The sequence below is a fragment of the Pseudoalteromonas luteoviolacea genome, from assembly GCF_001750165.1.
Classification (GTDB): Bacteria; Pseudomonadota; Gammaproteobacteria; order Enterobacterales; family Alteromonadaceae; genus Pseudoalteromonas; species Pseudoalteromonas luteoviolacea_G.
Genome location: NZ_CP015411.1, coordinates 3,630,172 through 3,687,842, shown reverse-complemented (window position 1 = coordinate 3,687,842; position 57,671 = coordinate 3,630,172). Strand labels below are relative to the sequence as shown.

51 protein-coding genes and 1 tRNA gene (2 of these 52 only partly in view) are annotated in these 57,671 nt (G+C 41.1%); 28 read left to right on the top strand and 24 right to left on the bottom strand.

Going from position 1 to position 57,671, the window contains the following annotated elements; genetic code table 11:
* A protein-coding gene (gene pdxJ, locus S4054249_RS15615; RefSeq protein ID WP_046354769.1) for a pyridoxine 5'-phosphate synthase crosses the window boundary here: on the top strand, positions 1 to 225 show its end. Its footprint begins 510 nt before the window's first position; 225 of the gene's 735 nt are visible here — the last part of the coding sequence; its start codon lies beyond the left edge, outside the window; its stop codon occupies positions 223 to 225.
* A 50-nt stretch (positions 226 to 275) separates the two neighbouring features.
* On the opposite strand, the gene bcp is transcribed toward pdxJ, so the two are convergent.
* Positions 276 to 746, bottom strand: a complete 471-nt coding sequence (gene bcp / locus S4054249_RS15610; RefSeq protein WP_046354770.1) for a thioredoxin-dependent thiol peroxidase — start codon at positions 744 to 746, stop codon at positions 276 to 278.
* A gap of 9 nt (positions 747 to 755) precedes the next feature.
* Positions 756 to 1,289 carry a glycine cleavage system protein R gene (locus tag S4054249_RS15605; RefSeq protein WP_046354771.1) on the bottom strand — a complete coding sequence of 178 codons (534 nt, stop codon included), beginning with the start codon at positions 1,287 to 1,289 and terminating at the stop codon, positions 756 to 758.
* 311 nt (positions 1,290 to 1,600) lie between these two features.
* On the opposite strand from S4054249_RS15605, the gene bamC reads away from it, so the two are divergent.
* The gene (gene bamC / locus S4054249_RS15600; protein WP_046354772.1) at positions 1,601 to 2,662 is read left to right on the top strand and encodes an outer membrane protein assembly factor BamC; all 1,062 of its coding nucleotides are present in this window, start codon (positions 1,601 to 1,603) and stop codon (positions 2,660 to 2,662) included.
* A 65-nt stretch (positions 2,663 to 2,727) separates the two neighbouring features.
* Positions 2,728 to 4,098 carry a YjiH family protein gene (locus S4054249_RS15595; protein ID WP_046354832.1) on the top strand — a complete coding sequence of 457 codons (1,371 nt, stop codon included), beginning with the start codon at positions 2,728 to 2,730 and terminating at the stop codon, positions 4,096 to 4,098.
* 39 nt (positions 4,099 to 4,137) lie between these two features.
* Here the strand turns inward: S4054249_RS15595 and S4054249_RS15590 are convergent, their stop codons facing one another.
* The gene (locus S4054249_RS15590) at positions 4,138 to 4,335 is read right to left on the bottom strand and encodes a DUF2897 family protein (RefSeq protein ID WP_235611257.1); all 198 of its coding nucleotides are present in this window, start codon (positions 4,333 to 4,335) and stop codon (positions 4,138 to 4,140) included.
* Between the two features lie 265 nt (positions 4,336 to 4,600).
* Between S4054249_RS15590 and S4054249_RS15585 the strand changes: the two genes are divergently transcribed.
* Positions 4,601 to 5,935, top strand: a complete 1,335-nt coding sequence (locus tag S4054249_RS15585; protein WP_046354773.1) for an ankyrin repeat domain-containing protein — start codon at positions 4,601 to 4,603, stop codon at positions 5,933 to 5,935.
* A gap of 72 nt (positions 5,936 to 6,007) precedes the next feature.
* Here S4054249_RS15585 and S4054249_RS15580 read toward each other — a convergent pair whose 3' ends face one another.
* Complete coding sequence (locus S4054249_RS15580) at positions 6,008 to 6,367, bottom strand: outer membrane protein assembly factor BamE (RefSeq protein ID WP_046354774.1); 360 nt, start codon at positions 6,365 to 6,367, stop codon at positions 6,008 to 6,010.
* A 66-nt stretch (positions 6,368 to 6,433) separates the two neighbouring features.
* Here S4054249_RS15580 and S4054249_RS26055 point away from each other — a divergent pair, with 66 nt between their 5' ends.
* On the top strand, positions 6,434 to 6,853 hold the full coding sequence (locus S4054249_RS26055) for a GIY-YIG nuclease family protein (protein ID WP_343223825.1): 420 nt from the start codon (positions 6,434 to 6,436) through the stop codon (positions 6,851 to 6,853).
* On the opposite strand, the gene S4054249_RS15575 is transcribed toward S4054249_RS26055, so the two are convergent.
* From S4054249_RS15575 to ilvC, 4 genes are all read right to left on the bottom strand, one after another.
* Positions 6,736 to 7,557, bottom strand: a complete 822-nt coding sequence (locus tag S4054249_RS15575) for a M20/M25/M40 family metallo-hydrolase (protein ID WP_167354848.1) — start codon at positions 7,555 to 7,557, stop codon at positions 6,736 to 6,738. The genes S4054249_RS26055 and S4054249_RS15575 overlap by 118 nt on opposite strands.
* A 52-nt stretch (positions 7,558 to 7,609) precedes the next feature.
* On the bottom strand, positions 7,610 to 8,800 hold the full coding sequence (locus S4054249_RS15570; RefSeq protein WP_046354775.1) for a tetratricopeptide repeat protein: 1,191 nt from the start codon (positions 8,798 to 8,800) through the stop codon (positions 7,610 to 7,612).
* Between the two features lie 98 nt (positions 8,801 to 8,898).
* Positions 8,899 to 10,803 (bottom strand): methyl-accepting chemotaxis protein, encoded by a 1,905-nt coding sequence (locus S4054249_RS15565; RefSeq protein WP_046354776.1) that lies wholly within the window; start codon positions 10,801 to 10,803, stop codon positions 8,899 to 8,901.
* 181 nt (positions 10,804 to 10,984) lie between these two features.
* Positions 10,985 to 12,457: a ketol-acid reductoisomerase gene (gene ilvC / locus S4054249_RS15560; protein ID WP_046354777.1), complete on the bottom strand. Its 1,473-nt coding sequence runs from the start codon at positions 12,455 to 12,457 to the stop codon at positions 10,985 to 10,987.
* 129 nt (positions 12,458 to 12,586) lie between these two features.
* Here ilvC and ilvY point away from each other — a divergent pair, with 129 nt between their 5' ends.
* The 6 genes from ilvY (at position 12,587) to S4054249_RS15530 (ending at position 21,032) form a co-directional block, all read left to right on the top strand.
* Complete coding sequence (gene ilvY / locus S4054249_RS15555; RefSeq protein ID WP_046354778.1) at positions 12,587 to 13,480, top strand: HTH-type transcriptional activator IlvY; 894 nt, start codon at positions 12,587 to 12,589, stop codon at positions 13,478 to 13,480.
* A gap of 65 nt (positions 13,481 to 13,545) precedes the next feature.
* Positions 13,546 to 14,253, top strand: coding sequence for a winged helix-turn-helix domain-containing protein (locus tag S4054249_RS15550; RefSeq protein ID WP_046354779.1), 708 nt, complete (start codon positions 13,546 to 13,548; stop codon positions 14,251 to 14,253).
* A 298-nt stretch (positions 14,254 to 14,551) separates the two neighbouring features.
* Positions 14,552 to 16,375 (top strand): DUF4856 domain-containing protein, encoded by a 1,824-nt coding sequence (locus S4054249_RS15545; RefSeq protein WP_046354780.1) that lies wholly within the window; start codon positions 14,552 to 14,554, stop codon positions 16,373 to 16,375.
* Positions 16,376 to 16,462: 87 nt separating this feature from the next.
* A complete protein-coding gene (locus tag S4054249_RS15540; RefSeq protein ID WP_046354781.1) occupies positions 16,463 to 17,761 on the top strand; it encodes an imelysin family protein in 1,299 nt (432 codons plus the stop codon).
* Positions 17,754 to 19,973 (top strand): TonB-dependent receptor family protein, encoded by a 2,220-nt coding sequence (locus tag S4054249_RS15535; protein WP_046354782.1) that lies wholly within the window; start codon positions 17,754 to 17,756, stop codon positions 19,971 to 19,973. The genes S4054249_RS15540 and S4054249_RS15535 overlap by 8 nt, the downstream gene beginning before the upstream one ends.
* A gap of 84 nt (positions 19,974 to 20,057) precedes the next feature.
* Positions 20,058 to 21,032 (top strand): sterol desaturase family protein, encoded by a 975-nt coding sequence (locus tag S4054249_RS15530; RefSeq protein ID WP_046354783.1) that lies wholly within the window; start codon positions 20,058 to 20,060, stop codon positions 21,030 to 21,032.
* 70 nt (positions 21,033 to 21,102) lie between these two features.
* On the opposite strand, the gene S4054249_RS15525 is transcribed toward S4054249_RS15530, so the two are convergent.
* Both S4054249_RS15525 and S4054249_RS15520 read right to left on the bottom strand, forming a co-directional pair.
* Positions 21,103 to 21,387, bottom strand: a complete 285-nt coding sequence (locus S4054249_RS15525) for a hypothetical protein (protein WP_046354784.1) — start codon at positions 21,385 to 21,387, stop codon at positions 21,103 to 21,105.
* Positions 21,388 to 21,677: 290 nt separating this feature from the next.
* The gene (locus tag S4054249_RS15520; RefSeq protein ID WP_046354785.1) at positions 21,678 to 23,246 is read right to left on the bottom strand and encodes a cation:proton antiporter family protein; all 1,569 of its coding nucleotides are present in this window, start codon (positions 23,244 to 23,246) and stop codon (positions 21,678 to 21,680) included.
* A 202-nt stretch (positions 23,247 to 23,448) separates the two neighbouring features.
* Here S4054249_RS15520 and S4054249_RS15515 point away from each other — a divergent pair, with 202 nt between their 5' ends.
* Positions 23,449 to 24,192, top strand: a complete 744-nt coding sequence (locus tag S4054249_RS15515; RefSeq protein WP_046354786.1) for a sporulation protein — start codon at positions 23,449 to 23,451, stop codon at positions 24,190 to 24,192.
* A gap of 26 nt (positions 24,193 to 24,218) precedes the next feature.
* Entirely contained in the window at positions 24,219 to 24,665 is a 447-nt protein-coding gene (locus S4054249_RS15510; protein ID WP_046354787.1) for a GNAT family N-acetyltransferase, read from the top strand.
* Positions 24,666 to 24,724: 59 nt separating this feature from the next.
* On the opposite strand, the gene S4054249_RS15505 is transcribed toward S4054249_RS15510, so the two are convergent.
* From S4054249_RS15505 to S4054249_RS15480, 5 genes are all read right to left on the bottom strand, one after another.
* A protein-coding gene (locus tag S4054249_RS15505) for an IS3 family transposase (RefSeq protein ID WP_419555210.1) occupies positions 24,725 to 25,926 on the bottom strand; the annotation gives its coding sequence in 2 pieces (ribosomal slippage) (positions 24,725 to 25,563 and positions 25,563 to 25,926; 1,203 coding nt in all).
* A gap of 87 nt (positions 25,927 to 26,013) precedes the next feature.
* Positions 26,014 to 27,360: a sodium-dependent transporter gene (locus S4054249_RS15495; RefSeq protein WP_046354790.1), complete on the bottom strand. Its 1,347-nt coding sequence runs from the start codon at positions 27,358 to 27,360 to the stop codon at positions 26,014 to 26,016.
* Positions 27,361 to 27,560: 200 nt separating this feature from the next.
* Positions 27,561 to 28,874 carry a sensor histidine kinase gene (locus tag S4054249_RS15490; RefSeq protein ID WP_046354791.1) on the bottom strand — a complete coding sequence of 438 codons (1,314 nt, stop codon included), beginning with the start codon at positions 28,872 to 28,874 and terminating at the stop codon, positions 27,561 to 27,563.
* Positions 28,875 to 28,965: 91 nt separating this feature from the next.
* Positions 28,966 to 29,673: a response regulator transcription factor gene (locus S4054249_RS15485; protein WP_046354792.1), complete on the bottom strand. Its 708-nt coding sequence runs from the start codon at positions 29,671 to 29,673 to the stop codon at positions 28,966 to 28,968.
* Between the two features lie 143 nt (positions 29,674 to 29,816).
* On the bottom strand, positions 29,817 to 30,620 hold the full coding sequence (locus tag S4054249_RS15480) for a hypothetical protein (protein WP_046354793.1): 804 nt from the start codon (positions 30,618 to 30,620) through the stop codon (positions 29,817 to 29,819).
* Positions 30,621 to 30,844: 224 nt separating this feature from the next.
* Here S4054249_RS15480 and S4054249_RS15475 point away from each other — a divergent pair, with 224 nt between their 5' ends.
* A complete protein-coding gene (locus tag S4054249_RS15475; RefSeq protein ID WP_046354794.1) occupies positions 30,845 to 31,999 on the top strand; it encodes a serine hydrolase domain-containing protein in 1,155 nt (384 codons plus the stop codon).
* Between the two features lie 13 nt (positions 32,000 to 32,012).
* Here S4054249_RS15475 and yhbY read toward each other — a convergent pair whose 3' ends face one another.
* Positions 32,013 to 32,309, bottom strand: a complete 297-nt coding sequence (gene yhbY, locus S4054249_RS15470) for a ribosome assembly RNA-binding protein YhbY (RefSeq protein ID WP_039608741.1) — start codon at positions 32,307 to 32,309, stop codon at positions 32,013 to 32,015.
* Between the two features lie 84 nt (positions 32,310 to 32,393).
* Here yhbY and rlmE point away from each other — a divergent pair, with 84 nt between their 5' ends.
* From rlmE to S4054249_RS15415, 11 genes are all read left to right on the top strand, one after another.
* Positions 32,394 to 33,023 (top strand): 23S rRNA (uridine(2552)-2'-O)-methyltransferase RlmE, encoded by a 630-nt coding sequence (gene rlmE / locus S4054249_RS15465; protein ID WP_046354795.1) that lies wholly within the window; start codon positions 32,394 to 32,396, stop codon positions 33,021 to 33,023.
* A gap of 67 nt (positions 33,024 to 33,090) precedes the next feature.
* On the top strand, positions 33,091 to 35,028 hold the full coding sequence (gene ftsH, locus S4054249_RS15460) for an ATP-dependent zinc metalloprotease FtsH (protein WP_046354796.1): 1,938 nt from the start codon (positions 33,091 to 33,093) through the stop codon (positions 35,026 to 35,028).
* 180 nt (positions 35,029 to 35,208) lie between these two features.
* Complete coding sequence (gene folP / locus S4054249_RS15455; RefSeq protein WP_046354797.1) at positions 35,209 to 36,054, top strand: dihydropteroate synthase; 846 nt, start codon at positions 35,209 to 35,211, stop codon at positions 36,052 to 36,054.
* Complete coding sequence (gene glmM / locus S4054249_RS15450; protein ID WP_046354798.1) at positions 36,051 to 37,391, top strand: phosphoglucosamine mutase; 1,341 nt, start codon at positions 36,051 to 36,053, stop codon at positions 37,389 to 37,391. Before folP ends, glmM begins: the two co-directional genes overlap by 4 nt.
* A 79-nt stretch (positions 37,392 to 37,470) precedes the next feature.
* Entirely contained in the window at positions 37,471 to 38,214 is a 744-nt protein-coding gene (tpiA, locus tag S4054249_RS15445; RefSeq protein WP_046354799.1) for a triose-phosphate isomerase, read from the top strand.
* A 4-nt stretch (positions 38,215 to 38,218) separates the two neighbouring features.
* Entirely contained in the window at positions 38,219 to 38,557 is a 339-nt protein-coding gene (gene secG / locus S4054249_RS15440) for a preprotein translocase subunit SecG (protein ID WP_046354800.1), read from the top strand.
* Positions 38,558 to 38,564: 7 nt separating this feature from the next.
* Positions 38,565 to 38,650, top strand: a tRNA-Leu gene (locus tag S4054249_RS15435).
* A 347-nt stretch (positions 38,651 to 38,997) separates the two neighbouring features.
* A complete protein-coding gene (locus S4054249_RS15430) occupies positions 38,998 to 41,184 on the top strand; it encodes a TonB-dependent receptor (RefSeq protein ID WP_046354801.1) in 2,187 nt (728 codons plus the stop codon).
* A gap of 151 nt (positions 41,185 to 41,335) precedes the next feature.
* Positions 41,336 to 43,321 (top strand): UvrD-helicase domain-containing protein, encoded by a 1,986-nt coding sequence (locus S4054249_RS15425; RefSeq protein WP_046354802.1) that lies wholly within the window; start codon positions 41,336 to 41,338, stop codon positions 43,319 to 43,321.
* Between the two features lie 314 nt (positions 43,322 to 43,635).
* Positions 43,636 to 44,379 carry a hypothetical protein gene (locus S4054249_RS15420; protein WP_046354803.1) on the top strand — a complete coding sequence of 248 codons (744 nt, stop codon included), beginning with the start codon at positions 43,636 to 43,638 and terminating at the stop codon, positions 44,377 to 44,379.
* A 101-nt stretch (positions 44,380 to 44,480) separates the two neighbouring features.
* Entirely contained in the window at positions 44,481 to 44,708 is a 228-nt protein-coding gene (locus S4054249_RS15415; RefSeq protein ID WP_046354804.1) for a hypothetical protein, read from the top strand.
* Between the two features lie 98 nt (positions 44,709 to 44,806).
* Here the strand turns inward: S4054249_RS15415 and S4054249_RS15410 are convergent, their stop codons facing one another.
* The 3 genes from S4054249_RS15410 to S4054249_RS15400 all read right to left on the bottom strand — a co-directional run bounded on the left by S4054249_RS15410 (position 44,807) and on the right by S4054249_RS15400 (position 48,884).
* A complete protein-coding gene (locus S4054249_RS15410; protein ID WP_046354805.1) occupies positions 44,807 to 44,995 on the bottom strand; it encodes a hypothetical protein in 189 nt (62 codons plus the stop codon).
* Positions 44,996 to 45,253: 258 nt separating this feature from the next.
* Positions 45,254 to 47,773 (bottom strand): TonB-dependent receptor plug domain-containing protein, encoded by a 2,520-nt coding sequence (locus S4054249_RS15405; RefSeq protein ID WP_046354806.1) that lies wholly within the window; start codon positions 47,771 to 47,773, stop codon positions 45,254 to 45,256.
* Positions 47,774 to 48,044: 271 nt separating this feature from the next.
* Complete coding sequence (locus S4054249_RS15400) at positions 48,045 to 48,884, bottom strand: LytR/AlgR family response regulator transcription factor (RefSeq protein ID WP_046354807.1); 840 nt, start codon at positions 48,882 to 48,884, stop codon at positions 48,045 to 48,047.
* 117 nt (positions 48,885 to 49,001) lie between these two features.
* Here S4054249_RS15400 and S4054249_RS15395 point away from each other — a divergent pair, with 117 nt between their 5' ends.
* The gene (locus S4054249_RS15395) at positions 49,002 to 50,174 is read left to right on the top strand and encodes an acyltransferase family protein (protein WP_052960867.1); all 1,173 of its coding nucleotides are present in this window, start codon (positions 49,002 to 49,004) and stop codon (positions 50,172 to 50,174) included.
* 45 nt (positions 50,175 to 50,219) lie between these two features.
* On the opposite strand, the gene S4054249_RS15390 is transcribed toward S4054249_RS15395, so the two are convergent.
* Positions 50,220 to 50,450 carry a hypothetical protein gene (locus S4054249_RS15390; protein ID WP_046354809.1) on the bottom strand — a complete coding sequence of 77 codons (231 nt, stop codon included), beginning with the start codon at positions 50,448 to 50,450 and terminating at the stop codon, positions 50,220 to 50,222.
* A gap of 160 nt (positions 50,451 to 50,610) precedes the next feature.
* Entirely contained in the window at positions 50,611 to 51,267 is a 657-nt protein-coding gene (queC, locus tag S4054249_RS15385; RefSeq protein ID WP_046354810.1) for a 7-cyano-7-deazaguanine synthase QueC, read from the bottom strand.
* 146 nt (positions 51,268 to 51,413) lie between these two features.
* Between queC and queE the strand changes: the two genes are divergently transcribed.
* On the top strand, positions 51,414 to 52,079 hold the full coding sequence (gene queE, locus S4054249_RS15380) for a 7-carboxy-7-deazaguanine synthase QueE (protein WP_046354811.1): 666 nt from the start codon (positions 51,414 to 51,416) through the stop codon (positions 52,077 to 52,079).
* A gap of 88 nt (positions 52,080 to 52,167) precedes the next feature.
* Here queE and S4054249_RS15375 read toward each other — a convergent pair whose 3' ends face one another.
* The 3 genes from S4054249_RS15375 to S4054249_RS15365 all read right to left on the bottom strand — a co-directional run bounded on the left by S4054249_RS15375 (position 52,168) and on the right by S4054249_RS15365 (position 56,800).
* On the bottom strand, positions 52,168 to 53,070 hold the full coding sequence (locus tag S4054249_RS15375; protein WP_145925035.1) for a substrate-binding periplasmic protein: 903 nt from the start codon (positions 53,068 to 53,070) through the stop codon (positions 52,168 to 52,170).
* 283 nt (positions 53,071 to 53,353) lie between these two features.
* Positions 53,354 to 54,322, bottom strand: coding sequence for a cysteine synthase A (gene cysK / locus S4054249_RS15370; protein ID WP_046354812.1), 969 nt, complete (start codon positions 54,320 to 54,322; stop codon positions 53,354 to 53,356).
* A gap of 177 nt (positions 54,323 to 54,499) precedes the next feature.
* The gene (locus tag S4054249_RS15365) at positions 54,500 to 56,800 is read right to left on the bottom strand and encodes a carbohydrate binding family 9 domain-containing protein (protein WP_046354813.1); all 2,301 of its coding nucleotides are present in this window, start codon (positions 56,798 to 56,800) and stop codon (positions 54,500 to 54,502) included.
* Positions 56,801 to 56,998: 198 nt separating this feature from the next.
* Here S4054249_RS15365 and S4054249_RS15360 point away from each other — a divergent pair, with 198 nt between their 5' ends.
* Positions 56,999 to 57,671, top strand: partial view of a dicarboxylate/amino acid:cation symporter gene (locus S4054249_RS15360; RefSeq protein WP_046354814.1) — the 5' portion only. 476 nt of this gene lie beyond the right edge of the window; 673 of the gene's 1,149 nt are visible here — the first part of the coding sequence; the start codon lies at positions 56,999 to 57,001; its stop codon lies off the right edge, out of view.

Genomic DNA, 57,671 nt, shown 5'->3' with positions numbered 1-57,671 from the left:
GAGCTTGAGCGCATTCGAGAAGGCGTGCAATATGCAGATTCCATTGGCATTATTGTAAATGCAGGGCATGGGTTGCACTATCATAATGTTAAGCCAATCGCGCAAATGCCTGAGATTTATGAATTGAATATCGGCCATGCCATTATCGCGCGCGCAGCCATAGATGGGTTAGAGAAAGCTGTCAGAGATATGAAGCGCATTATGCTTGAAGCACGACAAGCGTAATTGAGTAGTACCCTGATATGAAAAACCCAGCCTGAGCTGGGTTTTTTTAATTACTGAGCTGAAAGGTGGTCAATGACGACCTGATGATGTTCTTTGGTCTTAAATTTGTTAAAGACGTGTTTAACGACACCATCTTGTCCGATCAGAAAGCTGATGCGGTGAATACCATCGTATTCTTTACCCATAAACTTTTTCAGACCCCAAACACCAAATGCATCTGCAATCGCATGGTCTTCATCTGACAGCAGGTCAAAGTTAAGCTCTTTTTTGGTTTCAAAGTTTTTAAGCTTTTTAACCGGGTCTGGGCTAATGCCTACAGCAACCGTATTCAATTGAGCAAGTTGCTCTTTGTGGTCGCGAAGTTGCTCAGCTTGCACAGTACAGCCTGGTGTGAGTGCTTTAGGGTAGAAATAAACCAAAACCTGGTTTGCTTCGAGCAATGTGCTCAACGCAACTGTTTCACCATTTTGGTTTTCTAATGTAAAACTAGGTGCGTTATCACCTGCTTGTAATGTATTCATTAATGATCCTTAGCGAATGCGTCTGAAAACATAATGTACGTTTGAAATACTAGATAGTTCTTCAAACTTTATTTTAAATTGTTCGAAATCTAATTCTGCGGGCGTATTGAATTCTAGTTCGCACCGCATATGTAGCGCGTCGTCTTCCTCAAAAGTGTCAGATTTAAGTGAACAGATACTGATATTTTGTTCAGCAAAAAAACGTGTTACGCGACTTAGTGTGCCTTGTGTATCAAGACCAGTATATTCTAGTGTGTATCCTGCACTAAACTCATTTTCTGTATGACTTGACGTTCGTTTCATCATTGTCAGCAAGCCAAGTTCCATACTTTTTACGGGTAAGGTGTGTTCAACTCGACTGATACCAGCTATATCTCCAGAAAGTAACATGGTAAAGGTGAATTCGTTACCGAGAATCGCAATGCGGCTATCAATGATATTACAGTTACACTCGCTGACGAGTTGAGTGAGCTCGCTAACAATGCCAGATCTATCTTCCCCTATAGCGGTTAAAACAAGTTGATGTGAAGTAAAAGTAGTCATACCGACGTCCTAGTTAGCTTTCGCCAATGTGAGTCATAGAGGTTGCATTTAAATGTTATAGCGGCGAATACTATCATAGATTAAATGTCAGGCCTACTTGTTAACTGGGATTGTAATGCGTCATCGATTAGACAATTCGCTCGTGAGCTCCTTGTGTTTGCTTAGTTTGCCAAGTAACATAGTGCAGATTTTTTGAAATTTACCTTTCGGACTAAGTCGAAATTAGTGTGATTGGCAGTGAACCATTTCAGCATTCCTTAATCTTAAGTGAAAGAATAATTAAATAGTGGGTTTGCTAAGGAGTTTTATTAGTGCAGTATTGGGTCCCTAAAGCGCTAACGTTAAGCGTTATACTCGGTTTATCAGGTTGTAGTGTTTTTACAAATGACACGCATCACAAGAAAAACTATCGTATTCACGAGCCTGTGCAAGCACCCGCAGGTCTCGAGCAACCATACCAAGATAAAGAATTCCAAATGAATGTTGCTGTTTACGAAAATGATGCGGAACCTCAGAGCTTTCGCCCGCCGCAGCAAGTTTTAACGCTGGCAAAGGGTAGTTGGGCAGAAGACAAAGAAGATGTTGCGCGTATTTACTTTGATAAAAACGATGGCATAGAAGCTCTAGATGACTTTATTTGGGCAGCGGTTGAAGGCGTTATTAATAACCATGAGTCTTCAATTGAGAATGACGATCGACGCAATGGCAAGCTCACCACTGGTTGGTATTCCATTATCGAAGCAGAAGAAGGGTGGTTTTGGGAAACTGTAACTGAAGTATCTAAGCAGAAGTTTGAATTTACTCTTTCTCAAGAAGATCACCAACGTACCGCTTCGTTAGAGGCAAAACTAGTCGACTATCAAAGTGATGAAGTCGAATTAGACGGCATGTTACGACAGCAACTTGAGGTGCGTGCACTGAATGAAGTTGTAGCTGAGTTCGATTATAGATACCGTTTGCTAGAAGTTGAACTACGTAAGCAACAAGGTGTACTTTCACTGGAACTTGGATACGATAAAGCAGGCAACGCAGCGCTAATCACACTGGCAGACAGGGGCACCGTAATGGAGCGTTTGTCTAACTTCTTAGAGCGCGTTAATTTCACCATTATTCGCATTGATGATGACACCAGTGAAGTGCTGGTTAGATACCAGCAACCTGAAAATAGTGTGTGGGATTCAATTTGGGGTGAAGAAGCGCCAACACTGGCTTTGGAAGATGGTGATTATACTATTTTAGTAGGCACCACTGATGATGAGCAGACCTCACTGACTTGGTCTGATGCAGAAGGCAATGTGCTTGACGCAACAACCATGGAAACGCTTCAACAGGGCCTCGTAGCTGCCCTGCGTAATCGCGGGCTAAGTATATAATTACAAACCGCTAAGTAGTTCAGAAAAGAGCGAAAGCTCTTTTCTTTTTTTGGGATTTAGAAATGATGTCAGACACAACGCAAACATCGCCTGTGAATTGGAGAACTTGGTTCGCATTCCTTGTACCATCATTGATTGGCGTGTTCCTTTTTATGACACCTGTTGCAATTGGTGATGCAATGACGATTCCAATTGCTGTGCTAGCAAAAGAGCTACAGAATTTGACTAGTTCTTTCATACATGCGCTTATCGTATCGATTGTCTGTATTACAGGTGTGTTGAGTATCGTCATTAAGCTGTTTAAACCCGCCGCGGTATTGAAAAATGATTTAGTTAGACACCTTTTTGATGTGAGCTGGATATGGGTTGTGACACGTCTTTTTGGTATGTTGTTTATTTTAATGACATTCTTTAAAGTTGGGCCCGAGTTGATCCATTCAAGTGGTACAGGGGCTTTAGTGTTAAATGATCTTCTACCTGTACTCTTTTCTGTGTTTGTTTTTGCCGGTTTACTGCTGCCACTGTTATTAAACTTTGGTTTGTTAGAGCTGGTTGGCACATTACTTACCAAGGTCATGAGACCTTTATTTGGTGTACCAGGGCGAAGTGCTGTTAACTGTGTTGCATCATGGCTAGGAGACGGTAGCGTTGGTATTTTGATGACTTCTCGTCAATATGAAGACAAGCATTATACACAACGTGAAGCGGCTATAATTGGTACGACGTTTTCTGCCGTTTCAATTACATTCTGCTTGGTCGTCATTGGTCAGGTTAAATTAGAACATTTATTTGCCCCTTTTTACCTGACGGTGTGTGCCGCAGGGGTGGTCGCAGCGATCATTGTACCTAGGCTTCCTCCACTGAGTTTCAAAAAAGATGTGTATGTTGATGGTACAACGCATAATCAAGACTCTGAGGCGGTGCCAGAAGGCAAGACATTATTTGGTCATGCATTAGATGTCGCTTTGCAAAAGGCGCACAATGCACCGGGTGTCAAAGGGACTGTAAAAGAAGGTGTATCCAATGCGCTAGATATGCTGTTTGCTGTATTACCTGTTGTGATGGCCGTGGGGACATTCGCATTAATTATTGCTGAAGAAACGCCAATTTTTCAATTCCTAGGCCAGCCTTTCATTCCATATTTAGAATTATTACAAGTACCAGAGGCGGCCAAAGCTGCTGAAACGATTGTGGTCGGTTTTGCTGACATGTTTATTCCATCCATTTTGGCAGCGAGTAATATTGAAAGTGATGTCACGCGTTTTATTATTGCGGCGCTAAGTGTGACACAACTAATTTATATGTCAGAAGTTGGGGCGCTATTACTAGGTAGCAAAATTCCAGTCAATATCTTCGAGTTATTTGCAGTATTTATCTTAAGAACACTGGTAACTCTGCCTGTCATTGCTTTGATGGCACATTGGTTGGTCGGTTAGTTTATCTCCTCATAGTGAGTACTTAAGGGTACTCACTACTTATTTTCGTTCTTCTTTTTCTTCTTGTTTATCGTTGTCTTCTGGTTGCTCTGGTTTGATCTGCTTATCTAATTTTGCTTTTACATTAAACTTATTTGCGTATTTGAGTAGCATAATATTGCCAATCACATAGCCAAACACCGCGATGATGATTAATATTACTTTCCAAGTTTCTAATTTTTCCAAAATGGTACTCACATTTTTGTTCAGCTCAGATAAATGTGTATCCTATAGGCTGAAACGAGTTGGTATTACTCAGTGTAATACAGTCTACTAAAATCATCGTCTTTGTACGAGTTTATAACTTAGCCTCTTTAAAGTTTATTATATATGTAAATAGTGTGAGATATTCGCAGCTTTTTAGGTTTACACTTGGTATTATCTTGCAGGCTGGCAAGGGTGAGTGTCCTTAGTACTCAGCAAAAGTAACTTTAATAATATTATTTAAATGGTTTGTGCATCCATGGAGCAAGTTTTAATTTGGCCCTCTCAGTTTCCTTTACTCCTAAAAGGCCTTGTGGAAGATAATGGCGCATTCATCCTTGATGCACTTGAGGCATGGCCTGAATGCGATGTGCTTAAAGATGAGCAGGGCGTTACTTCCCAAGTTTTGCCACCGATATTTTACGTTGCATGGCTAAAGCCACTAGACCCGTTTGAATCGTGTTTTTTTCAACATATTGATGAATACGATGACGAGCAGCATAGCTATGTTGCAGAGCTATTGAAGCATATTGAGCAAGCGGGGATCAGTCGAGATGATTTAACCCTAAAGTTACTTGGTTGCTTATCGCAGTACTCAAGCATTGCGTCTCAGGCTAAAATCCAAAATAAAATATCCTTTGTCGACTTACTTTTGAAAAATCAGCAATTTAAAACGTTGTGTTGGCTACTGCCTCAGTGCTTCAGGTTAACACCATCACAAACCTGCGAACTGTGGCTGTCGGGTGGTGAATTAAGTCAGACCTGCCTTGCTAAGCACTACAAAGATGTACTAGAAAATACGGCTTTGACGCAAGCTGAAGCGGTAAAGTATCTGAATGAAGGACATGATTGTGAGGGGTTGCTGACACTGCTATGCAACGAGGAAGAGCGTTTACAGATCCTTGATAATGCCCTGTTGGAGCAAGTTATGTCGGGGGCAGCTAAGCAGTCCAATATGCTCTCTTTGATTGAAAAAGGTGCGAGAGGCCATGGTGCTGACAGCGCAGGTAAGTCTGCAATGATGTGGATTGTTGAGAAAGGGTTTGTTAGTGCTGCAAAAGCGCTCAGAGAGTTCCACTGCGGTGTATCATTAGACGATTTGGGCAGAAATTTGATGCATTACGCGGTACTGTCTAATTCTCGACCTATGCTAGAGCTTGTAGAAGGTATGGGTGTGGACCCGAGACTTGCAGATGCGTCTGGTTGTACACCTTATCGTTTAGCCACAGAGAATCAGTCAGTAAACTCAAAAAAATACTTGGAAAAGCGTGGCATTATTGAGCTAAGTGACCATGCTAAGTATCAGCGTATATTAAGGGTTTATACACTGAAAGCGTTGACAATATTGCTTTTGCCATTACAGCTTGTGTTGTTTTTAGATGCATCGCGTGACAATAAGTTATCTATGATCTTGCTTATTTCAAGTGCAACCTTGCTCATTTTTGCTTTGGCAAGATTATTAAAGAATAGACGGCTTTTTCCTGCCACAAAGTTGCCTTTAAGCCTGCGTTTTTTAGGGGCGCTGAGCTGGGTAAGCTTATCAATTCAAGCTGTTTTTACACTCATTATGTGTTTGGCGGTGGTGAGCATTTAATCGTTTAGAAGAGGCGAGTTATTATCTTGGTAGGCAGGAGAAAATCCTGCCCATCGTAAGCTACGCTATAAATTAGTTGTTTAACGGTGTATTAAACTCTGCAGGTATTTCAAAATCTCCTGTGAGCTTTACCAATTTATCGTTTTCAAAATGCACGATTAAGCTTTTACGTATTTCTGACTCTCTATCAATGTTAAATACGTACTTATAGTGCCACTTTGAAGAATTAAACGCATCTTTTGCAACGGGCGTGCCTAGAACGAACATAACTTGTTCTTTAGTCATTTCGATTCTGAGTTTGTCGACATCTGATTGTTCTAAAAAATTGCCTTGAGGCACATTTATCCTATAAACCCAGCTTGAACAACCGGACAAAAATATAGTCATGATGGCGGCTACCAGCCAAGTCAAAAGGGGTTTATTGTACTGCATGTATGTGTATCCTTATTTTAGGTTATTACGAATGATACAGATTGCATTAAGAAGGTAAAGTAGATTGTGCAATTCGACTGTGCAATTTGGAAAAAGTTTCTAAGATCGAGAAATTTAAATGTGAGTAAAAGTAATCAAGCCAATACACAATGGTATTTATATATTGTCGAAAATAGATTAGGTCACTGGTATACAGGGATAACCACAGACTTACATCGTCGACTAGCGCAACATAACAATGGTACAGGTGCTAAGAGTTTGCGTGGTAAGGGACCTATATCACTCATCGTGGCTGTGTCTCATTTATCCAAAGTAGATGCGGCCAAACTTGAATGGCAAGTAAAGCAGCTTAACAAAGCTCAAAAGCGTCAATTAGTGGCTGAGGCATTGTCTGAAGTTTGTGAGCGCACAAATTTAGTGATTGCATTCGATACTTGCGTGAGCTTTTCAAAGTTGATCTCATCAAATGTATCTTTAACAGAGTGATGATTTTTGTCCAAGCCCGCACCAAAATAGATAAAAGGGATATTTGCTCTATGAAATGGATAGTGGTCACTGGCTCTAAGCCAATCAATCTGAGGAGCGTTTAAGCGCCGAGCCATGATTTTAGCTGAAAAATACAGTCGAAATTTTATTGGTGTGGCGTTAAATGTGGTAGTAATATCACTTTTTAAGGGCTGTAAAGATCTTGATGCTAGTGCATATAACTTATTCTTTTTCTGTAAGTCGAGCATATCCAGATTGATGTTCATATAAACTTCTCGACCGGCCAGCTTTTTTACAAAAGCTTTGGCCCCATGAAGTCCCTTTTCTTCTGCGTCTGTGGCGACATATATGATGTCTCGATTGATATCTTCGTTATGTAGCTGCTTTGCAATGTCTATCATGACCACCACCCCAGATGCATTATCATTTGCACCCGGAAAGTATCGACTTCCCCGCTTCCCTAGGTGGTCATAATGAGCAGTAATTACAATTGGCGGCTTACATTGTATGCGCTTGCAGTATTGTGTTGCGACTACGTTGTGCCCAGTTGCAGAGTCAAAAAAGCCGAACTCGAATTCAAACTGTTGAAATTGAACGTCTAAATTATATTTTTGTAATTGTCGGGTAATATAGTATGCACTGCGATGTGGGGTCGCCCCGCCTGAAGGTCTGCCTTCAAATTCGGGGCTTGTTAATATCAGCATATCTCGCTCTAATAGATATGCTTTGGAACTAAAGAGCACTAATATGAGAAGGCTAATTTTTCGCCACTGCATCTAACCATTCCAGTTTGCCTTTGTATTGTATTTGATTGTGCTCAAATTCAGCTAAATCAAGTGCACGTTTCATATGAATTTTGGTGAGTTGGATATCTCCCTTTGCGTAATACGCTTTTGCCAGCGCAAAGTGTCCTTCATGTAATTTATTGTTTAGCTTTAACGCATTTCTATAATGTCTAATCGCTTTGCCAATATTACCATCTTCCATGGCCTGATTACCTAATGTTAGAACATAATATGGGTTAGATTTGCGAAATTGATGTAAGCTTTCTCTAATGACTTCTGCTTGTTCGGCCCTGTCTGTCAAATCGTATAACACTGCTAGATTGCCTCTTGCGGTATTATTGTCCGGATCAAGTGCAATGGCTTGTTCGTAAAGGCGTTCGGCTGTATTTAAATCTCCAGCCATTCTATACAGTATGGCCAAATTCGCCCAGGCGCTAGAATAGTTTTGATCCATATTAATGGCTGCATAGAAATAGCTGAATGCCAAATCATACTGGTTTTCAACCATATTGATCGCACCTTTGTTGTTGTAGAACATCGCAGTGACCCGCTCTTTACTTATTGGGGTGGTTTTGAATGCTTGCTGTCTACTGTTGGGGTCAAAGTCAATGGTCAATGTTCTTGGTGAGGTATGAAGTACTTGCTTTGTGAAATATTTGGTTCTGTCTTCGTGTATTTTCAGGTTGATATGACCACTTAAAAAATTATACCCACGGCTGGTAGCCCAATACTCAGGTACATGTACCCTCTGAAACTCGGCTTCTAGATTTAAAAACTCGGACAAGCTATAAGACAAAATCGACAATGATAGGCAATTTGCATTTAAATTTTGATATGTTTGCGATGCAGTGAGATTGGCATCGCTCATATATGATAATGATGCATCTCCGTTTTCCAGCAAAAACTGCATGATCAGTTCAGCATGTTTAAGCTCGGGTTGGCTATCTTGCCGGAAGTGTTTTTCTAACGACGTAATGATTTGTTCATCTAAAACAAATATTTCTTTTTGAGACTCTACTTTTAATGTCTTAAATGGCGCCTGTTTAAGAAGGGCGAGATTGTGAGGGTTAACTGGAGGGATCGTTTTACATCCGCTAATTATTATACTGATTGCTACGAAAAATGTAGTCAACAGAACGCTTTGAAACTTTGATTTCATCATAGTTACTCCCAACAGCCTTTCTTATTAGACTAGCGAAACTTGGCAGTAAATAAAGAAAAAATTGTTACAAAGCGTTGCGTAATATCTGTACTTAAGTCCTAAAAGCTTGCAACCAATTTATCCAATGCCTTAGCTGAGTCAGCTAATTGTTGAATAGCTTGCTCTGTACTTAATTGGTCATTCATAACCTCATCACTGATGACACTGATTTGCTCAATACTTCTACCTACATCAACGACTACGTTACTTTGCTGTTCCGTAGCTGTTGCAATTAGAGTGGTCATATCATTGATCTGGTTTGCTGTTTCAGTAATTTTATCCATCAGTTCAACAGACGTTTGCATCTGTGAAACACTTTGTTCTGCCTGATTAGATGACAGTGCGATTTGTTCCACTATTGAATCGGACGCCGCTGTGAGCTCAGTAATGGTTGCTTGGATCTCGTCAGTAGATTGAGATGTACGGCTGGCAAGTGCTCTGACTTCATCTGCAACGACAGCAAATCCTCTGCCGTGCTCACCAGCCCGAGCCGATTCAATTGCCGCATTCAAAGCAAGTAAATTCGTTTGTTCAGAGATAGCCCGTATTACATCTAAAATATTTGCAATTGACTGGGTCTTACTGGCAAGCGTTTCCACCTGTGTAGCCATATTTTGTATATCGGTGGCTAATTCCATTAAGGTTTCTTGGCTAGTTTGGACACAGTGATGACTTTCTTGAGAACTTTCTTTACTCGCCAATGTAAGCTTCGCTGTATTATTTGCACTACCTGCGATTTCCTGCACAGTTGCAGCCATTTCATTGATGGCTGCGGCAACTGATATCGTTTGGTTTTTTTGCTCATCTAAAGATTGTGAATTGCGCTGTGATTGCTCAAATACCAATTCACTGGCTGCGCGAATATCTCTACTTTCAGTCGCAACCTTGGTAATCGCGCTTTCAATTTTATCGATAAATTGATTGAACCCATCGCCTAGCGCCGCTAACTCCGGTTGCTCTGAGCGCGGTACACGATAGTTGAGGTTGGCATCGCCACTACCCAATTGCTTAAATACGTCTGCCATCTTTAATAGTGGTGCACTTAGAGTACGTGCAAGTAGTACGCTGAAAATACTCGCAATAAATGCGATAATAAGTGCAAAAGTCACAATTTGCCACTGTAGTTCAGTCACTTGTGAAAATACTTCTTGCTGGGGCACTTGTGCGATAACGTACAGATCTGTGTCAGGGATGCGATTGGCAGCAACCAGAACAGCTTGATCTTTCGTTGTTAATTTAAGAATGTTTAGTCGAGAATTGTTGAGCAGCTCCGTCGCTGAACGAACGCCATAAAAGTCAGACAGATTTGACTTTGCGACCAAACTTGCATCTGGGTGCAGCTGCGTTTGCCCTTCCTGATTAACAACAAACACAAAACCACTTTCCTCTATACGCATATTGGCAAGTTTTTGTTGCATATCGTCGATGCTTTTGGCTAATCCTGCTAGACCAATTCCATTTGTCTGCTGGTGATTTACAAACATTTTTACATCACCAGGAGATTCTTGAAATATACTAATAGAATACGCTTTTCTACTCTGTGTAAACGCAAAGAACCAGCCGTCTTGTTGCGTATTTAGCACTCTTAAAAAGCCATCTTGATTCCAGTATTTGTTATTATTTCTGTTCGCCCAAGATGCTGTTGCTAAGCCGTATTGCTGCTGCAGTCTTTTAAGTTCATCCAGTAATAGGGCCTCATTAAGCTGGTCATTTTGTGCTGCATCAAGAATAAACCGATTACTGGAAAGTTGCTCGGCCGCATTTTTCAATACCACAATTTCTTGCTCAAGTGACTTGGTGATACTTTCAACTTTGCTTGGCAGCTCAGAGCCAAGCATTCTAGATTCAACCATAGACTTGGATTGATAAATTGAAATAAAGCCAATTAAGCTAGCAACTAATATTGCTGTGACACTACCTAGGATGGTGATTTTTTGAGTGATTGTAAAGCTTGTGTTACTCATTTAACCTACAGAAACTGATTACCGCGTGGCGATAATTCTACCATGGTCAATAATTAACACATATAGATTTATTTGTTATGTCGTATTTATTTCTTACTTTTCTATTAAATAATCACTTAAATGTATGAAAAAAAGCCCAAAGTTTTCACTGTTGGGCCTTGGTTCTAACAAGCGAACTGTTTTATACGATTCGTTTCATGGCAGACATATGGCCGCGCAACTCTGTACCAATAACCTCAACTGGGTGCCTTCTAATTACACTATTAACAGAGATAAGCTTCTGATTATCAACATAGTTATCTTCTTGGTTTAAGCCTGCACCAATAACATCACTGTTGATTTTCTCCATAAAAGGCTTTAATAGAGGTAGACACGCATGGTTATATAAGTAACACCCATATTCAGCTGTATCAGAGATGGTTCTGTTCATCTCAAAGAGCTTTTTACGGGCAATAGTGTTAGCAATAAGTGGCGTTTCGTGTAAAGACTCATAATATGCAGACTCTTCGATAATGCCCGCTGCAGTCATTGTTTCAAATGCCAGTTCAACGCCTGCTTTCACCATAGCAACCATCAGGATACCTTTGTCGAAAAAGGTTTGTTCTGAGATGTGCAGCTCAGTATTGGCCTGTTTTTCAAATGCGGTTTCAGCGGTTTCTGAGCGCCATGCTAATAATTTTGCGTCACCTTCCGCCCAATCAGCCATCATACCACTAGAAAATTCACCGCTGATGATGTCGTCCATATGTTTGTTATACAATGGTGCCATGATGTTTTTGAGTTCTTCGGCCAATTCAAATGCTTTGATTTTTGCTGGATTGGATAACCTATCCATCATGTTGGTAATACCACCATGTTTTAGTGCTTCTGTGATCACTTCCCAGCCATACTGGATTAATTTAGAGGCGTAATCAGGGGCAATACCTTGTTCGACCATTTTATCAAAGCAGAGCAGGGAGCCTGTTTGTAGCATACCGCATAAAATAGTTTGCTCACCCATCAAGTCAGATTTAACTTCAGCAATAAAAGATGAGTTCAGAACCCCCGCTTTATGACCACCAGTTCCCGCGGCATACGCTTTAGCTTGTGCGAGCCCTTTTCCTTCAGGGTCATTTTCAGGGTGAACGGCAATTAGCGTCGGCACGCCAAAGCCACGTTTATATTCTTCTCTTACCTCACTGCCGGGGCACTTTGGTGCAACCATGATAACCGTAATGTCATCTCTGACTTGCATACCTTCTTCTACAATATTAAATCCATGGGAATATGAAAGTGTTGCGCCTTGTTTCATCATCGGCATGATGGCTTCGACAACAGCAGAGTGCTGTTTGTCAGGTGTTAAATTCAGTACTAAATCCGCAGTAGGGATTAAGTCTTCATAGTTGCCTACGACAAAGCCGTTATCGCTGGCGTTTAAGAATGATTGTCTTTTTTCATCGATGGCAGATTGTCTTAGTGCATAAGCAACATCTAAACCAGAGTCTCTTAGGTTTAGGCCTTGGTTTAAGCCCTGTGCGCCGCAACCTACAATCACCAACTTTTTACCTTTAAGAACTTCTACGCCATCATTAAACTCAGATGGATCCATAAACTTACATTGAGCCAATTGCGCAAGTTGTTCGCGCAGCGGTAAGGAGTTGAAATAATTCGCCATGTTAGGTCCTGCTTTGTCGTCTTTAAATTATATGTTTGTGTTACAACCAAGATAGATTGAAGTAATGCTTGCGTAAAATGATATATTTAAATTATTGTATTTCATATTTTGAAACATGGAGGGGTTTTGATGGACCACAAACAGCTCAACTATTTTCTGGCTTTGGCTGATACTTTGCATTTTTCAAGAGCAAGCGAGAAGTGCTACATTAGCCCACCAACATTAAGTCGCCAAATCAAGCAGCTAGAAACTGAAGTTGGTACACCATTATTTATTAGAGATAACCGCAGTGTGTCTTTAACACCACAAGGTAAGGCATTTGTGCACTATGCTCAGGCTACACTGGCTAGTTGGCGACAGTTTAAAAGTGAGTGCCAGGACGACTCAAAACCGTTGACTGGTGAATTAAGTTTGTATTGTTCAGTGACGGCTTCTTATAGCTTTATTTATGATTTGTTTGCACGTTATCGTAAAGAGTATCCCCATGTCGAGCTAAACTTGATGACTGGCGATCCCGCATATTCAATTTCTCAAGTACAAGGGGATTTGGCTGACGTCGCGGTCGCGGTGAAACCGGCTTCGTTACCTCAGGGGGTTGAGTATCAATCAATTGGTCGTTCGAGGTTGGTGTTTATCGCTCCGACGATGACATGCCCCCTAACTGAACTGTTGAATGAGCACAGCAGTGGTAGCCTTCCGTGGGGGAGCCTACCTTTTATTGTGCCAGAGCAAGGGGTGCTTAAAGACAGAATTGATGACTTTTTTAAACGTATGTCCATACAGCCTCAAGTATACGCGCATGTTTCCGGTCATGAAGCCATGGTGGCATTAGCAAGCTTAGGATTTGGCGTAGCATATATCCCAGAAATCGTGCTGTCTCAAAGCCCATTTAAGAATCAAGTTCAACAGTTGAACTTACAGTCTGAAGAGATTGATATTGGGCTGGTCGTGAAGAAAAAACGACTTCAAGATCCGGTAATTAATAAATTGTTTTCAGTATCTAAAGGAATATTTAATTCGTAAAGCTGATGTTCAGGTAAGAGGAGTAGACTCGCAAAAAATTAAGGTATTTTGAACAGAGGTAAGTAGTGCATACCGTACTGATCGCAGAGAGTAAAAGTAACAGCTTGGCAGTACCACAAGCCGCACTTCAAAATCAGGGATTTGATGTGCAAACTATGGTCTTAGAAAATTTGGATCATGTAAACCAAACCAGTAACAAAGGATTTGTTAGTAGCATTGTCATAGATCAGACTATTGCAACCAGTGCAAAATTCGACACGATCAACACGTTAAAAAGCTATTATCAGGCTCCTGTTTTTGTATCAGTAGATGACAACAATGATGATATTCAAAGCCTGTTACTCGAACTTGGCGCAGATGATGTGATTGCAACTCATGCCAAGCCACGGTTATGGCGGGCTCGATTGGACGCAATGTCGCGAAAATGCCAAGTAGCCAAAGTAAAAAATATCAATAATGAGGGCAATGTACTCACTTTCGGTGCTTTGACCATCAAAGGCGATGAGCGCACTGTCATGTTAGAAAATTCACTCGTGAGTTTGACAACGCATGAATTTGATCTAATTTGGTTATTGGCCTTTAAGGCTCCTCAGGTGGTCAGCCGAGAAGAAATTTACCAAAAGATTATCGGTCAGGGGTATCAAATAAACAGCCGAACAATTGATGTGCGTGTATCGTGCCTTCGTAAGAAGCTCGGGGACAATGCAACTAGTCCGCAAAAGATAAAAACCGTTTGGCGTCAAGGGTATCTCTTTGTGAAAGAGGCGTGGTAAATATTTATAGTTCGAATTTTTCGAACTATAAATCAACCAAACCCTGTGAAAAATATATAACAAAATATTCTATAATTTGTATTTAAAAAATCAAAATCCTTTCAAAACAGGTTGTTACAAATTATTTCAGATTTAATGCTATTGACTCTCATTTTCTCTTCTATATTTAGTCTTAACTCTACCTGTCAATTTGTATACGTTTAACAACGCAAATAATATTGATTGCTATTTAGGTCGGTGTATACTTTGTCCCGTTAAGAAAATGCAAATACAAATAATTTTCATAGGAAGACGTCCAATGGCATTAAGAAAGTCTCTGCTTGCAACTGCAATTCTAGCAGCAACGGTTGGTTTAACAGGTTGTGGTGGCTCTAGTAGCGATAACAACACAGTAACTACTCCAGAAACACCTGCACCAACAACTCCTTCAAATAAAGCACCAACTATTACTGTTGAAACAGCAAGTGTTATGGAAGATACGCTGGGCGCAGAAGTTACAGGTATCACCATTGCGGATGATAATGATGATGCAGCTGCGCTTACATTTACAGTAAGTGACGGTCGTTTTGAAATTGTTGAAGGTAAGTTAAAGCTTAAAGCGTTCAACGCATTAAACTTCGAGCAAGAAGCTGAACAGAAAGTTGGCTTAACAGTTACTGCAACTGACTCAGCTGGCGAAAAAGTAGAGCAGGCGATTGAAGTTGCTATTACAGATATGGAGCCAACGGCTGGTAAAAACCTGTATGCGTTTGTTAATGGAGGCAACTCAAGCGTAGCTTATTCAGGTCAAACCTCTCGTCATGCAGCTATGGCTGAAGCAAAGTCTTTGCTTGGTAAGCTAACGACAGACGTAAGCGTTGATGACCGTAATACGACACTTACTGTGGCTGAAGGTTTTATCTTAGCACAAGACGAAAGCTTCCACGGTTCTGCATTCACTTTCACTGAAGGTAAAGGCGTAGCACAAACCAACTTAGGTGAAATCAGCAGTAAGAAAACTGTTGCAGGCGCAGGTGGTAAGATTGCTGGTAGTGATGCTTCTCCAATGAATAAAGAGTGGAATAATGGCACATCATTCGTAGGTTGGACTGAGTTTGGCACGTTTGACAAAACGCCAAATGGCTTGGTTGAGTACTACTTTGACTTAATTAAAAAGCAAGTAGAAACAGCAAATGGCGGTACTAAAATCTTTGCAGAGCATAATGAAGGCAGTGTTGAATTAACAAAGCTATATGTAACTCCTGAAGGTTTAGACGTTGCACAGCTGATCCAAAAGCACTTAAATGGTGCTGTTTCATTGTCACAAGGTGCTGATGATTATATGGATGAGTTGCTCTTCAGTAATCCAGAAGGTAACACAGAGATCTCGCCTGCGCAGAATGCTGAAGTTGACGCTGACAAAAATTACACTGATATGGAGCATAAGTGGGATGAAGCTTATGGCTACTTTGGTGCAGCAATCAACTATCTAGAGTACTCTGATGACGAGATTGCTGGTAAAGATGGTCGCCCAGAATTTGAAAATGGTTACAATGACTTTGATGGTCAAAACGGTATTGACCTGAAATCTGAGTACAACTTCGGTAACTCAGGTAATGCTGCAAAACGTGACCGTGGTACGAAGAGCAATGCAAACCCAACTGATTTCAGTGCAGCAGCACAAATTGCATTCATCAATGGCCGTGCAATCATTAATAAAAACGTAGGTACTAACATTGATCAGTGGTCTGCTGAAGACCAAGCTGAGCTTAAAAAGTACCGTGACCAAGCGCTTCTTTACTGGGAAAAATCAATCGCAGCGACAGTAGTTCATTACATCAATGACACTATTAGCCATGAAGATGGTGACCTGAAAGATATTGCAGGCGGTGCTTACACAGCTGAGCAGTTCTACGCTGTTGCTAAACATTGGTCAGAGATGAAAGGCTTTGCATTGAACTCACAGTTCAACCCTCATTCACCAATTACTGATGAGCAGTTTAAAGAAATTCACCAGTTAATGGGTGATGCACCTAAGCTTGCAGCAGCAGACGTGGACGCATACATTGCAGACTTAGAAAAAGCACGTGACATCATTGCACAAGCATATAACTTTGATGCAGATAATGTTGCTAACTGGTAATCTGTTTTATTATTTATAACGTAAAGGTTAGCTGCTTATGTAGCTAACCTTTTGTTTTATTTATAGGTATCAAAAAAGAGAGACGCAATGAGAGTGTTAACCCCATTGAGTGCAGTCGCTGTGGCAGTCACCTTGCTATTAAGTGGCTGTGGAGAGAGTAGTTCGAGTACAGCAGGCTCTGAGTTTGCAGGTGGTAATGGTACGACTAATCCAACTACACCAACAACACCGACTACTCCAACTACGCCGACGACGCCAACGTCGTTCGATGAGGCTGCGTTGGTTGCAAACTTGGTTAATAATGTATTGACCCCAACATTAACTCAATTCGATCAATTTGCCAGAGCACAGCAAACACAAATAGCAGAATATTGTGTGGCAGAAAAGGCGCAAAGCGATACTGCATCTGAGCTCCATGACAAAGCGAAAGACAGCTGGCGTGCAGCGATGGCTGGTTGGCAATATGTTGAATTAATGCAAGTGGGTCCATTATTGGAAAATGGTAAAGCATTAAAGAGTAATATTTACTCTTGGCCAGCTGGTGGCGCGCTTTGTAGTATTGATCAGGATATCGTTTATCATGAGGATGGGGTTATCAACGGTGATCCAAGCAAACCTTATGATATCAAAGCACGTACATCAGACAGAAAAGGTTTAATTGCGATTGAACATGCGTTATTCAATACAAACTATGACCACAGCTGTAGTTTTGCAAATGAAGCACTTGCTCCATGGAACAGCCGCACAGTCGAGGAGCGAAAAGTGGCGCGCTGTGAATTTGCCCATACAGCAGCTGGTGATATTGTCGTAAACAGTACTGCCATTCTTGCGCGCTGGCAAGGCGACGATGGCTTTGCAAATCAATTGATTAACGCAGGCAGCTCAGGTTCACAGTTTGATTCAGCACACACCGCATTGAATGAAATTTCAAAAGCACTGTTCTATATGACTAAAGAGCTTAAAGATCAAAAGTTGGGTGAGCCTTTAGGTTTATTTACCAACAGTTGTGGCTCTAATATCTGCCCGCAGGATGTGGAGTCTGACATCTCCGAGCATTCAAAAGAAAACTTACTTGCTAATATCCGCGCATTCAGACAAATCTTTACGGGTGAAGGCAGTAATGCAGACAATACGCTAGGCTTTGATGACTTCCTTGATGCGGAGCAAGGCTCAGATGTAAAACAGCGCATGTTAACAGGGCTTAATGAAGCAGAAGCTGCTTTGTTGGCTATTGATGGTTCTTTAAAAGACACAGTTGAAAACAATACTGCCGCTGTAACTGAAGTGCATGACAAGGTGAAAAATGTCACTGACGAGCTTAAGAATGACTTTATCAATAAGTTGGCTCTAGAACTTCCTCAAACATCGGCAGGTGATAATGACTAAGTACACACGTATTAACAAATCATTACTGGCAATGGCGGTTGCTGTTGCGTTACCAAGTGCTTACGCTGATGAAACAGCGAAAGATGACATCGAACATATCCAAATTATCAGTCATTACGACAAGTTAAGGACTGAGGCTGGTTCTGCCACTTTACTGACAGAAGAGCAATTAGGTGAGTACGAGTATGATGACATACATCGCGTACTTTCTTCTGTGCCAGGGGTGAATATCCGTGAGGAAGATGGCTATGGTTTGCGTCCCAATATTGGCTTTCGTGGTGTAACGCCTGAACGTAGTAAAAAAATTACCATAATGGAAGATGGTGTTTTAATTGGTCCAGCACCCTATTCAGCACCGGCTGCATACTATTTCCCACAAACAACACGTATGACCGCGGTTGAAGTGTTTAAGGGACCTGCTGCAATTAAACATGGTCCTCAGACCATCGCAGGTGCATTAAACCTTGTGACACGTTCAGTGCCTGAGTTTACTGAAGGTGCGATAGACATTGCCGCAGGCGGTGATGGTTATACCAAAGCGCATGGTTATTTTGGCTCAGTGGTTAATAATATTGGCTTCTTAGTCGAAGCCGTAAATGTTCAAGCAGATGGTTTTAAGGAGCTTGACGGTGGTGGTGACACGGGCTTTGATAAAAATGATTTCTTAGCTAAATTTAACTATCGTTTGCAGCAGGGTAACATCGAACATAACTTCGGCTTAAAGTTAAGCTATGCAGATGAGATTTCAGATGAAACTTATCTCGGTTTGACCGAAGCTGATTTTGCTGAAAATCCATATCGCCGTTACGCAGCAACCGCGCCTGCAAAAATGGATACTGAACATCAGCAAGTGATGTTCACCCACAGTATGAGCACAGAGAATTTGAGTTTAACAACACGTCTATATCGTAATGATTATGAGCGTGCTTGGCTCAAATTAAACAGTGTTGAAGGCAAATCACCTCAGGAGATCTTGCTAAATCCGGAAGCTGAAGACAATCAACGTCTATACGAAATCCTAAAAGGTGAGCAAGACTCTGTAGTGCCTGGTGCAGCCAATTTCTTGACTATGGGTACAAATGACAGGGAGTACTATTCGCAAGGGATACAAATTGACGGTGACTTTACGTTTGACTTATTTGACCTAAACCATGATTTATCATTTGGCGTGAGATTCCATGAGGATGAAATCGAACGTAAGCACTTTGAAGAAAGCTATGAAATGAAGTCAGGTGTATCGTCTTTGGTAGCGAACAGTAAGCGCTTCACTACATTGAATACTGAACATACAGAAGCTTGGTCGATTTACGTTGAAGACAAAATTAAGTTTGATGCGTTAACTTTGGGTGTGGGTTTGCGTGGTGAGATTATGGACATGCACTACCAAAACAACAATAACCCAGATGATTGGCTTGATAAAACAACGCGTATTTGGTTGCCAGGTCTAAGTGGTTTTTATCAGTTAAGTGAAGATTCGGGTTTATTGTTTGGTGTACATAGAGGCTTCTCGCCGGCATCTCCAGCGCAATCTTCAGAGATTGAGATTGAAAAAAGTACGAATTATGAATTTGGTGGCCGTTTCAACGATGGTGTTACTGAATTTGAAATTGTTAGCTTTTTCAATGACTATAGCAACTTAAAAGAAAGTTGTGGTCAGTCTAATTGCGGTGACAGTACACAACAGGATGCTGAGTTTAATGGCGGCGCAGCGCATGTATACGGCCTTGAGGCACAATTCTCACAACGTTATCCTTTAAATTTACAATTAGATATACCGTATAGTCTTGTTTATACGTATACCAAAGGTGAGTTTAAAAATGACCGCCGTACGACCTTTGCGCAATGGGGTGAGGTGAGAAGTGGTGATCCATTGCCATATCTGCCAGAGCATCAAGTGAGTTTTAACATTGGCTTGAGTGCTGAAAAGTGGCGTACTTCATTGGCTATTAAGTATATTGGCTCTATGCCAGAAGCCGCTGGACGCAGTTGGGTCGATGGGACCCAGGAGTTCACGCTTTATTTAGAGGGTCAAGAAGTGCCATCTTCGACAACTGTTGATTTCTCAGCCAGTTATGACTTTGATGACTACGGTCAAGTCTACTTGAAAGTGGACAACTTATTGGATGAGGATAAAATTGTGAGCCGAAGACCTTATGGCGCACGTCCTGGCAAACCGAGACAGCTGACTGTTGGATATAAATATGCATTTTAAGAGTTGAATGACTCGCAAATGTTATGTTGATATTAGGCCGCTTTATGTGGCCTTTTTTAAATTTATTGGGAGATTTAGATTTTAATGATGGAGACTATTTGGCAAAGTATCTCAACCTTGCCAGGGTATTTAGTCGATGCAAATAAACGTATTTTTTGGTTGTATTTGGCTTCGGCAGTTGCAATGGCATTTTTTGTCTATTATGCCACCAGTCAATCACGATCTGTAAAAGGCTTCTGGCAGTTCTTGTTTCCCAGATCGGTTTGGCTTCATGAGAGTGCCAAACAAGATTATGGTTTATTTATTATTAACCGTATCATTAAGGCGCTGACCTTTGCACCCATTGTACTGACCATGGTACCGGTTGCCATTGGTATTTCCGATGCATTGGAAATACTATTCGGACCACCTCTTCAATTGCAATGGCCACCGTTCGTTGTCGTCGCACTATTCACCTTGATGTTATTTTTAGTGGATGACTTAACACGATATCTTCTCCACTTGGCATTACACAAAGTGCCTTGCCTGTGGGAAATTCACAAAGTACATCATTCCGCTAAGGTGCTTACTCCATTCACGATATATCGTTCCCATCCAATTGAAAGTTATTTTTATGCGTGTCGTATGGCATTGACACAAGGGATAGTTGTTGGGCTGGGTTACTTCTTTTTTGGCTCTGCGCTGAGCATGTTTGATATTCTGGGTGCAAACGCGTTTGTATTTGTTTTTAATATCTGTGGTTCAAACCTTCGCCACTCTCATATTTGGTTCAGCTGGGGTGATAAGCTAGAAGGCTGGTTCATAAGCCCTGCTCAGCATCAAATTCACCACAGTGACAACCCTAAGCATTTTGACACTAATATCGGCTCAGCATTAGCAATTTGGGACCGTTTAGCAGGAAGCCTTATACGTGCATCAGAAGCCAAAAGTATTTCTATCGGGGTTGGTAAGTATGATGCAGGTCACGATTCATTGTGGGCTATTTACTATAAGCCTGTTATCGAGTCATGCAAAGCAATGATGCCAAAGAAAATGTTGAAGAAAAAAAAGAGTAGTTAGAAAGAAGGTAGGCTGGCGACGGGCATTGCCAGCCTATATTAGAGGGAGTAGGCCCTCAAAAATTGGTTGCTTAGTGCATAACTCTTGAAGACGCGCGATAAAAGCCTAAGTCATTTAATTTAGCAATCAGACTTGGATCATCTAGGCGCTCTGGCGTAGATTCGTTACGCAAAAAATGATCTTCAGGCACAGAGTGCAAATCCAGCATTTTATGAAATAAAATATTACGAATTGCCAACGCTGTCATACCTGAGTCTTGAATATCATCCAAGCGTTTTTGAATGTCGGCAAATGGGCCTGCATTGACATCGTCAACTGCTGCTGGAAAGTACGAATTTAACTTATTTTTGCTCATGCAAACCCTCATAAAATATCATGCTAGGATCCTAGGTTGTTCCCAAAAAAGGATACTAAGTATAAGATTTAAGTACAAAAAATTAGAGAACAGCTCTCTAACTGACACAGCCAGTGTACTCTGTTTCGGTGTCAAATTACTAACTTCGTTGTAAAGTTTTGTAAATCGCACTAATACAAAAATGTGCTAAAAAGAGAAGGGGTTTTTAGACGTCTAGATGTAACTATATGACAGGAAAATAAAAATAGTTCTCAGTACCTTTTAGAGGGTCTGAGAACTATTTACTTAATTTAGAATAATTTTTCTTTTACGTGCTCTGCAAAACCACTACCAGCTTCTAAATAGAAGTTGTAAGTGGAGTGAACTCCCATGTCTTCCAGTTCCTTTTGCTGGTCCGGATAGTTCGCTATTGCTGTAACTTGACCGGTATAACCAGACGCTTGTAATTGCTCAAGTGCATATATGTTTTGCATATGCTTGGGCATCGCTAGCATTACCATTTCAACGTTAGAATGGTTTACACGTTGCCAAAAGTCAGGATCTGTTGCATCGGCCAATAGTACGCGACGTCCTCTTTTCACGTGCTTATCCACAACTTCAGGCTTAATGTCAATGCCAGCAACAGAGTCGGGGTGAGAGCAGTGAATAGTCTCATAAGCACCTGTGCCGATCCTACCCATACCAAAAATAACGATGCGAGTGTCTGTTAGATTAACTGGCAGTTCCTCCTCAAGGCGCTTAGGGCTCTCAAATTTCTGCAAGATATGTTCAAATTTGACATAGATTTCGTTAGCACGCTTATTTAGTGGGGATGCGATAATAAAAGTAATCGAAACGGCGATGGCGACTACCGCCAGCCAGTCTGGCGCAATTAGGCCAGAACTTGCGGCAACGGCACAGACTATCAGACCAAATTCACTGTAATTAGAGAGTGTAAAGGCACTGAGTAACGAAGTACGAGCACGCAGCCTGAACATGTTGGTCAAGACATAGTAAAGCGTGACTTTTACAGGTAATACAAGTACTAGTAGTAAGCCAATAAGGAAAGCATTTAAAGAAATACTGGCATTTAGTCCGATGTTTAGGAAAAAACCGACAAGCAATACGTTTTTGAGATTAAGTAGTGACTTGGCCAGTTCACTTGCTTTTTTGTGCGGGGCGAAAATCATACCGATAATGAGTGCACCTAAATCACCTTTTAAGCCTGCGAATTCAAAGGCGTGGTAGCCAACGACCAACGCAAAGAAGAAACCAAACAGTGGCAGTAACTCGCCGTGTTTGGAGCGGCTAAGCACCCAGAACATGACTTTTCTAAACACAAATAGACCAACTATTAAACCCAATGCCCATATATTTGGCATTTTACCTGTACTAATGGCTAGGAAAACGACAGCAAATATATCTTGCATAACCAAGATACCGATGGCGATTTTACCATGCAAACTGGCCATTTCACCGCGCTCTTCGAGGACTTTAACGGCAAATACTGTACTAGAAAAGCTAAATGCAAAGCCGACAAGTAAAGCGCTTTGTAGGTCGAGTTCATTGAAAAGTGGTAAGTTGAAGATACACAACAATAGCAGTAAAGAGGCAAAAAAGGCACTACTCAAAACAATATGCAAAGTTGCAGGAGCCCAAACTTGGGGTTTAACTAAGTTTTTGACTCGTAATTTTAATCCAATACTAAATAACAGTATGGTGACACCCAGGTCAGCCAATTGCGAAAGCAAAGGCGTTGTTTGTTGACCCATCAGGTTGAGAATAAACCCTGCCATCAAGAATCCAATCAGAGGCGGTAGCTTTAATTGATAAATTGAAAAACCACACGCAAAAGCAATTGCAAAATAAAGTAGTTCCATAAGTTACGCTGGTAGTGTTTGGTAAATTGATTCTATCAAATCAAGCTGGTTTATAAATCTATTCCGGACAAAAGAATGGTACTGTTCGCATTAGTTCTCTTCAACTAAGCCTATATTTATCAAAAATAGGCAGATTTTCACTGACAAGCTGTGATAAATGTGTTTAAGATGCCTTAACGGAACATCCTCGAGAGGAGTAATGATGTTTAAAAAACTCTTAGCATCTGTCGGAGTAGGTGCAGCAAAAGTAGACACAATACTAGAAACGGAACATTTACATCCAGGACAAAAATTCCAAGCACAAATCATTGTGATGGGTGGTGATGTAGAACAAGAAATTTCAGGATTAGAACTTGCCTTAATGACGAAGGTTAAAGTTGAAACTGATGATAGTGAGTATTTTACAAACCACGTTATTGAAAAGTGGCGTATTCCAGAAGAATTTACAATTTCACCTGGTGAGCAAAGAGTGATCCCATTTGAAGCTCGTTTGCATTCTGAAACGCCTATCACTCAAATTAACGCGCCCTATAATCATTGTCATGTATGGCTTGAAACAGGCTTAGATATTGACCTTGCGCTTGATCCATCAGATAAGGATGCATTGCACATCTATCCTAATGAAGCCGTAAAGGCCGTGCTCAGTGCGATGGACAAACTTGGCTTTCAAATAGTGAAAGCAGATGTAGAAAAAGGATATTTACGTGCTTCTAGTTTTCAGTCCATTTCAGGTTGTTACCAAGAAATTGAATACCGTCCAAGCAGCCGTTCAGTTTTTGGTTTACAAGAAGTTGAGTTGTCTTTTGTACCGGAAGCACACAAAACGCATGTTTTAATTGAATTAGATCGCGCATTTCGTAGCGATGGTTATGTAGATCTCACCATTGAGCACGATCAGGTAAATCTATCACGTATTTGTGATCAGCTTGAACGTCTGTTCGCGTAGCAGAAAGATAAGGCCTAGTGATCACAATGACTGAGATTAAGGTTAAGTCATTTTATGAGCTCACCAATGATGAGCTCTTTGAAGTTTTTAAGTTACGTGTTGATATCTTTGTTGTCGAACAACAATGTCCTTACCCAGAAATAGATGAGATAGATCGGATTTCATCTACACGTCATATTTTATTTTGTGACAACTCGCAGCTTAAAGCGTATGCACGATGTTATCAAAAAGGGCAGGGGGTTGCCGCGATTGGTCGTGTGTTGATTGCGTCAGAATTTAGAGGCTCAGGAGTTGCTTATGAGCTGATGGAGCAAGCGATTCAATGCTGCATAAATCAATACTCTGATATGTCTATTGAAATCGCTGCACAGACATACTTACAGCCTTTTTATCAAAAGGTAGGCTTTAATAGTATAGGTGAAGCTTATTTAGAAGATGGTATTGAACATATAGATATGAAATATTGCCGTTAAACGATTGCTTAAATTGGCTTTATTTTGACCCATCCTAGTATGGGTTGACACTTTTTATATTAAAACGCTCGATGAACTTCATCGGGCGTTTTGTAGTTTAAGGCTGTGTGTGGCCTTTTCTGATTATAGATTTCAACAGACTGCTTCACCATTTTCTTAGCCTCTGCCAGGTTATTTGGTTTTATCAGTAAATATTCATTTTTAAGAATGCCGTTTACTCGTTCAGCCAGAGCATTTTGGTAGCAATCATACCCATCTGTCATTGAACAGATTACTCCATGTTTCTCATGTATTTGTTGATACTCATTAGAACAATATTGAATACCTCTATCTGAATGATGGATAAGTATTGATGTGCTCTTTCTATGTGTCAGAGCGTGCTTGAACGCCAGCTTTACTGAGCTTGTTTTTAAATCATCACTTAAGTGATACCCCACAACTTTCCTTGAATAAGCATCTGTCACGAGGCTGAGATAGGCACCACACTCATTTGTTGGTAAATAGGTAATGTCTGCCACCCACAGTTGCTCTGGACGGGTTAGCTCAATGCCTTCTTTTATGATGTTGGGGTGTTTATAAAATCGATGAAGACTATGTGTCGTTTTATGGAACGCACGTTTGTTCGGTACTAATAAACGATTTAGCCTTAGTAAAGTAAATAGGCGGTCTCTTCCGATTGATATCTGAGATTGTTTCATCATGTATTGTAACTTTCTCGTGCCAATACGAGGGTGAGTCATGCGCTCAAGCCTCACAAATGAGAGAACACTTTGCTCAAGTAGTGCGTTGTTTGCATTCACTTTACAACGCTTGTAATAAGCTTGCCGAGTAATGCCCAAATACATACACGCTTTACTCACCGATAGCTTGGCTATGGTTTTTTCTTCAATAACTTGTTACGTTGCTTTTTTGTAATACGTACTCCGAAATCTTTATCAAGTACATCAACTATCGTTTCGAAGAACTGTGCCTTGAGTTTTGCATCCTCCAGCTCTTTCTCAAGTGCTTTGATTTTTTGCTCTGGCGTTAAGTCTTTGGGCTCTGACATATAACTGACCTCACTCATATGATTAGGTGTTCCTTTACTCCAATCTAAACGGCCATGCTTACGAAGCCAAACTAAAACTGTCGAAGCCCCTTGGATACCATAATGGTCTTGTGCTTGTTTGTAAGTGCATTCGCCTTTTTCTACCTTATCAACAACTGATAATTTAAAGGCAAGCGAATAATCTCTTTGGGTTCTCTTAGATATAGATGTCATGACATTCTCCAAATTTAAATTTGAAAAGTGTCAACCTTAATTAGGACGGTACATTTTCATAATAAAAAAGGCGCTTATGCGCCTTTTTTATAAAGAGTTGATAAAGACAAGGGCAATTGCCAAAGGACAAATAAATTTAATATACCAAGGCCAAATCTTCCAAAAGAAGCTATGTTCTACGGCATCATTCCCTTCTTTAATCGCATCTAATAACTTTCCTCTGTGCCAGATCCAGCCGGCAAAGACACAGCAAAGCATGCCAATTAAAGGTTGTGCAAATTGTGTAGTGAGCTGTACGACGAAGCCGAATAAGCTGTTGAAGTTAAGTATTATGGTCACACTTACAATGCTTACAATGACGCCAATTAATCTCGTTGCGTGCACACGTGCTAGTGCAAATTTTTCTACCACGTAGGAAACAGGCGCTTCTAACATCGAAATAGAACTTGTTAAAGCTGCGATGCTCATTAGGGCAAAGAATGCAAAACCAATAAAAATGCCAACACTTCCCATACCTTCAAACAAAGCGGGCAATACTTGGAAAACAAGCGTATCCTCAGATAATAACTCACCCGTTTGAGAGAAGATTTCTACGCCCTGAGCCTGAGCAACATACATTGCAGGAATGATGAGCATGCCGGCCACAAACGCAATGAATACGTCAATCAGAGTGACATAAGCGCCCAAAGAAACCAGGTTTTCTTGTTTACTGATGTATGAGCCGTAAATGATCATCACACTCGTGCCTAGTGATAATGAGAAGAATGCTTGCCCTAGAGCACTGACTAACAAGTTAGGATCTAAAATAGAAGTAAAATCAGGTACTAAATAAGCTTTTAATCCAGTTATCGCACCTTCTTGAGTAAGTACATAGCCAATAAGGGCAAATAGAATAAACAGCAGCGCAGGCATTAGGCGTTTAGACCATTTTTCAATACCGTTTTCCACGCCTTTACTGATAATGGCTACGGTTAATAGAATAAATGCAGCAGTAAATAGTAAATTTCTTGATAGTGATTGCTCACTTAGCCAGTTGGTTGCTTGCTCGCTACCGCTGATGACTGCAATAGGCTCTAATGTTGCGCTGAACATCCAGCCTGCGACAATCGCATAAAAACTTAAAATTAAGCCAGAACAAATAATGCCGCCAAAACCGACGATGAAAGCAAAGCGTCTTTGTGCAGAGTTATTTGCTAATTTTTGCAATGAGGCAACAGCATTTGCTTGACCATGACGTCCAATCACAAGTTCAGCCATCAATGCGGGATAGGCAAGACAAAATGCTAACACCAAATAGACCAGCACAAACGCAGCGCCACCATTGCTGGCGGTTTGTGTGGGAAATCCCCAAATATTGCCTAGACCTACCGCAGAGCCTGCAGCGGCCATAATAAAACCAAACCGAGAACTAAACTCTCCTCGAATACTGCTCATGTTGTTATATTTCTCTTTTTTTGAAGACGGCCGCAACAATCTACTGTAATTGAAGCGAAATAAAAAGGTTTATCTGCACTGTTCTAGCACAAGTTTTTGGTGGAAAAAACAGCGTGGATTTGAGTATCCATAATTTTTTCTTAAAATACACTTTAAGTCATTGATTTTGATTTCTTTATTTGGCTCCACTCTGGGCTGTGTCATTCACTCTGTACAGTTTGTGAGACTGCTTTACAGGGCAGAATCAAGGTAAATTTAGCCCCGCCTAATAACTCAGAGCGGCCCACTGAAGCTTTTCCGTGATGCCAGTCGACCACTTTCGAGACAATCGCCAAGCCTAAACCATAGCTTTTACCTGCGCGATTGCGATGGCTTTGCTCTTGGAAAAAGGGGTTAAATACCTTGTTCCAGTTCTCTGGCTCTATACCTGGGCCGTCATCTTCAACAGTGATTTCAATTTCGTGTTCATGTAATTTTGCGCTGATAAACAGCTGCATTTGAGCAAAGTCGCAGGCGTTACTCAGTAGGTTGGAAATAGCACGTGCTAACCAGTGTAAGTCGGCCTCCATCATAAGCTCTGATTTAATCGAAAGATTAGCGGTAAGACCGTTTTTCGACATTTTAGGGTGCATTTGCGCCACAATGTCAGAAATATACCCTTGCAATTTAATTGGCTCAAATTTTAATAGGTGCGATTTTTGTTCTAAAGTGGCGAAGGAGAGGTAACTGGACAACATATCTTCCATTTGGTCCAAATCCTTTTCCATGCGCTCTAGAAGGTGGTGGATTTCATCAATATCATCTTCTTCCAAAGCAGCGTCAAAACCAAATCGGAGGCAAGCGACGGGTGTTCTGATGTCATGAGATAAACTAGACGCCATAAGTTTGTTTTCAGCAAGTAACTTCTCGATTTGGTTTGCCATGCGATTGAACGTGAGTTCTACGTCTTTGATGTATGTAAAGTGATTTACTTCAATCCGGGTATCCAAATTACCACTAGCAAATTGTTTTGCTGCATGTGTCAGCACTGACAACCTTTTTGCTAACGGTGCCAAAACAAACCACATAAATGCACAGACACCGGAATAAAAGGCAAGGGTGAGGAAAACATCATAGCTATTTCTCTCAGGCGGTTTGTCTAATTGTAGCTCGATGTAATCAGGTTTGATTGCCGGCGTTGATTTTAATAAATAAAAATAACCTTCGTCAGAGTCAATAAGTAAGCCTTGTGGGCGATGCATTTGTTCTGTTAGCTCTTCAGGGAGGGCAAGAGAAGCGCCTAAGTGATAAGCGATTTTTAAGTCAAAATCTTTTCCTGCTTGTTCGATGAATGCATTGCGTTTTTCAATCTCTTTGTCACCGGCTTGGTTAGCGATGCCTACGAGCAATTTGGCTTGCCAAAAGAAGTTATCTTCATCTGGCGCAGTTTGCTCACTAAATGTGTCAATAAGCCACCCCAATAATACAATTGAGATAATGACACCAGTTAACAAAGATAAATACAATTTTCTCATTATTTAGCTCCAATGAGAGTACCGCAGAGCCACAAAGAGCGGAGGGCTGTATCAAACTGTAGCTCCGAGAAGCCCGAAGCTACAGGGACAATTACCATGCAGATGGCACGAGCAAATAACCTTTTCCCCATATTGTTTTAATTTTTTCTGGGTTCTGAGGGTCGTCATCAAACTTTTTACGTAATGCAGAAATTAATACGTCTACGCTGCGATCCAAACCATCATATTCACGGCCCTTCGTCGCTTTAAACACGGCGTCTCTGGATACCACTTCACCAGCATTAGAAGCTAAGAAGTGAAGCAGCAAGTATTCAGCACTGGAAATAACGACCTCTTGCTCCGAGACCAGAACTTTACGCGATTGCGTATCTATCTTTAAGTTACCAACAGCCAAAATAGCGCTATTTGACTGCTCTTTATTCCCAGAATCTTGTGCTGCGCGGGCATTTGCTTTTATTCTTGCAAGCAAAGCTCTCGGCCTAACGGGCTTAATTACATAATCACTGGCGCCAACTTCTAAGCCTATGACTTCGTCCATTTCTTCATCTTTAGCGGTTAGCATGATGATTGGTTTGTTGTAAAACTGCCTAAGCTCTCGACAAACACTGATCCCATCTTGCCCAGGTAGCATAATATCCAGCAGCACTAAATCTGGATTAATTTGCTTTACCATAGAAATTACTTCATCTCCACGGTGACAACAATGTGTGGTATAGCCTTGGTTGTTTAAATAATCAGCAACCCACTGTGCAAGTGATTCATCGTCTTCGACCAGTAAAATAGTCCCATATTGCTCCATGAACAAGCTCCTTTAATCTAACAAGTGCACACATAAGGTGGCCCTTATTTTTTTGATAAAACCATACTAACTCTTAATTCTAACCGCGCCAATTATAATTACTATGTTGGTAAAATATGTAATGAAATGTATGATTTTGTTGATTATTGAACATTAAGTTTGTCAATTAAGCCTTCGGTCAATTTGGCCATCATTTTAGGCGTTAGAGTGTTGACCTCTTCTTGTGTACATGCACCAGCAACTTTAACGAGTGGGGTCTGAACCGGCTTTACAACGTAATCTGGTACGTTTACAGCTGAATTGTATCGTGCTTGCCTTGCTTCATCGGTATTCTGTTCAGTGATGAACTTTAGCACCTCTTGTTCATTGGAAATACGTTGCGTTTCTGTGAAAGTGTATTGCATAGGGATACCTTGGAACCCTGCACTATCAACAGAGGATTTGGCAAACCAAACGACATCGGTTGACTGATTATGTGTTAAACGCATGCTTAAAGACGCCGTAATATTACTGCATTGCTTGGTAGGCATTGTTTGGGATATTTTTGCAATATAGGGGTGTTCACTACTCGGTTTATTTAATACGTAAACCTTATCTTTACCGTAGGTTAGATCAGCTTGTTGAATGACCAAGTGATAGTCTGTATTTTCATTATTGTCTACAATTAACCCTTTTTTACTGAGTATACTTACCATTTTATCGTGTAGTTCATTGGTGATAGTGACTTTACTGGTGTCGATAAATACAGAGTCACGCTTTTTTATAGCATGCGCAGGTAGTTGGACAGACTTAATTCGGGCTGATTCTAGCTCACTACTGTAGCTTATCTGAAAAATTGATTTTTGCAGTAGTGGTTTTGGTGGTACGTTCAGCTTTGGTGCAAGGGGTTTTGATAGCATACAACCGGCCAGTCCTGTTAATGCAATACCGCCAATGATTACTCGCATTATTAAACACCTCAAATTACTTTTCTTCATTATCATCTACAGCCAATGTGCTAAATTCTACCTTGTAATGATTAGTCACTTACAGTCCCAAAATGTTCAAGATTGTAACTAGTTATATTATGTAACTTTTTTCTACAAAAAGATTAGCGGTTTAAATTATTGTATGTCGTGAGACAGCAACTTACGTGATACCATAACATCGCGTGTTAATGAACTGAGTCATTATGAAGTCACTATTTATATTTTCAAAATGCTTAATATTAATGGTTTTATCTCATCCCGTTAAAAGTAGTGAGATAGAAAGAGCAAAAGCGTGGGAGCATTTTGTAAACGGCTATTCTAAGCAAGTCAGACAAAAACTAAAAGAAAAATCGGTGCCTGGCGCGGCGTTGAGCATTACCCATTTAGAATTTGGGGACTTAGCTAAGGGTTACGGAAGAACCAAAGTAAAAAAAGGGCGTAAGGTTGATGGTAAAACGCGCTTTAGATTGGCGTCCGTGTCCAAAACTTTCGCTGGGTCTTTAGCTGCTAAGTTAGCTGCCGAAGAGCGGATAGATTTAGATAAATACGTTGCCGATTATCTACCAATATTTTTAGACAGCCAGTATTCAACGCTGCGCGTGTATCATTTATTGACTCATTCGAGTGGCTTGGTGCCCAATGCTTATGACAATTTGATTGAGTCTAGAATGTCGTATGAGGACATATACCCTCGATTATTAAAGGTTGATCGCTTGTGTCGACCGGGTATTTGTTATGGTTATCAAAATGTTATGTTTAGCTTGGTGGGAAATGTTATAAAACAGGCGACAGGGCTTAGTTATGAAACTTGGCTTAATGAGTTCATGTTCAAGCCGTTAGGCATGAAAGATGCCGGCGTTGGCTACGCTCACATGACACAAAATGAGAACTACGCTTTACCTCATGTGAAAGGTCGTAAATACTGGCATACAGCGAGATTAAAAAAGCATTATTATAAAGTTGCGCCCGCTGCTGGGGTCAATGCCAGTGCAGAAGACATGGTTGTATGGTTGAAAGCACAGTTGGGTGTCTATCCTAGTGTATTATCGCTCGATGCGTTAACGATCCAATCCAGGCCATTTACGCGCACTAAACGGGAGCTCAAACGTAGAGTGTGGCGCAAATATGTTGATCACGCGCACTATGGACTAGGTTGGAGGATTTATGATTTTGAGGGGGAGACCGTTTACTACCATAGTGGCTGGGTGCAAGGCTACAGAACAGATGTGGTTGTATTACCTTATTTGGGCATTGGATTTAGTTTGTTGCTCAATGCAGAGAGCGGTGTCATTAACCAACTCACTACCAACTTTATTCGCGACGCAATTAAAGTTGCGCGAAAAACAGAGCCGCAATAGCGGCTCATTTTATTTAGTTGCGAGGAAGGATTATTTTCTTCTCTTCGCTTTGACGATAAAGTACTAAAATATGTCCGATCGATTGAACTTTATGAGCACCAGTCTCGCGGACAATTGCATCAAATATAAGCTGTTTGGTTTCTCGGTCATTAGTTGGGACTTTAACTTTGATCAACTCGTGAATTTCTAAACACTGTTCAATTTCTAACAATACGCCCTCTGTTAGGCCGTTACCGCCAAGTAAAACGACAGGTTTTAGAGCGTGAGCTAGCCCTTTAAGGTGCTGCTTTTGTTTATTTGATAAAGTCATATTGGTACAATTTACTAAATTAAGGCTTGAATTCTCGTTATTCTAACGCCATCTAAAGAAGATTACTAATGAGTTGCAGTGAATATGGCAAATAAAAAACACTCAGCGAGTTCAAAACGCTGGTTAAAAGAGCATGTAGACGATCCTTTTGTTCATGAAGCACAAAAGCGAGGTTATCGCTCACGGGCTGTATTTAAGCTTGAAGAGATACAACAGCGAGATAAATTAATCCGCCCTGGTATGCATGTTGTTGATTTGGGTGCTGCTCCGGGAAGTTGGTCACAATACCTTGCTGAGCAAGTGGGTGATAAAGGCGAAGTCATTGCGTGTGATATTCTCCCTATGGATTCATTACCTGGTGTTGCATTCTTGCAAGGTGACTTTCGCGAAGAAAGCGTGTTGAATGCATTATTAGACCGTATTGGCGGGAAAAACATTGATGTTGTATTTTCGGATATGGCACCAAACATGAGCGGAAACAACGTGATAGATCAAGCTGGTAGTATGTATTTGGTAGAGTTAGCACTGGATATGTGCCACCAAGTACTGAAGTCTAACGGCGCGTTTGCGGTCAAAGTTTTCCAAGGTGAAGGATTTGATCAATTTGTACAGGAAGTGCGTAATGTATTTAAAGTTGTAAAGATCCGTAAACCAAAAGCGTCTCGACCTAGGTCACGTGAAGTATATATAGTGGCGACAGGATACAAACTGTAGTACAGTTGAGGTGCATTAAAGATGATTTTAAATAAATTGGATACAAGAGGTTAACCCCTTGAGCGATATGGCGAAGAACTTAATTCTCTGGCTTGTCATTGCAGTTGTGCTTATGACAGTGTTTCAGAGTTTCAATGGTGGCGAGCAAATTGATCGTCAAACAAGTTACACTCAGTTTGTAAAAGAAGTACGTAGTGGAGCGATCAGAGAAGCAAATATTGATCGTACAGCTGGTACTATTTCAGGGACTAAAAGTAACGGTGAACGTTTTCAAACAATCATGCCGTTATATGATGAAGACCTAATTAATGATTTGCTAAAAAATGATGTGAACGTGAAAGGCGTTGCACCAGAAGAGCAATCTTTCTTGGCGAACGTTTTTATTTCTTGGTTCCCAATGTTGCTGTTAATTGGTGTATGGATTTTCTTCATGCGTCAAATGCAAGGCGGTGGCGGTAAAGGCGCAATGTCGTTTGGTAAAAGTAAAGCTCGACTGATGAGTGAAGACCAGGTCAAAACGACATTTGCAGACGTAGCCGGTTGTGATGAAGCGAAAGAAGATGTAACAGAACTTGTAGACTTCTTACGTGATCCGTCTAAATTCCAGAAGCTTGGCGGTAATATTCCTAAAGGGGTACTCATGGTAGGTCCTCCTGGTACAGGTAAAACATTACTTGCTAAGGCTGTCGCTGGTGAAGCGAAAGTACCATTCTTCACGATTTCTGGTTCAGACTTTGTAGAGATGTTTGTAGGTGTGGGTGCATCTCGAGTAAGAGATATGTTTGAGCAGGCTAAAAAAGCAGCGCCTTGCATTATCTTTATCGATGAGATTGACGCAGTAGGCCGTAAGCGTGGTGCAGGTATGGGAGGCGGTCATGATGAGCGCGAACAAACGCTAAACCAAATGCTTGTTGAAATGGATGGTTTTGAGGGTAACGAAGGTATCATTGTGATCGCTGCGACCAACAGACCTGATGTTTTAGACCCTGCACTATTAAGACCAGGCCGTTTTGACCGTCAAGTTGTTGTAGGCTTACCAGATGTACGTGGTCGTGAACAGATCCTAAATGTACATATGCGTAAAGTGCCGCTTGATTCGAACGTTGAAGCGTCGTTGATTGCCCGTGGTACGCCTGGATTCTCAGGTGCAGATTTGGCTAACTTGGTCAATGAAGCTGCTTTATTTGCCGCTCGTGGTAACAAACGTAAGGTCAGTATGGCTGAATTTGATGCTGCGAAAGACAAGATCATGATGGGTGCTGAGCGCAAGTCAATGGTCATGTCTGAGAAAGAAAAAGAGATGACAGCATACCACGAAGCTGGCCATGCTATCGTTGGTCGACTAGTGCCTGAGCACGACCCAGTCTATAAGGTATCTATTATTCCTCGCGGTAGAGCATTGGGCGTGACGATGTACTTACCTGAACAAGACCGTGTGAGTCACTCTAAAGAGCACCTTGAGTCTATGTTATCTAGTTTATATGGTGGTCGAATTGCAGAAGCCATTATTTACGGTGACGATAAAGTAACGACCGGTGCGAGTAACGATATTGAACGAGCGACAGATATAGCTCGCAAGATGGTAACTCAATGGGGTTTAAGCCCTGTATTGGGCCCACAAATGTACATGGAAGAACAAGGTGAAATGTACATGGGTGGTAGCAGCTCAAGAATGTCTGGTGTTTCTGATGAAACAGCTAAGTTAATTGATGCTGAAATCAAAAAGTTTGTGACAAATAACTACGACAGAGCAGAGCAGATCTTAAAAGACAATATGGACATCCTTCATGCAATGAAAGATGCATTGATGAAGTATGAAACAATTGATGCTGGACAGATCGATGATTTGATGGAGCGTAAAGAAGTTCGCCCTCCAAGAGATGCCCATGATCGTAAGTCTGATAAAGATAACGGCGCGAGTAACGACACTTCAGCACCTAAAGTTGAAGAGACAAGTTCAGAAATTCCGCCTCAATCAAATACAGAACTTGATGACAAGCCTTAATAAAAGGTAAAATACAGTCGTAGGAATTCAGGCCTCGAGCTTTCTCGAGGCCTTTTTGTATCTAAAAACTATCTTTACACCTGTTTTTTCTCTGGCGAACTTTATTTTTAGTGAATCTAATCAATAATCTAGAAGGGGCAGATAAAGTATGCTTAGATACAATTAGCAGGAAGGTAACACATGTTTCAACTTTCATTACCCCGAGGTCGTACTTTAGACCTTTCTAGCCCACAAATAATGGGTATCGTTAACACAACTCCAGATTCATTTTCTGATGGCGGCAAGAATTACAAAAATGATAGCGCTGTCATAAACTCACTTTTGCTGCTCGATGAAGGCGCTACGATTTTAGATATCGGAGGCGAGTCAACTAGACCTGGTGCAGCTGATGTTGCACTAGATGAGGAGCTTGAACGCGTTATTCCTGTGATTGAAGGGATCCGAGCGAAGTCAGATTGTGTGATATCAATTGACACCAGTAAAGCAGAAGTCATGCGGCAAGCACTTCTTGCAGGTGCTGATATCATTAATGATGTAAGGGCATTGCGAGAGCCTGGTTGTTTATCAGTGGCTGCGCAATTTCCAGATGCACCAATTTGCCTTATGCACATGCAAGGGCAACCCAGAACGATGCAGCAGGCACCACAATATAATCATTTAATAAATGACATAAAAAGATTTTTTGATGAACGTATTGCTGCATGTGCAAAAGAAGGGGTAGAACGGACAAGATTAATATTAGACCCAGGCTTTGGGTTTGGTAAGTCACTTGAGCATAACTTTGAATTACTTGGCAAGTTTCATCAGTTTGCTGGTTTTAACTTGCCTGTCTTGGCAGGTCTGTCACGTAAGTCAATGTTTGGAAATTTATTAAATAGGGATACGAGTGAACGTTTACCTGCAAGTTTAGCGGGGGCTTTGATATGTGCGCAGCATGGTGCACATATCATACGCGTTCACGATGTAAAAGAGACCAATGATGTGCTGCGGGTATGGTCTGCAGCAAACCATGGAGTAACTAAATGACAACAAGAAAGTATTTTGGCACTGATGGTGTTAGAGGGCTCGTAGGTGAGTTCCCAATTACCCCTGAGTTCGCCTTAAAGTTAGGCTGGGCAGCAGGTAAAGTATTATCTAAGTCAGGCACGAAAAAAGTGATCATAGGTAAAGACACCAGAATTTCTGGCTATTTACTTGAGACGTCGCTAGAAGCTGGCTTAATCGCCGCCGGTATTGATGTGGTATTGCTTGGTCCAATGCCAACACCAGCGGTAGCATATTTAACACAAACATTCAGAGCTGAAGCTGGCATTGTTATCAGTGCTTCTCATAACCCTTATCATGACAATGGAATTAAATTCTTTGGTGGTAATGGTAAGAAGTTGGACGATGCTGTTGAGTTAGAAATAGAGGCTATGCTCGATGAGCCAATGACATGTGTTCCTTCAGAGCAGTTAGGAAAAGCACGTCGTTTGGACAGTGCAAGTGGTCGATATATCGAGTTTTGTAAAAGTCAGTTTCCGAAAGAGTACTCTCTAGAAGGACTGAAAATCGTACTGGATTGCGCTAATGGCGCTACATATCATATTGCACCTTCGGTAATGCAAGAGCTTGGTGCTGACGTGATCACAACAGCATGTGAACCGGATGGGGTGAATATTAATGCGCAGTGTGGTGCAACACACGTTGATGCGCTTAAACGCCAGGTTTTAGAGCACAAAGCAGACGTTGGCATTGCATATGACGGTGACGGTGACCGAGTAATGATGGTTGATCATAATGGTCGCGTTTTTGATGGCGATGACATTGTTTACATTGCTGCATTACAGGCTAAATTTAATGGCACGCTCAAAGGCGGTGTCGTCGGCACGGTAATGTCAAATATGGGGTTAGAAAATGCGTTAAAAGCACAAGATATCCCATTCTTACGCAGTAAAGTTGGCGATCGTTATGTATTGGAGCTACTAATCCAAGAAGGCTGGAACATTGGCGGCGAAAGTTCAGGGCATGTATTGAATCTTGACTTGATTGCAACGGGTGATGGAATTATTTCCAGCCTACAAGTACTGGCAGCCATGGTGGCACAAAATAAAACGCTCAAAGATCTGGGCACTGGCTTTACCAAATACCCAATGAATATGATCAACGTTCGCTACAAAAAGGGTACTGACCCTGTAAGCAATGAAGCCGTGCAGGCCGCTGTTAAAGACGTTGAAGCAAAACTTGATGGTAAGGGAAGAGTACTACTTCGTAAGTCTGGTACAGAGCCTGTTGTACGTGTCATGGTTGAAGCTGAGCAAGAGAAACAAGTAATCGATTTTTCTCAGCAAATCGCAGAAGTTGTTGAATCTGTGAGCAATTAAACCATAAAGCTAAAATTTTTCTTGTAACTTAGGGTGAGTAGCGTTAGTATCTCACCCGCTTTCTGACGCGGAGTATCGAATGTTGAAAAGAAAGCCTATGGTGGCGGGTAATTGGAAAATGAACGGTTCAGTAGAATTAGTTCAGTCAATTACAAGCGCAGTTAAAAACGTCAATAACCAAGATGTTGAGATTGTTGTGTTCCCACCAACTGCACTGTTAAGTAACGTGGTTGCGTCAGGCGTAGTCGCAGGAGTGCAGACAATTTCAGAGCACGAAAAAGGTGCCTATACTGGTGAGGCTCAAGCTTCTTTGGTAAAAGCTCTTGGCGCGGAATATACGCTAGTTGGTCACTCTGAAAGAAGAACTATTTTTGGTGAGTCTAATGAAGACGTTGCCAATAAGTTTGCTCAAGCTCAGATTAATAAGTTGACGCCAATCTTATGTGTTGGTGAAACAGAAAATCAAAGAGAGCAAGGGCAGACTGAAGAAGTCGTTGCAGGCCAAATAATCGCTGTAATTGACAAATTAGGTATAGCATCACTAGCTAACTCTGTGATAGCATACGAGCCTGTTTGGGCTATAGGGACTGGTAAAACAGCTACCCCAGAGCAAGCCCAAGCGGTACACAAGTTTATAAGAGATTTAGTGTCTAAATATGACGCTGAAATTTCTGAAACGCTACAAATACTGTATGGTGGTAGCGTTAATGAAAGTAATAGTGAATTATTGTTCGCACAAGCAGATATTGATGGTGGTTTAATTGGTGGCGCAAGCCTAAAACCAGACTCATTCTCATCTATCTGTGAGAGTGCAAAAGGATAAGTAAATGTACGAAATTCTTTTGGTTGTCTACTTAGTCGTTGCTTTAGCGTTGGTTGGAATGATTTTGATTCAACAAGGTAAAGGTGCCGACATGGGCTCTTCTTTTGGAGCAGGTGCATCAGCAACCGTTTTCGGTTCGTCAGGTGCAGGCAACTTTATGACTAAAACAACAACAGTACTTGCAACCGTGTTTTTCGTGTTAAGTATTGCACTAGGTAATCTTACAGCCGGTCAGATTAAGCAAACCGACCAGTGGGAAAACCTTGAAGCTCCTGCGGCAACAACTGTCCCAGCAGCAAGTGACGTTCCAGCTTCTAACAAAGAGTCTGACGTACCAAACTAAAAGATTTGCGAATGTGGTGGAATTGGTAGACACGCCATCTTGAGGGGGTGGTGAGCTATGCTCGTGGGGGTTCAAGTCCCCCCATTCGCACCAAGTCATAAACCCGTAGCTTACAGCTACGGGTTTTTTGTTTTCTACCTACCTAATTCTCATTCGATTTTGTGCGCTGCATTTTGTGCCAATTAGACTTCCTTTATTGACTTAAATGATAAACCTTATTTTGTTTTTTGTGTAACATTATCGTTTATATTGGGTAAAAAATTCTCAAATGAATATATTTATAAAGTTTTTATTTAGTTTTATACACTAAATCGGTATAATGGCCTTCCAGAGGAAAGAGGTGCGTATTACGCATCTTTTTTTATGTCTGTTTTTTATACAGTCATGAGCTACCAGCCTGCCTCAGGCTGATCACACACGGCGATTCCTTTGGAGATTTTATGACAACAGTTTTACCACGCGTTGGTCTATCTGCGCTAAGTGCTGCGATATTATCCGCAGTCAGTTTACCCACCTTTGCAGCTGAAGATACACAGGCTAAGAATAATACCTTTGAAAAAATTGAGGTAACGGCTCGTAAACGGACAGAAAGCCTATTTGAAACACCAACAGCGATCACATCTATCGGCTCAGACGCTATTGAAAAAGGCAATATGAGTAATTTAGATGATATTGGTAAATTTGTTCCAAACCTAAACATCACCCGCTATGGGGTGGGTAATGCCGCACACGCGTCAGTATTCATTCGAGGCATCGGCTTACAAGATCATGTTATTACAACTGACCCTGGTGTGGGTGTGTATGTTGATGGTGTGTATTTAGGTCGTCAGATGGGGTCTAACTTATCTTTACCAAATATCGAGCGTGTTGAGGTATTACGTGGACCTCAAGGTACTTTGTATGGTCGTAACACTTTAGGTGGCGCCGTCAATATCATTACCAAAAAACCTGGAAGTGAGGACATTGTGCGCGTTGAGTCAAAAGTGGGCTCTCGAGGCAGATTGGGTGGCGATATTTACACCAACCAAACCATCAATGATGAATGGAGCTTTGCTGCCAACGCCTCGTACAAAGAGCGTAATGGTGTTGGCCATGCTGTTAACCTAATAAATCCAGAAAAAGAGATTGGTGAAGAACAAGAAATGAGCGGCCGTTTAGCTGTTAAGTGGCAGCCTAGCAGCGACTTTAGTCTGAACGTTGCTGTAGATGCGGTAGACAATGAATCAGGCCAATCTCCTTATACCATTGAAGTAACTGGCGGCCTTGATCCAGAAGAGCCAAAGAACGGTGACTTTCCTCTGTTGAAGGAAAGTATGTTACCTGAAAACCCTGATGATTTAGGTTCAACGGTAGCAGGCATTGAAAGTACAGATTACTCAGGGTGGGGCGCATCGGTAATTGCCGATTGGCAAGTTAATGACGAATATGCAGTTAAATTCATCACCAGTAAGCGCAGTTCTGATTATACCGGTGGTCTTGATGATGACGGTACACCACTTCATTTATCTGAATTCCCCGAAGAAGGCGGTGCCGATCAGTTCTCCGTTGAATTTCAATTAAATGGTACATTTGATACTTGGGACTTTGTTTCGGGTTTGTACTACTTTAATGAAGATGGTTTCACAGCTTCAGCGCCGTATGTATATTCGCCTTACAATACACCTACGACAGCGGGTGCTTTTCGTATTGAGCAAGAAACTGACTCGTATGCAGCTTACTTTAATGCAAGCTTTGATATCACTGAGCAACTGAGCTTAGGTGGCGGGTTAAGGTACTCCGAGGACGCTAAAGATGCGACGGCTGATTTCACTTGGTTTAAAAAAAATGCAACGGCAGAGTTTGATGAAGTAACTTGGGATGTGAATGCGGCATATCAATTAAACCGTGATATGAATGTGTACGCACAAATACAAAAAGGCTACCAAAGCGGTGGTTTTCCTCCACGCCCCTTTAGTGGTGGAGATGCATTTGTCTCATTTGATGAAACTAAAGCGCTAAACTATGAGGTTGGTTTTAAAGGTCAAGTCCATGACCGCATTTCTATGATGGTTGCGTTATTTGTAACAGATTACACAGACTTGGCATTACCATTCAATGACCCTTCAAATGGATTCAATACTTACATTGAAAATGCGGGTGAGTCACGTGCGCAAGGAATTGAGCTTGAAACGACAGTGGCTGTGACAGATGATTTCAGTATCCGCAGCTCAGTGGGGTACCTCGATTCGGAAATTACTCATGTTGATGATGGCGTGAAAGGGATCGCAGTAGGCAATTCTCCTGCATTGACGCCACGCTGGACAGTTATGGTTGCTCCTTCATACTTTATTGACCTCGACTCAGGTGCGACCGTTGCGGTGAATGCAAGTTACTCTTACCGTTCAGATATGCAAGGTCAATCTGTAAATAATCCAAATGAGTTTATCGAGTCTCGGGAGCTATTTGGTTTTAATATTTCTTATACTAACAGTGAAGGCGATACAGAAATTACTGTGTATGGTGAAAATGTATTTAACGAAGTATATGACGTTGGTCGTTTGCAGCAAACTGGCTTTGTTGGCGTGATGCGCAGCAATGACAGAAGCGAATTTGGTTTGAAGTTTAGAAAAGACTTCTGGTTAGATTAAGAAAATTAGATAGGCCAGCATATGCTGGCCTGTTATTCTTTTTGTGAGTGGGGATTCATCTACTATTTACCCATAGCCATTGAATAATCAATGACAGCCTAGCTCTATTACCCTAAACTCTCCTTTATATTGAAGTTATCTAGAAGATTTGATGCAGTTTACAGTTCATACACTATCACGGATTATGGATGGCATTAGTACCATGTCTGTCTCTAGCAAGGGCATTGTGATAGAAACGAAATCGATTAAGAAACTGTATACATGGCAGGTGCAATCTCAACCGCCTGTCGTACTTAATGGCAAAATTACACCCAAAATTCATGTCTTTTCGTCTGACTCGAGCTTTAAAATACGCATTCAGGCCTGCGATATAGAAAAAGCCCAATTTGAATTACAAAAACTTTGGCTAAGATCCCATGTTACTAAATTACAGCAAAGTATTATTAAATTGGAGGCTTTGCTTGAGAGACGTTATTTGTCCCATGACTTGCTAGCGACAGCACAGCGTATGACGGCTGAACTCGCAAGCTATTGGCTTAGCTGGTCTTTAGATAAACGCTTTGAATCGCATCTAGCTCAAACTCGGTTTACCTTAGAAGAAGTGCACACTTGGCAGCAGCAAGATATTGAAGAGTTCAGAGAAGCATTCATTAAACAGCAACTATATGATTATGAAACATATTTTAACTCAGTTGCATCCCATCCTTTGACGATGGCGCAGCGGCGAGCATGCGTCGTTGTTGATGAGAGACAACTCTTGTTAGCGGGTGCTGGCACCGGTAAAACGAGTGTGATGATTGCAAAAGTGGGCTATTTATTGGCGGCAAAGCTTGCAACAAGCGAGCAAATTTTGATGCTAGCTTATGGTAAAGACGCTGCTGATGAAATGCACCAAAGGCTTAAAGCGGCAAAATTCGATGCCACTTGTCGTACATTTCATAGTTTGGGTACTTATATCTTGAGCCAAGTAGAAGGTAAGCCTCCAACATTATCTGCGTTGTGTCAAAACGTCAGGAAAAAGCACGACTTTATCCACGAAACAGTCGTATCTCTTTGCCAGGATCTTGGTTATAGGCAGCGCTTAATCAGTTTGCTGAAGTCACACTTTAATCATGAATGTACAGAATCAGACATAGACTTTTCATCGGATGCTGTTATGCGGTTGGTAACATTGTTTGGAGATTTGATTGGGCTGTACAAACAGGCATCGAGTTTAGGCAATTTGCAAAACGTAGAAGCGCAGTATGAACGTTTCCTGCATGTTTTTCGGCCCGTGATGACGGAGTATCAGCTGTACTTAAATAATGAGCAAACCATAGATTACGATGACATGATAAATCGGGCGACTAAATATGTTAGGGAAGGGCGTTTTAAAAGCCCGTGGGTACATATTTTGGTCGATGAATTTCAGGATATTTCAGCTGTAAGATCACAGTTGGTTAAAGCATTATTGGCACAGTATAAGCGAAGTTATTTATTCGCAGTTGGGGATGATTGGCAGTCAATTTATCGTTTTAATGGTGCAGATCTTACTTTGACTACTCATTTTGCCAAACATTTTGGTCCCTCAACTGTGATGCAGTTAGACAAAACGTTTCGTTACGGACAAGATTTGTTAGATCTTGCCAGCCATTTTGTTTGTCAAAACCCATTACAAATCGTCAAACAAGTACGTGCTCAAACAGTCTCTGATACACCTTCTGTTGTGGTCACCCCCGAAATGTCAGCCAACGCTTACACTATGGTGATCAAAAAAATAGCATCATCGTCTTCGGCGCTCACTTCAGTGATGATCCTTGCCCGCTATCATAAGCAACTCCCTTCTAAAGAAGCGCTGATGTTATTAAATCAGCAGTATGAACACCTAGAAATTGTAGCGATGACCTTTCATGCAGCAAAGGGTAAAGAGGCTGACTTTACAATTTTGACGGGGTTAGACAAAAGTGCTGTGCCAGCAGCACGGCAGAATGACCGCATTATAGATGCGTTTCTTCCTAAACAGGAAGCTTACCCAAATGCTGAAGAACGCCGTTTGTTTTATGTGGCATTGACCCGTGCAAAACGCCAAGCGTTTGTTATGTCACCTAGCTCTCCTAGCCAGTTTATCAGTGAGCTCAATTCCCATTTATCAACATGAAGATGCTTTATTAGACAATATAACAACAACTTGAGCATATGATGTGTGCAGGTATGTGCTGTTTTATAAGGTTGATAGTTGGCTCTCTAATTCAAAATATAGACTCTTTGCTATTATCAACACAGGGCTGATTGTTGTGCCAGTTAAGGTAACTAAATCCGACGACATTATAGTAGCGAGCGTGATATTAGAGTCACTACACGACACGATATCAAACGTTTTTCGATACAATTCAATTCAGTATGTAGAGGTGTGGTTGTTTTTTGTTCAGTTAAGCTATAGAAAGGAGTGAACGACGTAAATGTAATGCATGAATGAATATCGTAATTGCTTTTTTAGAGATTAAACTGTCCATCAAATACGTGATCATTTTACTATTTGGTTTTTATTTAGCAGTGGCAACCATCGAGCCTGACTCAAAGACGCATGAGACTGAAGATATAAGGTTAGATTTATGTTTAACCGCAAATGCTCATCAGCAAACGAATACAGATGTAAGTCATTCAACAACCGTACAGCCAGTTACTGTTGATAATCCCGTGCGTTCCCCATTATTTAGTTCGCCTTATACATCGTATCAGTCTCCTCGTTTGCATAAAATTGAACAAGAAACTTCACAAGTGAGTATTACTGCATTGGAATCTGCGCTTGCCGTGAAGGATTTTGAACTTTATTTACAATTACTACAAAGCCAAAAAGAAAGCCGAACAAATGCCTTTGAATTATTTGCTGATGAGCCTGTGGATCATGACTGGGCACAATCACAAGAATACGAGTATAGCGAGTTATTAAATCAAGACGTATTGAGCAGTTATCCATTTGAGGAAGTTCAGTGCCGTAGTAATCAATGTGCCATTAAGGTGTTTGTGCAAAGTGATGATGAAATTCGAACACTGTCTAAAGATTTGAATTCAGTGTTGGACCAGCAATCAAAAGGGCAGGGTGCATTGCCAGTAATGATTGAGCGAGATCCTAATACTGAGCAGTTAACAGTTTATATAGCCAGGACTATGCAGGGGTTTAATTTATCTGGTCAAGGTGCTGGCAATATAAAGTAAGCGCCCAATAAGCGGGCAGTGGTTGTATAAGTACGACGTTAATAGAAGACATAAGTAATTATAGACTTAACTACTACTCATAATATTTAAGGAGAAAAAACATGTATAAGGTTTTAAAAGCAACACTCATGGCAGGCTTGTTAGCAGCGTCAGGGCAAGCACTTGCATGGACTTCAAATGATCCGAGTTTCAATGATAATTGCAGTTGGCGGCTAGTGAAAGTTCACCGTTACACCGGGTTTTATGGAGAAGAGTACAAAGCAAACGGTTCATGCAAGTATCAAAATAAGTTTCTTAACTACAGAAATTATATGATTAACTATTGGTAATTATCAAAAAGCTTAATCAGTTGATTTCTAATCAGCCACGTTATAATTGCGCGCTTTAATGCTTGCTTAAAATTGCGCGCAACATATTAATTATGTGATTAACACTCGTGCGAGTATATTTCACATGGTCTACCAGGACCTTGTTGAGTCCAGCAAACACCATCAGTGTTACAAACATCAACACTGAGGCCAAAACCCCCACCAATTTGTGGTGTTGCGTTTTTAGGTAATGCATGCTTGTCAGTGGTTAGCTTTTTGATACTTTTTTTATTTAGCTTTAAGTTCATAATAAGCGTCCTTCTCTTGATTAATATGATTTTTTTTAATGCTTATACTTCAAAGTACTAAATATTTAAAATTAGATATTTCACTATGATTTTTTATATTTAATAACTAAGATTACTAGCATTAATTTATTTTTAGCACATAAATTAAACTAAAGGCAAGCGGGTTTTTTATACAGATGGGGAAATTGATATTATTTTCTGTGTAAACTTTACGAAAGTTGTCGCCAGCATGTTTATACCGGCGACAATTTATGGCGATTAAAAGTCAAATGATACTTTTGCGTAAACAAATCGGCCATCGGTATTATAAGCAGAGAATGCCGAATATGGGAAAATCTGATTAAAGTTACTAAATCCGATATTACCAACAGTATCTTGTGGGTATTGGTCAAATAGATTGTTTGCACCAACAGCGACGCGCCATTGCTCAGTCATTTGATAAGCCACTTCTAAGTCTGTAATCCATTTTGCATCCAGCACTTCGTCTTTTTCAATGGTGCTTGATGAATCTGTTGTTTCACCATAACGTGTCGCTTTTAACATTGCAGTCCAATCGTGATATTGCCATGTTGCGACTAGGTTGAGTTTGTCTTTAGGTGTACCATCTTCGAATCGAGCAATTTCTCTACGAGCAAAGTATTGATATTCATCGCCTAAGGCTTCTAGTTCAGCTGGGTTGTCTTTAACATGCGTGACTTCTGTATCATTAAGGTTCAAAGCAGCACTTAAGCTCAGTTCACCTAAGTCACTTAAATCAAAGCTATAAGTTGCGACAATATCAACACCCTGTGTGCGAGAGTCAATGGCATTGGTAAAGTATCTCACACGCTGTACATTATGCTCACCCGCGCTTTTCAAAATGTCTTCAACAGCATCACCGCTCAAGTTTTCTGATAATACAATGCGGTCGTCAATATCAATTCGATATGCATCGACAGTAAAGCTGAAAGCATCATAAGTATAAATAAAACCAGCTGTGAAATTGATTGATTCTTCGGCATCAAGTGCTCGTGCACCCAGTGCCTGTGCCGCTGGTGTATCTACAGGAAATAAACCCACTTCATTTGGTATGCCATTTTCGAATACAGTACTGACTGACTTATATGTCGATTGTGCAAGTGAAGGTGCTCTAAACCCAGTGCTAATCGCCCCTCTAAATGATAGGGCGTCATTAAACTCATAACGCGTGGCAAGTTTACCAGTCAATGTAGAGCCAAAATCGCTGTAATCTTCAAAGCGTGCTGCAACAACAAGGTTCCATTTTGCCGTTAAATAGGTATCAAGCTCTGTGAATACAGCAATATTGTGACGAGATTCATCAACCGCGCTTGCCGGTGAAAAGCCGGCCATAACTTGTGCGCCACCTGCGGCAACAGGGATACCTTGCGCATCTAAAACGGTGAGGTAGGAGGCCTCTTCTCCGGCTTTAATCTGGTATGACTCATTACGATATTCAGCACCTACGGTGATGAATACTTCTTCATATAAGCCTAAATCAATGCTGTTTTTAGCATCGAAGTTTAGTGTTAATTGATCATAGACTAAGTCACCATTGTCAAAGTCTGTTGGGCTTTGTGCACCCATTGATGTATTTAAGCTGTTTGTTACACCAAAGCTAAATTGGTTACGGCCGTAGTTAATACTGCTATCCAAGTCCCAACCTGCTGTATGCGATGTGATACCTGCTGCAACTGCAAAGTCGTCTACTTGTGTGGTGATCTGTGGTAAAAATCCATTAGGGTATATTTCAACAACGTTTCTGCCATCTTGTGGGCGACGGAAGAAGCCGCCTGAGTTACCTTCGCGTTCTGAGTAGCTACCAAAAGAGTATAGCGATAATGTATCGCTAAGGTCATATCCTGCGTTGTAAAAGAAAGCGACATCTTCTATATCCGCTTTACCAAACCTGTGGTTATATCGCTCGGCATCAAATTCTCTTGGGTCAAAATGACCAGCATCGTCTTTGGCATATTGCGTGCGTGGGTCAAATCCAGAACGGTTAGAAGGCGCTTTGTTACGCATCTCAGCACTTAAATGAACAAATCCATTATCACCAAGAGGCAGACCGATATTGCCACTTAAAGTACTCGTATTACCGTCGCTGATGCGGCGATCTTCACCAAGGTCAAATGCCAGCTCGCCATCATCACCTTGATATACGCGCTCTAATTGCTTTGCCCCAGCCATTTGGGTGTCATATTTACCATAGGTAAAGTTGAGTGATCCGCCTTCGTCGGCGTCTTTTAACACAATATTAATGACACCAGCAATGGCATCCGAGCCGTACTGTGCTGCAGCGCCATCTCTAAGTACTTCAATTCGCTTAATCGCCGCAGTTGGGATCATATTTAAATCAACAGCAGAGGAGCCACGGCCAACGGTACCATTTAGATTCAACAGGGCACTTGAGTGACGACGCTTACCATTAACCAGTACGAGCGTATGATCTGGTGCCAAACCTCTTAAAACAGCTGGGCGGGCATGATCTGTGCCATCTGCTAGTTGTGAATTAGGGAAGTTAAAGCTAGGAACTAGGGTGGCCAAAACTTGGCTTAATTCAAGCTGACCAGAGCTGTTAATTTCATCTAAGCTGATGATATCTACTGGTACCGTGCTTTCAGCTATGCTGCGTAAGCTGCGTCTGGTACCCGTGACTTCGATGACTTCTGGCTTTAGCTCAGGAGACTGGCTTGATGATGCGTGTGCCTTAAATGTGAAAGCAGGTGCAGAAGCTAATATCAGGCTAACTGACGCTGCCAAGAAGCTTGGTTTTAACATTGTATATCCTAGCGAGTTGATTTCGGTATTCTGAGAAGCTCAATGAATGAGACTAATTCTTTTATAGAGGAGGGGATACTAAAGAGTAATTTATGCGTCGTTAAATTCATTTTTGTTATAGTTTATAACTTCTAACTTTTGGCTATTTTCTTAGAAAGATAGCGCTACCAATTGGTTGCAAATAATTAATAAAATTAAATGGTTTGGTGTCTTTTGTGGTTAATTTTAACATTTCCCAGATTGTTTATATTTGGAATATGGTATTATTTTTCTACAGAGTTGCTTTGTATGCTTTTCTAAATTCCTCCTTATATCGTCTTGATAAATTAATTTCATCCCCTAAAATTAAGGTGATGACGCCATCGCCACTAGATGTATAGCGCACCGACTCGATGACTTGGTTATTGATAGCAAAACTACGATGGACGCGTGTTACATGTCTATCTTCTAATTCGGAGCATAGGCGGTTTAGTGTGTGTCTCAATGGGTAAACTCGGCCTCGGCTATGCAAATTAACGTAGTTACCACACGCTTCATACCACTCGATATCAGCTACTTTGACTTGGTATTCGCTACCTTGTTTTTTAACGATAAATTGCGTGATTGGTACTGTGGTTTCTTGCTGTTCCAGAGTGTGTAGTCGTGTCCTAGTTATCCATTTTGCGCAGTGGTAACAGGCTAGGAGACTGATGTAAGTAAGTGCATCTTTACGATATTCGTAAAAAAACTCAGTGGCGTAATTTCCAAAGTCATAGTTTTTCCCCACTAAGGCATATACGCCGTGTCGGTATAAGACCATAAGCAGCACATGACAGGTAGAAAATAAAAAAGAGAGACCTATGTGCATAATCAGTTGGTTCAAAAGCCCATTCGCACATGGAGGAAGTCGCTTAAATACAATAAATAGGGCGGGCAGCAATAAGAATAATGACAGGGCGCTTGAGTATTGCCAAACAAAGGGCTCCCAGAGTTGGATGGTTGGTGAGCCATTTCTGTTGTGTTCTGTCCAACTTGAGAACGCATTGATGGTGTTGTTAATCAAAACATAGAGCACAATGGCGGCATAACCACACCAAGTTGTATGTTGCTTTATGATTTTTGTTATCGACATCCCAGCTTATCCCTGATCCCCACCGCTTATCACTATATTTATGCATTTCAATAAGCTAGATGATTTACTTCGAGCATTATTTAAACATATATACACCTTAATGTAATCGGGGGACGCATGATTGAGTCGAATTTTTCTCGGCAATGGTATTTAGACTGGGTAAGAGCATGGGCGTTTGCAGTACTCATTTTATATCATGTCGGGATGTATTATGTAGAAGGGTGGGCGTTTCATATTAAAAGCGCGAACACTTCTGTGTTATTACAAGATGTGATGTTGCTAACTAACCCTTGGCGCATGTCTTTACTGTTCTTTATTTCGGGGATTGTATTTGCTTACTGCGAACAAAAGATGTCTACTTGGGCCTTATTCAAGGCGAAGTTTATTCGCCTGTTTATACCGCTGGTATTTTCCATGTATATCGTGGTTGCGCCGCAATTGTATCTAGAAGCGTCTGGCAAGGGGCTGGTAGATATGACATTTATTGAGTTTTGGTTAGCGTATATCAACCCCAATACGTTACTGTTACCTGAATATCAATCTATCATCGGGTTATTAACATGGAATCACCTGTGGTTTTTAGCTTATTTATGGACATATTGCGTCTGTTTGTTACTGATCTTTAAACTGCTTCCCGTTCACCATTTCTTTCAGTCATATGTAACACGATTATCGCCAGCGTTTGTATTTGTGCTTGTGGTCAGCTTTACTTTTTGTATCTGGATCAGTCTGCGCGCTAATTTCCCTTCAACACATGCATTGCTTGATGACTGGTATAATCATGGGAAGTACTTTTTCGTCTTTTTTTCAGGATACGGCTTTGCGCAATTGCCTCGACTTAAAGCTAATGTGATTGCGCAGCGGCATACTTGGTTGATACTTGCCTTATTGGGATATAGCTTAATTATTTTTGATAAACATGGGTATTTCTATGGGCTTGCGCAGTATTTTGATAAGAGTGTATGGGTAAAAAGCGTGTATGGCGTGATATTCAGTATCAATCACTGGGCATGGATATTGATGCTGATTGGCTACGGTGCAAAGTATTTGAATAAGCCTAGTGGTAAGTTAGCGTATGCAACAGGGGCTATGTTGCCTTGGTATATACTACACCAAACATTCATTATGATTGCTGCTGTTTGGCTTAAGCCCTACAGTCTTTCAATCATTTGGGAAGGAATACTGATTGTTTTGTTCACGGTAATGGGGTGCTATGTGGGGTTTGAGATAATAAAGCGCTCTGGTCCAGTTAAAATACTTTTTGGTGTACCTAACCTGTCTAAAGAATAAAGCGGTGTTTACATTGCGCCAGCAATATTGCTGGCGTACTGTGGATTAAAGGCTTTTAATTTTTTTATCTACCTGATAGCCCTCGTCCGTTACAATGCTTTCTAGTACTGCAACACGCTCTTTTAAATGCGCGATTTCCGTTTTGAGCTGATCGCTTTCTTGCTTGTTGATACCGCTTTGTTTTTTGGCTTGTAAATACTTACTGTATAAATCACTTATTACGCCGAAGCCTACACTTACAAGCACGATCAAAAATACCATAGTAGTACCAGACATAAGACCAATCTCCTTAACTTGATTTGCTTTAATCATAGTTGATATTTGTGTTGAGTATAGTGACAAGTGTCAGATTAAATGTAAGAGAAAGTGAAAGAGAAGAAAGGAAAGGGGGTGTTTTGCTATACCCATTAAGAATTAGGGTATAGCAAATTCAGAACTATTCGTATGGTAGCGGGTCTGTTGCATTGTTGAGTTCAAATGCTTCCAAGCGCTCTTGGCAAGCACCACATTTACCACAGGCTTTTTCGCGGCCGTTATAACAGGTCCATGTATGGCTGTAGTCTAAGCCCATCTTTAGACCGTCGGTTAAGATATCTATTTTGGTGTTATTTAAATAAGGGCATACGATTGCGACTTCATCATAATTGGCAATGCGGCATACGTCGTCCATTTTTTTCACAAACTCAGGTCTACAATCTGGATAGATAGCGTGGTCACCTGAATGTGCACCATAAAATACTTTATTGGCTTTTAAAGAGACGGCATAGCCAACTGCCAGTGAAAGCAAAATCATATTGCGATTAGGCACTATGGTGCTCTTCATGCTTTCTTCTTCGTAGTGACCTTCCGGTACTTCGATGTCATCGGTTAGCGATGAACCAGCAAGAAGCTGATTGATTGCGGATATATCAACAATTTTATGTGCTACGTTTAAACTGTCACAGACATTTTTAGCGACTTCTAGTTCTTTGACATGTCGTTGTCCATAGTTGAAAGACAGCGCATAGACTTCATGACCCTCTTGTAGGGCTTTGTTTAGCACGGTGTAAGAATCCATGCCACCAGAATAGATAACAACGACTTTTTCGCTCATTAGAGATACCTCGGATAAATGCCTCAGGTTTTGCCTCGATTTTAATAGAGGTTTGCTTCAGGGCGCGATATACTACACGGCCGCTGAAAAAATGACAATTTTAGCAGGTTATTTTCGCAAAATATATTGAGTAGTTTGGAGCTGTTTTGTACAAGATTAATGAAGTTTTTGAAACCATCCAAGGTGAAGCAAGCTTTACGGGTACCCCCTCTATTTTTGTTCGCTTACAAGGTTGCCCTGTGGGCTGTGCTTGGTGTGATACAAAGCAGACTTGGGATGTGAACCCAACATATTTGGTAAGCTTGGATAAAACAGTTGAGAAAAAGGCTGACTCAGAGTGGTGGGCCAATGCAACACCGCAAGAAATAATCGCTATTTTCGAGGAGCGCAACTATACCGCTAAACATATTGTCATCACAGGTGGCGAGCCCTGTATGTATGACTTGAATGATCTGTGTAACTCACTACATGAGGCAGGATACACTACACAGGTCGAGACGAGTGGCACGTTTGAAATTTTGGTACCGAAAGAAACTTGGGTGACGGTTTCACCTAAGATTAATATGCGTGGTGGATATGACGTACTGACATCGGCCATGCAAAGAGCGGATGAGATAAAACACCCAGTTGCCATGCAAAAGCACATTGATGAGCTTGAAGTCTTGTTTGAACAAACAGGTGTAAGACCTAAGTTGATTTATTTGCAGCCGATCAGCCAAAAGGCGAAGGCGACTAAGTTAGCCATAGATACATGCGTTAAGAAAAATTGGCGACTATCAATTCAGGTACACAAATATATCGGTATTAACTAGTTCTAAGATGAGTACCTCGGCTATGTATAGCGGATATATTTAATCGGCTTGAACAAACAATTGAAGCGGCAGTATGCCGCTTTTTTTGTTAGTAGCACTCTGAGCTGCCCATTTCAATAATACGCTCGGTTTCACCGCTGTTATTAAAGATGTATAGCCCCTTGTTGATATCGTTTAGAACACTGCGCCAAGTTTGTTTCTTTTTACTTAACGCAAAAAACAGGTTGTTGTATCGAAGTGCAGGCTCAACGTCTTCAAGTGCGCGTAGCAGCGTCACTTTTTCAGACTTAGACAGGTTTGAATAACTGACGGTAAATCGCAATACTTTTGGATCGCCGATGATCAGATCTACCCGTTTGCCGACTAAAAGTTTAACTAATTGTAAATCATCGACGGCTTTAACAATCACAAATTCGTCATTGTCCATCATAGCATCAAACTCTGGCGTATTTTGGTATCCTCTGACAACGCCAATCGTGGTGCCTTTAAGGTCGTTTAAGTTGCCTTCAAATTTATCTCGCTCACCTCGACGTTTAAGAAAACCAATTTCACCACCAGGGTAGGCATTCGATAATGCCAATAATTCCCTTCTTGTTTTACCTGGGAAGTTATCAGAAGGAGAAGCATCTTCAATAAAGTATTCAGGGAACAATATATCAGCTTGGCCTGATTCGGCGGCCTTCACCGCACGAGCCCAAGGTAAAAACTCGACATAAACGGGATAACCTTGATCGATTAATAGTGAGATAGTGAATTGAAAGACCCATCCTTTATTACAGAGTTGGTCGCCGATATACGGTGGCCAGTCTAGGGTGACAAGGTGCAATTGTTCTTTAGTGGGGTTTTTACTAAATAAGTAGCCATTTTTGTGTGGCTCTCCGATGATCATTTGATATTGACCAGACTTAAAAAAGCCAACTTGTAAGCTAGCACTGGCAATTGCTGAAAACAGAATGAAGTAGCCAATGATCAGGCTCATTACAAATTTCATGTGACTAAATCCTATTCATATAAACTGCGTTACTTCGGTTTGGGTATGTGAGCGGAAAATATGATAAATCGAGATATAGCTGATTTAAAACCGCTGATACAATTTCTTTATAACGCTAATATCATCTCTTGATGTTTACAGGCAGTGCTCAAGAGATAGTGTTCCTAGTCGAATGACTGTTTGTTTTATTTACTTAGTCTAGTCAGAATCTTGAGAAAGGTGAAAGAGAATGTGGCAAGACAAAAAAGCCAGCAAGTTGCTGGCTTTTTGATTTATATTTTTCTTACTGAACTAGCTCTTGTTCGCTGAATTCATCAGCAAACATTGGGCTTGATAGGTAACGCTCAGTTGCACTTGGTAAAATTACCACGATGTTTTTATCAGCATTTTCTGGTCTTTCAGCAATACGCTTTGCAGCAACAACCGCCGCACCAGATGAAATACCAACTAGGATACCTTCATCTTTCATTAATTGATGTGCCATAGCAATAGCATCTTCGTTAGATACTAGCTCAGCGCCATCAATCAGTTCTAAATCTAGGTTGCCTGGGATGAAGCCGGCACCGATACCTTGGATCTTGTGAGGACCTGGTTTTACTTCTTCACCCGCTAGTGTTTGTGAAATAACAGGTGAATCACTAGGCTCTACAGCGATTGATTTAACGTCTAAGCCTTTTTCTGTTTTCAAGAAACGGCTAACACCTGAAATAGTACCGCCAGTACCAACACCAGCTACGAAATAGTCGATATTGCCCTCTAGCGCATCAAAGATTTCAGGACCTGTTGTTTCGAAGTGAATTTTCGGGTTAGCTGGGTTTTCAAACTGTTGTAAAAGTACGTACTTTTCAGGGTCGCTAGCTAGAATTTCATTTGCTTTCTCGATTGCGCCTTTCATGCCTTTAGCGCCTTCAGTAAGCACTAAATTTGCGCCTAATGCTTTAAGAAGTTTACGACGCTCAAGGCTCATCGTATTTGGCATAGTTAATGTAAGTTTGTAACCGCGAGATGCAGCAACAAAAGCCAGCGCGATACCTGTGTTACCAGAAGTTGGCTCGATTAGTTCTTTACCTTCACCAAGTAAACCTTGTTTTTCAGCTTCCCAAATCATAGAAGCGCCGATACGGCATTTAACGCTGAAGCTTGGGTTGCGTGATTCAACTTTTGCAAATACGTTACCACCCGTCACACGGTTAAGTTTAACGATTGGTGTTTGGCCTATTGCTAGGCTGTTATCTGAAAATACTTTAGACATAATGTTCCCTTGAATTGAGCTTAGGACTATTCATAATATTTAATATAGCCACACTTTACTGGTCATATAGCAAAACAAGAAGTAAAGAATGGCTATAAGATATATTAAAAAAGCTTATAGCTATAACGAATAAAAAACAAGCTCTTAATTACTATGAGTAATTAAGAGCTTGTGAATTTAACGCAGCCACGCATAGCTAAATTTGGCAAAGAAGGTTTTATTGTCCTTGGTGATATTGCTCAGGTCATCATCTTTGTAGCCGCTGTCAGAGTACCCAACAAATAGCACGGTTTCTGGATTAAGCTTATATGCATACAATAATTGTGTACTTAGTTTTTTGTATTGGCTGTCCACGTCGTCCATATACTTTTGCTGATTGCGCTCTATATCTAAATTGATCAAGGCTAATCTCACATAGCTATTGATACCAAATTGATAAGTGAATCTGGCATCAGATAAATTAGCAGTGTAGACATTATCGCCTTCGTGCTCTAATCGTTCATAGGTGTGGCGCAGTTTGACTTCAAAGTGCCGACCCAAATTGAAATCGAGCGTAGGTTTGACAATGTATCGTTGACCCAACCGATTATTTGTAATATCCAATTTATTACCTGTGTTAAGTGTCAGGCCTGCAAATACACCTGCTTTGGGCTTCATCTCTAAATACATCCACTGAAAGTTCTCAGTAAACATATCGGTATTGCCATCGATATTAAGCAGTGATTCATCATGGCGTTGTCCTGTGCGCTTTCTGTGGTCAAATCCAAATTGGATGGTACTTTGCAACGGACCTTGTACTTTGAAGTTAGACTGTACTTCTTTTTCTAGTAATTCTCCGTCTTCATTGTGGGTAATATCCCAGTCACTGTACCAATTCGCTCGATTCCACCAATTATTTTCGTCTCCATACCAACGATATTCAAAGCCAGTAACAAATTTATTGAAGTCCACTTGAGACACAAAGCCCAGATCAGCGCGCATTGCTGCGTCATAGTTGCGATATGAGCCAAATGCACGCCAATGTTTACGGTTGTGTTCATAGCTGGCGTAATACCCTACACCAGTTTGCTCATCTTGATTTTGGATGCGTAAAACACTTTCGTCTATGTCACATGTGTCTATTGGATCACCATCACACAGTTCATCTATAAAGTGTCGGTCATATTCAGTGTGGGTCGTAATAGCTTGTAGCTTGACGGTATCATGCTTGGTTGGACGGTATTTAGAGTCGATACTAAGCACCTTATTTTGATAATCCTCACTTTGCCTCAATGTGCTTGTCGCCCCAATGGAAAACTCATCGCCAGCATCATAACGGTATCTAAAAGCGGCGTTTTCACTTTTCTGCTCGAGAGATACAATACTAGAACCTAAATTACCTGGTATGAGTACATGTGTCGCATCGTCATTGGCTATGAACCCTGCAAACGTATGGCCGTTTTGGCTGCTGGTGGCTTTTACACCATAATCGGGTGCTGACACGTTTCGGGTGTGGGTGAGGTTTAAATGAGATGAAAAATAGTCGCTGTTCTCCAAAAAGAAAGCGCGCTTTTCTGGGAAGAACAAACTGAAACTGTTGTTTACACTAAGCTGACCTGTGTCAGCTTCAACTTGAGAGAAGTCGGGGTTGAGTGTGAGGTTCAAGGTAGTGTCTGGGGTTACGGCCCATTTAACATCTAAGCCTGGTTCATAATTCGTGTCACTTTCAAAATCCGGCACGACTGCCCCATCAATGTCACGCGTTTGCGTATGTGCTATGGCAAGAGCGGGGGTGATAGTGAGGTTACTATTTTGTTTGGCGCTTTCAAATCCACTGACTGCGGGCATTTGGCATATCCAACAACTATTGTTGTGGTCTAATTGCATATTTGAAATACGCAGACGCTCACTTCTTGGTAAAAAGCGCAAAAACTCCATCGCCATTTTTTTTCGTCCCGGCGAGTCACTAAAATTCAAAACGCGCAATGGGATTTTTACTTCAACTCTGTAGCCATCGTCTGTGATTTTTCCTTTGCTTGACCAAATCCCATTCCATGATGTGTTTTCGTTTTTTGTTAACTCATTCTCAATCGAGTCCATTTGCACACCGAGTGGATTAATAAAAAACTGGTAAGCATTCTGGCTGGTGTTGAGCGAGTCAATTTTTATTCCTACTAGGTCATCATTCCAGATTTTGTCTCTATCTCTGTAATGTGCTCGAATGTCATTTGGATTGGCGTCTGAAGCGATAAAGGCGACAAACAAGGCATCACCATTCTCGTACACTAATGCCTTGGTTTGTACTGGACTTTTAGTGTTGTCATAGGGCCATGATACGTTGTCTACTATAATTTCTTTTGCTGATCGCCACACAGGCTCATTGAGTTTGCCATCAATTGATGCTTCTTGAGCAATAAAAGGGATTTCAATTGCGTTGGTTGATGCTGTCGCTTTTAATGACAAAAGCAGCGCACATATAAGACTGGTACTTCTAAACATGATAAGTCATTTTTCGCAGGAACTTTAGGGTGTTAATTTAATAATAATAGTATAGAAGCAACAATTCATTCTCGTTGAACTGCGTTAATATCGGGTGAAATTAGTTGAATAGACTGAAGGTAAAGTATCGAATTTGTATACCTAAGAGGTAAAAACATGATAAAAAGGGCGTTAGTTTAAAAGTAAATCGAGCAAACTATGTCTCTAATAATAAAACTCGTCGCCGGTATCCTCGGCGGTATCTTGGCAGGTTTGTACTTGCCTTTAGGTCTGACTGAGCTGCTGTATACAGCGAAAGTAATTATAGGCCAACTAATAAGCTTCACTATTCCTCTGATTATCTTATTTTTCATCGCATCAGGCATTGCCGGTTTACCTAAAACATCGGGGCATCTTTTAGGTAAGACGGTTGGTTTTGCATATAGCTCTACGGTCATTGCAGGTACACTCGCTGTATTACTCGTTTTATTCGCAACGGGTTTCTTTGAAGGGAGTGTTGCATATGAAGCATCTAAAGGTGCAGAGTTAAAAGGGTATATTCAGTTAGAGATCCCACCAATTATGAGTGTAATGACGGCTTTAGCTGCTGCATTTATTTTTGGTATTGGTATTAGTCAACTTAACTTGGGTCAGCTCAAAGATGTGGTAGATCAAGGCAGAGATGTAATCGATGCGCTGCTTGCCAAAGTTATTATTCCGGCATTGCCGTTTTACATTGCAGGTGTTTTCGCTGAGATGGCCGTTGCTGGCACGGTTGTTGATACATTAAGTACATTTGGTGTGGTCTTAGTCGCAGCGGTAGGTATGCATTGGTTATGGTTAACAACATTATTTATTGTAACGGGGCTAATGCTCAAACGAAGTCCGTTAG

Excerpts from the sequence above, each read along its gene's own strand:
- bcp (WP_046354770.1), bottom strand. The coding sequence starts at position 746 with ATGAATACATTACAAGCAGGTGATAACGCACCTAGTTTTACATTAGAA.
- S4054249_RS15605 (WP_046354771.1), bottom strand. The coding sequence starts at position 1,289 with ATGACTACTTTTACTTCACATCAACTTGTTTTAACCGCTATAGGGGAA.
- S4054249_RS15595 (WP_046354832.1), top strand. The coding sequence starts at position 2,728 with ATGTCAGACACAACGCAAACATCGCCTGTGAATTGGAGAACTTGGTTC.
- S4054249_RS15585 (WP_046354773.1), top strand. The coding sequence starts at position 4,601 with ATGGAGCAAGTTTTAATTTGGCCCTCTCAGTTTCCTTTACTCCTAAAA.
- S4054249_RS15580 (WP_046354774.1), bottom strand. The coding sequence starts at position 6,367 with ATGCAGTACAATAAACCCCTTTTGACTTGGCTGGTAGCCGCCATCATG.
- S4054249_RS15575 (WP_167354848.1), bottom strand. The coding sequence starts at position 7,557 with ATGCTGATATTAACAAGCCCCGAATTTGAAGGCAGACCTTCAGGCGGG.
- S4054249_RS15570 (WP_046354775.1), bottom strand. The coding sequence starts at position 8,800 with ATGATGAAATCAAAGTTTCAAAGCGTTCTGTTGACTACATTTTTCGTA.
- S4054249_RS15565 (WP_046354776.1), bottom strand. The coding sequence starts at position 10,803 with ATGAGTAACACAAGCTTTACAATCACTCAAAAAATCACCATCCTAGGT.
- ilvC (WP_046354777.1), bottom strand. The coding sequence starts at position 12,457 with ATGGCGAATTATTTCAACTCCTTACCGCTGCGCGAACAACTTGCGCAA.
- ilvY (WP_046354778.1), top strand. The coding sequence starts at position 12,587 with ATGGACCACAAACAGCTCAACTATTTTCTGGCTTTGGCTGATACTTTG.
- S4054249_RS15545 (WP_046354780.1), top strand. The coding sequence starts at position 14,552 with ATGGCATTAAGAAAGTCTCTGCTTGCAACTGCAATTCTAGCAGCAACG.
- S4054249_RS15540 (WP_046354781.1), top strand. The coding sequence starts at position 16,463 with ATGAGAGTGTTAACCCCATTGAGTGCAGTCGCTGTGGCAGTCACCTTG.
- S4054249_RS15535 (WP_046354782.1), top strand. The coding sequence starts at position 17,754 with ATGACTAAGTACACACGTATTAACAAATCATTACTGGCAATGGCGGTT.
- S4054249_RS15530 (WP_046354783.1), top strand. The coding sequence starts at position 20,058 with ATGATGGAGACTATTTGGCAAAGTATCTCAACCTTGCCAGGGTATTTA.
- S4054249_RS15525 (WP_046354784.1), bottom strand. The coding sequence starts at position 21,387 with ATGAGCAAAAATAAGTTAAATTCGTACTTTCCAGCAGCAGTTGACGAT.
- S4054249_RS15520 (WP_046354785.1), bottom strand. The coding sequence starts at position 23,246 with ATGGAACTACTTTATTTTGCAATTGCTTTTGCGTGTGGTTTTTCAATT.
- S4054249_RS15515 (WP_046354786.1), top strand. The coding sequence starts at position 23,449 with ATGTTTAAAAAACTCTTAGCATCTGTCGGAGTAGGTGCAGCAAAAGTA.
- S4054249_RS15510 (WP_046354787.1), top strand. The coding sequence starts at position 24,219 with ATGACTGAGATTAAGGTTAAGTCATTTTATGAGCTCACCAATGATGAG.
- S4054249_RS15495 (WP_046354790.1), bottom strand. The coding sequence starts at position 27,360 with ATGAGCAGTATTCGAGGAGAGTTTAGTTCTCGGTTTGGTTTTATTATG.
- S4054249_RS15490 (WP_046354791.1), bottom strand. The coding sequence starts at position 28,874 with ATGAGAAAATTGTATTTATCTTTGTTAACTGGTGTCATTATCTCAATT.
- S4054249_RS15485 (WP_046354792.1), bottom strand. The coding sequence starts at position 29,673 with ATGGAGCAATATGGGACTATTTTACTGGTCGAAGACGATGAATCACTT.
- S4054249_RS15480 (WP_046354793.1), bottom strand. The coding sequence starts at position 30,620 with ATGCGAGTAATCATTGGCGGTATTGCATTAACAGGACTGGCCGGTTGT.
- S4054249_RS15475 (WP_046354794.1), top strand. The coding sequence starts at position 30,845 with ATGAAGTCACTATTTATATTTTCAAAATGCTTAATATTAATGGTTTTA.
- yhbY (WP_039608741.1), bottom strand. The coding sequence starts at position 32,309 with ATGACTTTATCAAATAAACAAAAGCAGCACCTTAAAGGGCTAGCTCAC.
- rlmE (WP_046354795.1), top strand. The coding sequence starts at position 32,394 with ATGGCAAATAAAAAACACTCAGCGAGTTCAAAACGCTGGTTAAAAGAG.
- ftsH (WP_046354796.1), top strand. The coding sequence starts at position 33,091 with ATGGCGAAGAACTTAATTCTCTGGCTTGTCATTGCAGTTGTGCTTATG.
- folP (WP_046354797.1), top strand. The coding sequence starts at position 35,209 with ATGTTTCAACTTTCATTACCCCGAGGTCGTACTTTAGACCTTTCTAGC.
- glmM (WP_046354798.1), top strand. The coding sequence starts at position 36,051 with ATGACAACAAGAAAGTATTTTGGCACTGATGGTGTTAGAGGGCTCGTA.
- tpiA (WP_046354799.1), top strand. The coding sequence starts at position 37,471 with ATGTTGAAAAGAAAGCCTATGGTGGCGGGTAATTGGAAAATGAACGGT.
- secG (WP_046354800.1), top strand. The coding sequence starts at position 38,219 with ATGTACGAAATTCTTTTGGTTGTCTACTTAGTCGTTGCTTTAGCGTTG.
- S4054249_RS15430 (WP_046354801.1), top strand. The coding sequence starts at position 38,998 with ATGACAACAGTTTTACCACGCGTTGGTCTATCTGCGCTAAGTGCTGCG.
- S4054249_RS15425 (WP_046354802.1), top strand. The coding sequence starts at position 41,336 with ATGCAGTTTACAGTTCATACACTATCACGGATTATGGATGGCATTAGT.
- S4054249_RS15420 (WP_046354803.1), top strand. The coding sequence starts at position 43,636 with ATGAATATCGTAATTGCTTTTTTAGAGATTAAACTGTCCATCAAATAC.
- S4054249_RS15415 (WP_046354804.1), top strand. The coding sequence starts at position 44,481 with ATGTATAAGGTTTTAAAAGCAACACTCATGGCAGGCTTGTTAGCAGCG.
- S4054249_RS15410 (WP_046354805.1), bottom strand. The coding sequence starts at position 44,995 with ATGAACTTAAAGCTAAATAAAAAAAGTATCAAAAAGCTAACCACTGAC.
- S4054249_RS15405 (WP_046354806.1), bottom strand. The coding sequence starts at position 47,773 with ATGTTAAAACCAAGCTTCTTGGCAGCGTCAGTTAGCCTGATATTAGCT.
- S4054249_RS15400 (WP_046354807.1), bottom strand. The coding sequence starts at position 48,884 with ATGTCGATAACAAAAATCATAAAGCAACATACAACTTGGTGTGGTTAT.
- S4054249_RS15395 (WP_052960867.1), top strand. The coding sequence starts at position 49,002 with ATGATTGAGTCGAATTTTTCTCGGCAATGGTATTTAGACTGGGTAAGA.
- S4054249_RS15390 (WP_046354809.1), bottom strand. The coding sequence starts at position 50,450 with ATGTCTGGTACTACTATGGTATTTTTGATCGTGCTTGTAAGTGTAGGC.
- queC (WP_046354810.1), bottom strand. The coding sequence starts at position 51,267 with ATGAGCGAAAAAGTCGTTGTTATCTATTCTGGTGGCATGGATTCTTAC.
- S4054249_RS15375 (WP_145925035.1), bottom strand. The coding sequence starts at position 53,070 with ATGAAATTTGTAATGAGCCTGATCATTGGCTACTTCATTCTGTTTTCA.
- cysK (WP_046354812.1), bottom strand. The coding sequence starts at position 54,322 with ATGTCTAAAGTATTTTCAGATAACAGCCTAGCAATAGGCCAAACACCA.
- S4054249_RS15365 (WP_046354813.1), bottom strand. The coding sequence starts at position 56,800 with ATGTTTAGAAGTACCAGTCTTATATGTGCGCTGCTTTTGTCATTAAAA.